The sequence below is a fragment of the Urinicoccus timonensis genome, assembly GCF_900232945.1.
Classification (GTDB): domain Bacteria; phylum Bacillota; class Clostridia; order Tissierellales; family Peptoniphilaceae; genus Urinicoccus; species Urinicoccus timonensis.
The window spans coordinates 56,848-114,518 of the sequence record NZ_OCTU01000004.1 but is presented as its reverse complement, the minus strand read 5'-3'; the positions used below and the strand labels follow the sequence as shown (position 1 = coordinate 114,518).

Below are 57,671 nucleotides of genomic sequence, written 5' to 3'. Positions count from 1 at the left end.
CGTTCTTACAAGTCATGATCTTTCTGAAATTGAAAAGGTGGCTGACAAAGTGTCTATGATAAAATCAGGAGAGCTACTTTTTACAAAGAATATAGATGAAATTCAAGGAGAAAGCTTGGAAGATTTATTTATAGAGGAAGGTTCAAAATGAAGGATAAGATGAATATTAATAGGGCTTGTCGCTACTATTTAAGTAAAGACAAGGATTTTATTTTAAATTTATTATTATTTACTTTGATTTCTCTTGGCTTTATTTTTCTACTATCTAAGGGGACCTTTGATTCTAGAGGAAATGATTATATTGTATTAATGCTATATGTACTAATGCTTGGAATTTCAATTCTTATGTCTAATTCTATGCTTGTCAATTTAACAGTCAAGGATAAAGTAAATAAACGAATAGAATTTATCCTAGCATCAGGAATAAATATAAAAGATGTGATGAAAGCCTATGCAATAGAAATGTGGCGCCTATCTTCCATTGTTCCCTTTATATTATTTTTTCTATCATATGTTTTATATGACTATAAAATCGAATTTAAGTGGATTGTGGGTATATTTGTGACAATGATAGGGATGACCTATTTTGAAATCCTATTTTTTAACCTAATAAGTCTATCCCAAAAAAACTTTAAGTTTTTCAAAAATATAGTTTTCTTTGGAACGACAATTTTAATTTACCTGGCAGGCACATTTTCAGAGAAGATTCTATCATTGATAGAAAAATATGATCTAAACATTATCTATATCATCTTAGGAATAAATATAGGCTTAGCCTTCATCTTTGCAGTTTTTTCTATAAAAGATTTGTCTAAGATGAACAATGAAGCTGTAATTAAGAAAGAAGGGTCCTGGTCATGAAGATAGTCATGAAGGATTTAAGAAAGCTTTTAGATAAAAATGCCCTATTAATGTCACTTATGGCAGTCATCTGCTCCTTTATGGCTTTGTTTTTTGGCGATAGAGGAAGTCAAGAAATAAATAAGGTCATGAATATAGTTAAAATTGATGGAATTTTAATACTTTTTGTAATGTTTGGAGTAGAACTCGCTAAAAACACCTTGGTATCAGATAAGATTAGCAAAAGGCTTGAATTTTTACTTGCAAATGGACTTTCTATGAAGAAAATCCTAGGCAAATATTTCTTTAGCATCTATTTTGCAACCTTGATAATAGTCCTTCCAAGCCTGATATTAAATCTAGTAAAACTTGATCTAAGCCTGATTCTTGCTTTAAACTTGATCTTATCAAGTTTGCTTTACACTTTAATAATCGTCTTGATCATTCTTTGCACTCGAAACATGAATAAAGTAAATTCTCTCCAAATGTCCTTAATGGGGCTATCCTTAGCCGTCATGATATTTTCCGTCCTAGTCTACAATTTTACAAATTCCTTGGTCTTCTATTTGATGACTAAGTTTTTTATCCTAGGCTCGATTAGTATATTTTTGGGTATAAATACGAAAAAAGAAAGGATTGTAGTTAGCTACTATTAGATATGTATAAGAAATTAGAAAAAATTGTAATCAGCCATTTAATGGTCATTTTATTTTGGGGTCTTCTTTTTAAAAACAAGACCTTAGTAGAGGAGGGCCCAGTTTTAAATGCGGTTTCACTTATTTTACTTTATACCTTATATGGACTGATCTATACAGAGATTTCAAATAAAAAAATACCGGGAAGAATTTCTATTTTGACTGTGTTTACATCCCTTTTGCCGCTGAGCTTGACTTTAATAAATACCTTGCCCCATAAGGTCGTATTCGCCCTTATAAGTATAGGCTCAACAAGCCTATTTATGAAAAAATATCTGGTTTTAGAGAATGTAAAATATATAAACATCTTACCAATTTCAAGAAAATCGAGCCAACTCTTTACCCTAGGTCTTATATTTTTTATTTGTGGAGTGATGTACCTATTTGATATAGACCTGCTAATGATCAATATATTTATCCAGATAGTTTTTCTTATTATAGAATTTTTCTTTATCCTATTTTTAAAGGAAAAAGAACTCGCCTTTGAGAAAACCTTCAAACTCTACTACCTATCAGACTATATGGCCAGGGAAAGAGATGAATTTGCAAGGATCATCCATGACGATATTTTGCAGGACATCTATGCAAGTAAAAATTACCTATCTTCAAAAAATCCGGATATAAATTATTCAAAAAATATCCTAAGAGAATTAGAAAGAAAAACAAGAAATCTAATGAAATTCTACCAATCTTCTTTGTTTGAAAAAGCAGACTTAGAAGGGTCCCTCTTAGCCATATTTGATAATGTAAGCTCCCTATATCCTCATAAAAATATCGAAATTACGAAAGGTATAGCGAGTGACCTAACAGAAGATAAAAGACTCATTCGATTAATTTCAATCATATCAAAGGAACTGATAAATAATGTTTACAAGCACTCCGATGCCAACTATTTATCTTATAAGCTCTATAAAAAAGGAAATTTCGTCTATATAGAGATGGAAAGCGATGGTACAGGCCCAGATGACTATAATAAAATTAAGGACTCAAAAAGAGGGGTCTTGCTCCTGAATCTTTTAATCGATTCAAATGCAGGAAATATTTCTTATGGATTAAATAAGGATATCCTTTCAACCAGAGTTTGCTTGGAGGTGGACCAGGATGAAAATTATTTTGTTGGATGACCATAAAATATTTGGGGAGTCTCTTAAGATGCTTTTAGAAGAGCAAGAAGATGAAATCTTATGTGACTATGTGTCAAACACTTGCGACTTTTTAAATAGGATACAAAAAGATGCCTATGATATTTTCTTAATGGATATAAATTTAAAAGACCAGAAGACAGGCCTTGATTTAATTAAAGACTTGATTGATGATCATCCCAAGCAAAAGATAATCGTTTTAACATCTTATGATTTAGATTATTACAAGGATATGGCTTTTAAGTTAGGAGTCAGGGATTTTATAAATAAGTCTGTAGAAATTGAGGAACTCTTAGAGAGAATAAAAAATGTATATAGGGGAAACCATAAGAAAATAGACAAGTACATTGCTGATCCCCTGACCCAACGAGAGATAGAAGTCCTAAAAGAGCTAATCAAGGGTCAAAATAAAAAGGACATTGCAAGGAAGCTTTTTATCAGTGAGAGAACCCTCTATAACCACATTGCCAATATATATGGAAAACTAAGTGTTAATAATATTGTTGAAGCCTACAATAAGGCCATGGAGCTAGGCTATATAGACCCAGTGATGTAAAATTTATAAGATGAAAATAAGATATCGGTTTATAGAAAGGAGACTTCCATGTTGCTAATATTCACTTTGGTCTTTTGCTTAATTTCATATGTCTTAAAAATAAATGCATTCTTAGTATATTTTTCCTATGTCTGTGGATTTACAATAGTAAAAAGTTTCATTTCAGAGAGTTTAAAAGACCTCTTTATCATAAGTAATCCCGCAAAAATGTATACAAACATAGGTTTTATTCATTCTTTTATTTCAGGAAGCTCACTTTTGATCATTTGCTTATATTATTCCATAATGGAATATAGCAGTTTTTCTTATAAATACATGATTCCAATGATTATAGTGAATTTTCTAATCTATAGGTTTATCTTTTGGGATATGTCCTATGAAATCGATAGAAAGATTTTGAATAGGAGGATTGGATAGAACTTATTAACAGGAAAGGGGAATAAAAATGGACAAAAAGAACCTGTGGCTAATATTAATGATTTTAGGATTTATGATACTTATAACCTCAATATATATGTCCTATAAAACGGGAAAAACGGAATATGCATGGATCATTGGTTCAATGCTTTTTGGCATAGGAAGTGGAGATAAGTATAAGAAGTTGAAAGACCAATAAAGAGCAAGAAAACCAGCCCTAGACTGATGTGTACCCATAAAACTGGACACAATATTTAATTAATTCGTTGTAGTGGATGCTAACCTATACTTTGTAGGTGGCATCCATTTTGTTTTTGATTGAATTCTTTCGTTATTGTAATAATCTATATACTCCTCNTCACTTACTGTGCTTGCTCATATACTAATAGTATAAGAACAGCTTTAAGCATAGTTCTTAAAAATGAACCTAATCATCTATGATAAAATTATAGATATTAGGGATGAAATGGGATTGTTTTATGTGCTTGCTGGGTTTCCAATTTAGGAATTACTCATTTGGTAGACTCCACCCTCATTCCATTGCCTTTCATCTTTTCGGTTGGTTAGGTTCATTTATTGATTACCTGTATAACTCGTGAGCCTGTTGTGGTTTTGGATTAACAGGGCATCCCAAATTATAGGAGGTATATTATGTCAGAAAAAATTGTTGTAGGAATTGATGTGAGTAAAGCTTTCAGTGATATCTGTATTCTATCACCTAATAATGACATCATCAAAAGACTTAAAATTTCTAATGATATTACTGGTATGAAGTCGCTCATCTATGTACTTGAAAAGGTAGAAGATGAGTACAAAGACAGAGCAGTAATTATCATGGAAGCTACTGCACACTATCATCAAATTTTAGCTAATTTTTTCCGTAAGCATAATTACGAAGTCATTGTAATTAATCCGATTCAAAGTGGAGCATTGAAAAATATCAATATCCGAAAAATTAAATCAGATAAAACAGATGCATATAATATAGCGTTGCTATATCGTATTAAGAATTACAACGAAACAATTACACACTCAGATACCGTTAACAGTATCAAAAAGCTTTGCAGACAGCATAAAGAATTGACGGATGAAATTGTGGAACACATCAACCGATTAATCGCTTTTTTAGATATTTCCTTTCCAGATTTCAAAAAAGTATTTACGGATTTACAAGGTAAAACACCTTTGTCTTTGCTTGAAAAATATCCTACTATACAAGAAGTATTATCTCCTGAAAATAAGCAAGATATTATTCAACTGATAAAAGAAAATTCACATAAAAGCAACTCCTATGCCGAAGTAAAATATGAAAAACTATTGAAAGCTGCTGAAAAATCTATTGAAGTTTGTATAGTAAGCCTTAGTTCGGCAGTACTTATTCAAACAACTGTAAGAGTTATTTTTAGTTTACAGGAAGCTTTGAAAGCAATCGATGATGAAATCAAAAGATTATCTCTTTTAGATGAAAAGTTTCATAAAGAAATAGTGCTTTTACAAAGTATTCCAGGCGTTGGAGAGTATACAGCATGTGTCGTTTTATCAGAGCTTGGAGATATATCTAATTTCTCGAAACCGAAAGAATTAGTTGCCTTCTTTGGCTTGGATCCAGGAGTAACTCAAAGTGGAACATACAATAGGAAAAACAATAAAATCTCTAAAAGAGGATCACCTCATGTTCGCTCAATTCTCCATATGCTGGCAAAATCTAATGTGTATCCAAATCGCAACCGAGAGTATTTAAATCCTGTTATGCGAGCTTATTTTGAAAAGAAAATAGCTGAAAAACCATACAAAGTTGTAATGTGTGCAATTATGCGAAAGATGGTTCAAATTATTTTTGCTGTTCTCAGAAACCAAAAATCATTTGAATTAAGAACACCCGAAGAACATCAAAAACTAATTCGAGAAAAAAGTAAGTTAGTCGCATAAATTATTAAAAGTGTTGCCTCAAAAAATGAAAGTATATGAGGTTTATTTGCTATGCACATTTTTAAGTTCTGTGACTGAAAAATATTTTAACATTTTTTTAAAATAACTATTGACTTTCTTAGTTGGTCTATTAAAGTTATAAGCGTTAAGCGTTTATTCAGTTTTATTAATTATACCGCATTTAAAGAAATTAATAAAGAAGTATAAGCGAAGCTATTGACAATGATTATCAGAGTTGATACAATATTACCGACAAGAGTGTCGGTTTGGAGGTTATTTATGAAATGAAAATGGAAGCTGATGAAAGAAAAAAGCAGATTAGACAAGCAGCTATTAAAGTCTTTTTGGATAAGGGATTTAGAAATACAGTTATGAATGACATTATGGAAGCTACTGGGCTTTCTAGAGGTGGCTTGTATCATCATTATGGTTCTACGCATGAAATCTTATACGACATTATGATGGAAGGTAATTTAAATAGAAAAGATATTATTCAAAAATCAATTTATGATGAAGGATTAATATTAAGTCCACAGTTGTTTTCAAGAATGATTATAGACAAGATACTTGCAGATAATGATTATGTAAAGCTTTATGTTATGTTTTTATGTGAGTTAAAAGAAAATGATGATCTGAAAGAATTATATGTGAAAATAAAAAAAGAGTCCATACAAGTATTTAAAGAATTGTTTTCTACTTTGTTTAACGTGTTACCTTCTGATGAAACATTTGAATTTATGATTAATATTATGAATTCTGGATTGATGGCTTGCGAAATTTTGAATGCACGTGAGAATTTTACAAAAAATAAGATATATCTAACTGAAATGATAGAGACTTATTTTATAAATGTAATGAAAAAAGATGATGAAAGGAGTTAAATTTATGGATCTATTAAAAAAATACATTAAGAGAAATAGAGCACCATATTTTATTTCTGTCTTGTTTGCAATACTTGGAGTAATTTCAAATCTTTTTGTATATATTATTCTAAGTAAGATGATTATATCATTAATTGATGGTAGCCAAGATTTTTATTACTATATAAATAAAATTTTCTTGATACTTTCATGTCTTATAATCAAAGAAGTGTTTATGTTTTTGTCAACAATGATTTCTCATAAAACAGCCTATAAAATAATACGAGATATAAGAAAAAGCCTTATGGAAAAATTATTTAATATGCCATTAGGAGATATATTGAATGAATCTACTGGTAAGTTAAAAGACATAATTGTAAATCAAGTCGATAATACTGAAACAACATTGGCTCATATGATACCTGAGATGACAGCTAATTTAATCGGACCTATAATATTATTTGTTTACATGTTAATTTTAGATTATAGACTAAGTTTAATATCTTTAATTCCATTAGTTATTGGTGGATTTTTTATGACAGGGCCGATGAAAAGAATGAAGGTAAAGTTTCCACAAGCAGTTAAAATTGGCCAAGATATGAATAATTCCGTGGTTGAATATATAAATGGAATAGAGGTTATTAAAACATTTAATCAAGGCGAAAAATCTTATAGAAAATACAGGGACAATGTGTATAAAAAGGCAAATTACTATTATGATTGGATGGGAGAAAATACAAGAGACTATGCGATAAGTATGTCTATTGCTCCAGTTGGTATTTTGACAATTATACCATTTGGTTTATATTTCTGTATGAATGGTTCACTAGATGGTGGTGTATTTTTAACATTGATAATCCTTTCTTTTGGGACTATCCAAAATATTATGAGAGTAATGACTTTTGAAGATGATATTGGAAGAATGTCAACTATTTTCGAAGAGATTAAAAATATACTTTCTGCGAGAGAATTATCTCATAAAAATGAAAATTTGGATATAAAAAATTATAATATAGAGATAAAAAACGTAGATTTTTCTTATGAAAAAGATAAGCAAGTCCTAAACAATATAAATATAAATATAGAAGAAGGAAGTGTGAATGCTTTAGTAGGCGAATCGGGTTCGGGAAAGTCGACTATTGCAAAACTAATTTCAGGATTTTGGGATGTAGATAGTGGTTCTATAAGTATAGGAAATGTAAATATTAAAGATATGTCCCTTGAAAAGTTATCTACTGTTATTTCCTATGTAGCACAAGATAATTTTCTTTTTGATATGTCAATTAAAGATAACATCAGAATAGGAAATAAAAATGCTAGTGATGAGGAAATAATTGAAGTATGTAAGAAAGCAGCCTGCCATGATTTTATAATGAAGTTGTCAGATGGATATGATACAAGAGTAGGAGAAGCTGGTAAACATTTGTCTGGAGGAGAAAGGCAAAGAATATCAATTGCAAGAGCTATGATAAAGAATGCTCCAATAGTTATTTTAGACGAGGCTACCTCTTATATCGATCCTGAAAATGAAGCCTTGATTCAAGATGCAATATCAGAGCTTGTCAAAGGGAAAACTCTAATTATAATTGCCCATCGTTTAAAGACAATAACAGATGTAGATAATATATTTGTAATTAAAAATGGAGAACTTGCATGTAAAGGAAGTCATGAAGAGCTTTTGAAGGAATCAAAAGATTATCACAATCTTTGGGAAACTGCCTTGAAAGGAGAAGAAAATGCTTAGTGTTTTTAAAAAAATATGGAATTTTTCTATTGAAGAACAAGTGTATCTAAAAAAATCAATCTTTGCTAATTTTTTCGGTTCTATTTTTAATGCTCTACAATTTGCAGCCATTTATTATGCGATTTTTGGGATAGTAAACAAGGATATAAGCTTTAAAACAATAGGAATATCAAGTTTATTTTTATTAATTAGTATAGCCGGAGTAATTATTTCAAAAAATTCCTCTATGCTCAAACAAACACATGCCGGATATTTTATGGCTGGACACAAGAGAATTGAATTAGGTGAAAAAATAAAAAAAGTTCCCATGGGATTCTTCTCAAGTTTAAGTTTAGGAAATTTAACAACTATTGCGACTACTAACTTAGATAATGTAGAGACTTGGGTTCCAACTTTGTGTATTATGGTTTTCGGTGGCATGCTTAATGCTATTGTTTTTATCTTATCCTTATTTTTGTTTTCTTATAAGGTAGGTATTGTAGCAATAGTTGGTTCTATTGTATTTTTAATGATCATTGCTCGTATGCAAAAAAGGTCAAGTAAAAATGCAGATAAGATTCATGAGATTCAGGTATCACTTACCAAAGAAGTCTTATCAACATTGCAAGGAATGCAAATTATAAAATCATATAATCTACGAGGAAGTAATAATAAAAAACTTGACAAGAGCTTTGATAGTGCTAGTGAATATTCTTTTGATTTAGAAAAAACTATAATGCCATATAGTTTATTAGCTAAAATCATAATAGCTATAACAATTTGTTTGATGTTGTTTATTTCAATAAAATTATATTTTGTTGAAAATGGTCAAATAGTTAATACTATTATGATACTTATAGCAAGTTTTGTAATATTTGATGGGCTTATAACATCTGGCTCTGCTATGGCTATGCTAAGAATGGTTGAGAATGCAATAGATTCTTATTCTTATGTAAATGATATGGAAGATATGAAAGAAGGAAGTATTACAGAGCCAATAAAAAATCATGATATTGTATTTAAAAATGTCAGCTTTTCTTATGATGATAGACAAATTTTAAAAAATGTATCAGCAGAGATAAAAGAAAATACTATGACTGCCATTGTCGGACCATCTGGATCTGGTAAAACAACATTTTGTAATCTAATAGCAAGATTTTGGGATGTAAATTCTGGAGAAATTTTAATAGGTGGAAAGAATATTAAGGACTATAAGATAGAAAACCTTATGAATTCAATTTCCATGGTATTTCAAGATGTATACCTATTTGAGGATACAATTGAAAACAATATAAAATTTGGAAAACAAAATGCGAGCCATGAAGAAGTAGTTCAAGCTGCTAAAAAAGCAAGGTGTCATGAATTTATAGAAGCTTTACCAGATGGATATAACACTATCATTGGGGAAGGTGGAGCAAGTCTATCTGGTGGAGAAAAACAAAGAATCTCCATAGCCAGAGCCATGCTAAAAGACGCGGACATCATAATCTTTGATGAAGCAACAGCAAATATAGACCCGGAAAATGAAGATAAGCTTAAAGAAGCAATAGAATCATTAACAAAAAATAAGACAGTAATAATGATTGCTCATAGACTAAAGACAATTAGAAATGCTGACCAGATTTTAGTCTTAAAAGATGGAGAAATAGTAGAACGTGGTAATCATGAAGAACTGATTAAAAATAATGGACTTTATTCTGACCTTATAAATGCAAAAACTAAGGCGGAATCATGGAAATTAAATAATTGATAGGAAGAAATATTTAAAGTCTCTGAACATGAAAAATATTTAGAGCAGGTGGACAAGAAAAACCACTTGCTCTTTTTTTCGTTCCTAAATCAATATGGGAATTTTGAAGATAATCTAGAAGATAAAAATGTTGATGTAGAAAAAGTTGTAGCTACACCAATGATGATTGAAGCATAAAAAATGTATCAACCATTACCCTTTAAACAGGATTTAGGTTGATACACAAAATTATTTACAGACCCTGTTATTGTGTAATTAAGACTATAAGCGTTAAGCGTGCTTATTTATAGTAAATAAAATTATACCATACTCAGAATATAATTTCAGGGCACTATTGACAAAAGTATAAGAAAATGATAATCTTTATTAAAGAACGAGTGTCGGTCAATAGGTGGTGAGGTTTTGGCAAAGAGAAATGTAAAAGATCCAGAAGAAAGAAAACAGGAGCTTATAAATATAGCATCCAGACTTTTTGAAAAGTATGGGTATGAAAAAGTTTCTGTGCGAGATATTCTCGCAGAAGTTAACGGTGCACCTGGAATGTTTTATTATTACTTCAAATCAAAAGAAGATATTTTTTTGGCGTGTATGGAAACATATTTTGGAGAGAAACTAAAAAATAAGTTGGATATACTTCAAAACAAGGAAATGGATTACGAAGAAAGAATAAAAATTGTAAGAGAACTTATAGTAAAAGATATCGGTCAATTTACAACAAGATATAATTTTTCGAAAGAGAATTCAATTACAGATAACTCTTACAGGCTATGGGAATTAATTCATTACATTGGAAAATTTATAGATGTCTATTCAGAGTTTATAATTGAAGGAATTGAAAATAAAAAAATAGAAAATAATATGGGAATAAACAGAGAAAATGTGAGAAGTTTTGCAGCTTTTATTTTATACGGAGCTGTTGGAACAATATATAATGACTATATTATTAAGGGAGAAAACAAAACAAATTCAAGTGAAGCCTTTGGAATAATAAGCGAACTATTTCAAAGACCTCATTAGAGAAAAATAAAATATAAGTATTTTACAAGGGAAACATCAATGGTGTTTTCCTTGTATTAGTTTTAAGGCAAATGAACGAACTCGTTCGGTAAGGAGGTATGTTTTAGATGAAAAAGAAGAAATCAATCAAAGATATTATTTCCTACAGTGAAATAAAAAAAGGACAACTTGTAGGAGGGATATTATTTGTTAGTCTTGGTATGCTATTAAGTATTTGTCCAATTTTGGTGATATACAAAGTCATAAAATCTCTATTTTTATATGGAAAATTAGAACAAAGTACAATACAGTTCTGCACCTATGGACTTGCAGCAGTGGTATTGTCATATTGCTTAACTTACATTGGCGGTATTTTATGCCATAAGTTTTCATATGTTTTAATAGCTAACTTAAAAAAGAAGATATTATTTCATATTGGGAATCTTCCTTTAGGTTTTTTTACCGGAGACAACAAGTCAAAAATAAGGCAAGTATTAGGAGCGGACATGAATCAAATTGAGGGATATTTTTCTCATCAATTACCAAATTTAATTTCAACTTTAGCACTAATTTTAGCAATGATAATTGTTATGTTGAAGATAAATTTAATATTAGGTCTTACGACTTTGTTAATTATATTTGTTGGTTTAGGAATTCAGATTGCAATCATGGCAAAGATTATAAAGTCGGGTGGACTTGAGAAGAACTTTGCGATTTTGGATCAAATTAATTCAGCAACTACTGAATACGTTAAAGGTATGCCGGAAGTGAAAATATTTGGAACAGGAGCAAAATCATTTAAAACTTTTTCAAAGTCAGTAGGAGAATATAGAGACTTTACAAGTTCGATGACATCAATGATAAGACCAGGATTTGTTTCATTTAGAATGTTTATTTTATCTGTTGCTACATTCATAGTTCCAGTAGGAATACTTTTAATGTCACGAAATAATAACTTGGATTTTGCTACAGTTTTTATTTTCTATTTGATTCTTGCACCTGCCATTAGCGTACCTGCATTAAAACTTAGAGATTTTGCAGAAGGAATGAATTTACTAAATGAAGTTGTTTTGAGAATCTACGAAATTATAGATCAAAAAGAATTGGCAATTGAAAATATCGAGGAAGAGATAAAAGGTCATGATCTTGAATTCGAGAATGTAAGCTTTTCTTATGGAGATGAAGAGATTTTAAAGAATATAAGTTTCTGTGCTAAACAAGGAGAAGTTACAGCATTAGTTGGCTATTCGGGAGCAGGCAAATCTACCATTGGAACGCTAATACCCAGATTTTACGATCCTTCAGAAGGCTCTATTAAAATTGGTGGAGTTAATATAAAAAATATTCCGATGAACGCCTTAATGGAGAGGATAGCATTCGTTTTTCAAGACAGTGATCTTATCACAGATACAGTCTTCAATAATGTTGCTATGGCAAAGACAGGTTCTACAAAAGAGGATGTCATAAAAGCATGTAAAAAAGCAAGATGTCATGATTTTATTGTAAAACTTCCTGAAGGATATGACACAGTTTTGGGTAAAGGAACTTATTTATCTGGAGGAGAGAAACAACGTATTGCCGTAGCAAGAGCGATTTTAAAGGACGCACCAATATTAGTATTAGACGAAGCAACAAGTTTTGCTGATTCTGAAAATGAATATCTTATGCAGGAAGCTTTGTCTGAATTGGTTAAAGATAAGACAGTTATCATGATTGCTCATAGGTTAAATACCATAGAGCATGCAAATCAAATTTTAGTAATATCTGATGGAAAAATTGCAGAAAGAGGTAAGCATGAAGATTTAATCGTTGCAGATGGAATATATAAGCGACTCTTTGATATTTATAAGAAGACAAATATTTGGCAAATGGATATAGAAGGGAGTGAGAATGAATGATAAGAAATATTACATTAGGAAAGATGAATAATATAAGAAAATCAATTATTTTAAATGTTTTGGCATCTATTTCCAACCTTATACCATTTATTGCTTTGGCGAAAATTGTAGAAACACTATTTTTAAATAGAGGTGCAGATAGTATAGATACGAGCCTTTTATGGAAGTATTTTGGGATAATGGCAGTATTTTTCTTAATAACATTCTTATTGGAAAATTTAGCCACAAAATATACCTATGAACTTGGATACAAGACAAGTGCAGATGGAAGAATAGAGCTTGCAGACCACATAAGAAAACTGCCGATAGGTTATATTTCAGGAAAAAGTTCAGCAGAGATCTTAGATACATTAATGAATGATTTTTTCAAAGTTGAAACGGCAGTAACGCATCAATTACCTCAATTTTTCAGTGGCATATGTGTAGCGGTTCTTTGCTCAATATTATTTTTGATAATTAATGTAAAAATGGGAATAGCAACTCTTATAGGACTACCTATCTCTGTTCTACTTCTTACACTCATGCAAAACTTTCAGAAAAAAATTTATTTGAAAACAAAGAAAATGAGGATAAAAGAGGAAGAAGATATAAACGAATATTTGGATGCTATTAAGACTCTAAAAGCTTATAACAGCTTAGATGATACATTAATAAAGCTTGAAGAAGATATAGATAACTCAAGAAATGCAAATATTAAGAGTGAGAAAGGGGTTGGTTCATTAACTACTATAGCAAGTATGATTTTAAGAATAGGACTTCCTTTGATGAGTTTAGTTGGTTCCTATTTATTTATAAATGGATCTTTGGAAATTGATACATTTTTAATGTTCTTATTTGTAGGCACAAGGATTTTTGATCCCTTGGAGCTTGCACTTGTAAATTATACAGGTCTACAAATGGCATCAGTTTCAGGAGAGAGAATCATTAACTTACTTAACGCTAAACCTATGTCAGGAAATTCCGATGTAAACGAAAGCAACAAAATTGAAATCCACGATGTTTCATTTTCTTACAAGGAATCTAAGGTTATCGATAATGTTTCATTAGACATTAATGAAAATGAATTAACTGCTTTTGTTGGTTACTCTGGCTCTGGAAAATCTACACTAATTAAATTAATTTCCAGATTTTATGATCCTAATGAAGGGACAATTAAAATTGGTGGGGTAGATTTGCGAACAGCCGACCCTGATAAATTAATGGATAAATTTTCTGTTGTTTTTCAAGATGTGTATCTTTTTAAAGACACAATTTATAACAACATAAAATTTGGTAATGAAAATGCAAGTAAAGATGAAATCATGAATGCTGCAAAAATGGCAGGAGCTTATGACTTTATAGTCAAAAAAGATGATGGATTTGACACTATGATTGGACAAGGAGGAGCGACTCTGTCTGGAGGTGAGAAACAAAGAATATCAATAGCGAGAGCAATATTAAAAAATGCCCCAATAATACTACTTGATGAAGCAACATCTTCGCTTGATCCTGAAAATGAACTTATTATACAGGAAGCAATATCAAATTTAATTAAAAATAAAACAGTTGTGGTTGTAGCTCATAAATTAAGGAGCGTAATGGGAGCTGATAAAATTGTTGTTTTAAACAAAGGAAAGGTAGAGGAAGTTGGGAAGCATGAAGAACTTATTAAAAATGAAGGGCTATATAAAGACTTATGGAATTATCAAGAAAAGTCTAAAGAATGGAAGATTGTACAGTAACAATCAATTTTAAAGGAGGAAACTTATGAAAACACAAAAGAAATCATCAAAAAACGCAGTTACAGCCGGTGTTTTAATTGCACTTTACTTTGTAACATATGCAGTTATTGGGGCAATATCTATGCCTGTCCCTGTTTTATTTTTACTAATGCCTATGCTTGTAGCACTATTTGCTGCACCAACCTATCATATGCTTCTTGCAAAGACAAAGTCAGCTACTGCTATTGTAATCGCAGCTACTTTACCAAGTATTTTATTAGTTGCAACTGGACATATTCCAATTGCACCATTAGTGGCAGTGCCTGCCGGAATAATTGCTATGTTCATAGCAAAAGGTGGAAATTATACAGACTTTAAGAAAAATACAATTAGTCATATGTTTTTTTCTCTAAACTTATTTGGAGGATTCTTACCAATTTGGGTTATGAGAGAAGCATTTTTTGAAAGTTTAATAAGAGGTAAATTAGATCAAAGCTTTTGTAACACAGTAAGAGCATGGACACCAATATGGATGTTACCAGTAATGATTATAGGAACATTTATATTCTCTTTGATTGGTTCTTATTTTACAAAGAAAATACTAAATAAAAAGTTGGAATCCGCAGGAGTTTTATAATGGAAAATTCAAAGTTTGTTCTGGGGTCAAAATATGACCTCAGAACAAAACTTATCTTGCTTATAGGTGCAAATATTTTAATTTTTTTAGGGGTTGATTGGATCTATCAAAGCCTTATTACATTATTTTTCCTTGTCATCATTATTAGCGATGGTTATAAAAAATTCGCTATAAGGTATATTTTATTTTTTGTAATAAGTGTAGTATTGGAAAAATCTTTAGCCTATTTTAATATGAATTTTCTTTTGAATTTAATTTTATTTATCTTAGCAATTGGAAGAAAATTTCTGCCATGTATTATCGTGGGTAAATGGATTTTAAATTCCACATCTGTTTCCAGTGCAGTGGCAACTTTACAAAAATTAAAACTTTCAAAAGACTCGCTCATAATGATTTCTGTAATATTTAGATGTTTGCCTACTATTAAAGACGAATGGAGTCATATAAATATGGCGATGAAAACTCGAGGAATTAATTTTAACTTAATCAATTTAACAAGAAGACCAACATTAATTATGGAATATTTTTTTGTGCCATTGTTCGTAAGTGTGATAGAAATTGGGGATGAGCTCTCTCAATCAGCCATTATAAGGGGACTCGATGCTCCTGTTAAAAAAACAAGTAGACACCTAATTAAGTTTAGAAAAAATGATATTGGTGTTCTATTTCTTATGATTTTAATTTTATCAATAGTAATATTTATGAAAGTATCAGGGTGGGACTTATGATTGAAATTAGAGAATTAAGTTTTAAGTATAAGGGAGGATCTGATTACTCATTAAAAGATATAAATTTGAAAATCAAAAAAGGGGAATGCATTCTTCTATGTGGTAGGAGCGGTTGCGGAAAGTCGACTCTATTAAAGCTTATGAACGGCATAATACCTGAGTTTTATGATGGGGACATTTCTGGCAGTGTTATGGTCAATGGTATGAATACATTTACCACACCAATTTATAAATTATCTAATAATGTAGGCTCGGTTTTTCAAAATCCTAAAACACAGTTTTATACAACCAATACAACCGATGAAATTGCTTTTGGTTTAGAAAATTACGGAATAGAAAGAGAAGTAATTAACAAAAGGATTGAAGAAGTTGAAAAAGAGCTTCATCTTGATAACTTGATGAATAAAAATATATTCAATCTTTCTGGCGGAGAAAAGCAGAAGATTGCTATAGCAAGCATTTACGCATTAAACCCTGAGATATTTATTCTTGATGAACCATCTTCAAGCTTAGACATAAAGTCAATTAAAGAATTATCGCTTACAATAAAAAAGCTTAAATCTTTAGGAAAAACTATTATTATTGCAGAACACAGGTTGTGGTATTTAAAAGACATTGTTGATAGAGCAATATACTTAGAGGATGGAAAAATCATCAGAGAATATAGTATGGACGAAATTGAAAATTTAAGTGAAGATGAACGAATGAGAACAGGACTTAGGCATTCTGATTATAAAGCTATTGAAAAATTTGATGATTTTGAAACTTCAAATAAAGGGACTTTATTAGATTTAAAAAATCTGATATTCAAAAGAAATACCAGAATAATTTTGTCCATTGAGGATCTTAAATTTTGCTATGGGAATATTATTGGGATTGTTGGAGAAAATGGAATTGGGAAGTCTACATTAGCAAAAATTATATGTGGCTTATACAAAGAAAATAAAGGTAAAATTTTAAAAGATGATGAGAATTTAAATATAAAAAGTAGGCTAAATGAGAGCCTGCTTATTATGCAGGAAGTGAACTGTCAGTTATTCACGGACACTGTCAAAGATGAAATAGTATTAACATCAAATATTAAAGATGATAATGCTTTAGATACTTGGTTAAAAGATATGGAGTTAAAAAATATCAGTGATAGGAATCCTCACACCTTGTCAGGAGGACAAAAACAGAGAGTAATTATCTTATCCGCTTTACTATCCGACAAGAAAATTCTATTTTTCGATGAACCAACCAGTGGATTGGACTATAGAAATATGAAAATAGTAGCTAAAAACATAAAGAAAGTAAAGGAAGAAGATAAGTTGATTTTAATAATATCCCATGATGTTGAGTTTTTAGAGTCAGTTTGTGATAAAGTGATTGATTTCACGTATTTGTGAAAATGCATACATTAGTAAATTGCAAGAGGGACATATGATAAAAACGCAAGAAAAACGAGAAGTTATGAATAGTATTTTTTAGAATACTTCATAATATAAACTTTATAATATTTTTTATTTTTGAGGATTTATGCCTAATAGCATAAGTCCTTTTTTTATGTTCAATTAATCATTAAAACTCAAAAATACTATAAAAAAATAAAAATTCTGGTTACCAAAGAGGGCAAATTTCACTATATAAAGTGAGGGGTATTTTGTCATCTTTCTATAAAAATCAAAATACTTTGAGTTGCGAATATTTATAAATTTCTTAGGTGAGATTAGTATATTTTAAATTTAAACAACTTATCAAGGTAAAAAATTAACTTACATAGGAGGTTAAAATGCAAGCAATAAAGGTTTATAGTATGAGAGTTGCTATGTTATGTAGACTTTATGATCTTAAATTAATTAATGATAAGGAATATACAAAAATTAAGAACAGGCTAGAAAATGATTATAAGAAGATGGATAGAAAGTAGTTAATCTTGTGATATAATAACACTGTAGAAAGATACAAAATGGGAAGGAGGTAAAATGAATACTAAAGTAAAATTAATAAAAGCTTCAAATTCAGGAGCTAGAAATAGAAATGCACTACATTTAGATTTAAAACGAGTTGGAGCATATTGTCGAGTTAGCACTGATAGTAAAGACCAACTTGAATCATATAAATCGCAAGTTGATTATTATACGAATCTAATAAAATGTAATAAGAGTTGGACTTTGGCTGGTATATATGCAGATGAAGCAACAACAGGAACAACTGCTAGTAAGAGAGCTGATTTCATGAGACTAATAAGCGATTGTCAAAATGGAGATATAGACATGATAATTACTAAATCTATATCAAGATTTGCAAGAAATACATTAGATACCTTAAAGTATGTAAGGCTTTTAAAGGAAAATAATGTTGGTGTAGTATTTGAAGAAGAAAATATAGACACTTTGACAATGGATGGAGAGTTACTATTAACAATATTAAGTTCAGTAGCTCAACAAGAAGTAGAAAATACCTCAGCCCATGTAAAAAAAGGACTGAAAATGAAGATGGAAAAGGGGGAGCTTATTGGTTTTCAAGGTTGTCTTGGATACGACTATGATCCTACAACAAAAAGTATCTCTATAAATGAAGAAGAAGCTAAAATTGTTAGATACATCTTTAAAAGATATTTAGAGGGCAATGGCGGCTCAGTCATTGGTAGGGAATTAGAAGAGCAAGGATACCTTACTCCAAGAGGTAAAACAAAATGGTCTGATACTACAGTGTTAGGAATAATTAAAAATGAAAAGTATATTGGAGATATACTAATGGGAAAAACTTTTACAGTTGATCCCATAACAAAAAGAAGACTAGCAAACTTTGGTGAATCTGATAAATACCACATTGAAAATCATCACGAGCCAATTATATCAAAAGAAGATTTTGAAAAGGCACAAGAGATTAGACTCAGAAGAGCACAAAATAGAAACACCATTGCTAACAAGGATAGAAAGAGAGAAAAACTATCAAGACAATACGCTTTTTCCAGTATGCTTGAATGTGGATTTTGTGGAGAGATACTTTCAAGAAGAACTTGGCACACAAGTTCAATATACAAAAAAATTAACTGGCAATGTGTAAAGTCAACAAAAAAAGGTAAAAAATATTGCCCTCATTCAAAAGGAATACAAGAAGCAGCAATAGAAAAAGCTTTCGTTGAAAGCTATAGGCAATTATGCCATGCAGATTCAACAATAATAGATGACTTTTTAAAAATTGTAGAAGAAGAAATAAATGATAATACTTTAGTCAAAGATTTGAAAAAGTTAGAAAACCAATTAAACAGAATCATTAGTCAAGAAAGAAAGTTAGTTGATCTTCATTTAGAAGATAGTATAGACGAAGAAGTTTATGCTAAAAAGTATAAAAAACTTACAAAACAAAAAGAAGAATTACTTGATGAAAAGAAAACGCTAGAGCTAACTATCAAAGATGAAAACTCTATTAAAGAAAGACTAAAGCAATTTAAAAAGGTCTTAGAAAACAAAGAAATTATAGAGGAATTTAACAGAACAGTATTTGAAAGCATAGTTGATAAAGTCGTGGTGGGTAGAATTGACAAAGACGGAACAGTTCATCCATATGACCTGACATTCTACTTCAAAACAGGAGTTAAAGATAGTCAAGATTCTAATAACTTTAAAGATAAAAGAAAAAATGCTAAAGACAATGACATTGATAAATTGTGCTCCTACAAGAATGACGAGGATAAAAAATTATGTTCCCAATCAAAAGACAAGACATATAGAATCAGTGGTTTTTCTTGAGAAAATAAAGTAAATTTTTAAAAGCAAGCAGATCCGTAAAGGGTCTGTTTTTTAATATAAGTGATAATGGTATAATGTATTTAAAGCTGTATATAAGGGAGAGCATTTCATTGAAAAAGATATTAATGATTGAAGATGACAGCACAATTGCTTTTGCTGTTAAAACTTACTTAAACAAACATAATATTGAAACAATTATTTATAACAATCTTTCTCAGACAGAGAATCTTAATTTTAATGATTTTGATTTAATTCTTCTTGATGCTAATCTCCCAGATGGGTCAGGCTTTAATTTTTTAAATTGGCTGAGGGGATTTTCTGACCTTCCTGTAATAATGCTTACTGTAAAAAATGAAGATGAGTATGTTATCAAAGGTCTTTCTCAAGGAGCAGATGATTATATTACAAAACCTTTTTCTCTTCCTGTCCTAAAGGCAAGAATAGACAATGTATTTAGCAGAAGAATAAAAAAGGTTGATGAACTGACTTTTGAAAATTTATCTTTAGATCTTATATCAAAACAAGCTTCGATAGATGGAAAAGATTTAGACCTTAACTTAAAAGAGTTTGCTATATTGGAAATGCTTTTAGAAAACCAAAATATAAATCTACTAAGAGAGCGAATTTTAGATTATGTTTGGGGTTATGATTTTTATGAAGTAAATGACAATACCCTAACTGTCACCATAAAAAGACTCAGATCTAAACTTGGAGATTATGGCAGTCATATAAAAACTCTTAGAGGGATAGGATATAGGTGGGACAATGAGTAAAAACAAAAATATTTTACTTGTCTTAATTTTAAATTTGATAATGTCTTTGTTTGTAGTTTATCTCAATCCAAGATTTGATATTCTAACACTTATTGGATTTCTAGTTATAAATATAATTCTGTTTCTAATTATTAGAAAATTTGAAAAGAAAAAAGAAATAGAGCTAGAAGATAAGATTAATAATATATTTAACCTTCTCCATTCATTGGATTTAAACTCTGATAATTACGAAATTATAGACGATGAATTTGGCAAACTTAGAGATGAGATTATTAAAATTATTATAGAAAACAAGAGAATAGCTGAAAATGCTGAGAAGAATAAAGAAATTCTAAGGGAATATACGGAAGATATTGCCCATCAAATAAAAACTCCATTAACCGGATCTCTATTATTACTAGACTTATTAGAAGACGAAAATGACAAGTTTTCTGAAGAATATATAGAAAGACTTAGAGATAATTTACTTAGACTCCACAACTTATCTGATATTTTATTAAAACTTGCAGCCCTTGATTCTGGAACAATAGAAATGACAAAAGATAGGATATCAGCTCGAGGATTAATTGAAGATATCATACAAAACCTAAAAGATTATTTTATTAATGATAATGTTGAAATTCCACTTTATGGAGATGATTTTAATCTTATATGCGATAAGAAATGGACCTATGAAGCAGCATTTAATGTGATGAAAAATGGTATAGAAGCTACAGAAGATAGACATATAGAAATTCATCTAAAAGACACGAACTTATATAAGAGCATATTAGTAGAAGATTTCTCAGATGGCTTAGATAGAGAAATGTTAGAAAAAGTTTTTAAACGTTTTTATAAGATAGATCCAAATTCCAAAGGCTATGGGATTGGGCTTCCTATGGCAAAATCTGTTATGGAAAGACAAAATGGAGAGCTTTTATATCACAAAGGGAAGAAATCAAATGCCTTTGAACTGAGATTTTATAATTAAATTTTAAGACTGTGTCTAAAAATAAGACACAGTTTTTTTGTAATTAGAAAACCCCCGGTTAGTAGAGTGACCCCATAAAGTTGGACCTAATCGAGTAAGCATTTCGCTTACTCGATTTTGTTTTTGTACGCTTTAGCATGAAAAAACCACCAGCTATGCTGGTGGTAGGAAAATAAGCTTTAGCTTCAAGTAAAAAAGCCTCCCATGATATACTAAATAAGTTACTGGCAGTAGCATATTTAGAAAAGNAAATTGGAGGATGTAGGATCCGGTGACCATAGCAAGAGGGTACCACCCGTAACCATACCGAACACGGAAGTTAAGCCTCTATGCGCCGATGATACTTGGTTGGCAACGACCTGGGAAAGTAGGCTATTGCCGGACAAGCCGCAAGGCATGAAACATGAAAGAAGTGGCATAAGAAGTTTGCCAAGTGCCACATAATCTTAGGTAGCTCAATGGTGGAGCAACCGGCTGTTAACCGGTAGGTTGTGGGTTCGAGTCCCACCCTGAGAGCCACAAGCCGGGGTGGCGGAACAGGCAGACGCACAGGACTTAAAATCCTGCGGTGGTTAAACACCGTACCGGTTCGATTCCGGTCCTCGGCACCAGTGTGACGCGGGATGGAGCAGTCTGGTAGCTCGTCGGGCTCATAACCCGAAGGTCGAAGGTTCAAATCCTTCTCCCGCTACCATATTTTTTTATGGCGGCGTAGCTCAGTTGGCTAGAGCATACGGTTCATACCCGTAGTGTCAGGAGTTCAAATCTCTTCGCCGCTACCATATTTTATATTTTTAAAAGTTTGTTGTAATGACAAATTTTTTATTTTACCATGTTTTTTATTTTAAAAGGCCCCATGGTCAAGCGGTTAAGACATCGCCCTTTCACGGCGGTATCTCGGGTTCGAATCCCGATGGGGTCACCATAATTATTTGGGCGCATAGCTCAGCTGGGAGAGCATCTGCCTTACAAGCAGGGGGTCATAGGTTCGAGCCCTATTGCGCCCACCAAATAATACTGATGGAAGAGGTCTATTAGATTTTGTACCATCTAACCTAGGCTTGTCTAGGACAAGCAACAATAACATAAGCTGGTGTAGCTCAATTGGTAGAGCAACTGACTTGTAATCAGTAGGTTAGGGGTTCAAGTCCTCCCACCAGCTCCAAACTTGGAGGAGTTCCCGAGTTGGCCAAAGGGGACGGACTGTAAATCCGTTAGCTCAGCTTTCAGTGGTTCGAATCCACTCTCCTCCACCATAATCCTTTAATTTATGCGGCCTGGTAGTTCTGCAGACAAATTCAGCCAATCGAAATCAAAGATTTCTCTTGGGAATTTGATTGCATCTGACCTACCAACGATTCGAGCTTTGCTCTCATCGGGTTAGGTCATAAAGTTGGTCCCAAAAAAATATAATTCTTGCGGCCTGGTAGTTCAGTTGGTTAGAATGCCAGCCTGTCACGCTGGAGGTCGTCGGTTCGAACCCGATCCAGGTCGCCACTTTTTTTATAAACGATTGATTTAAAGACAGGAAACCTGTCAGCAGACAAATTCAACCAATCGAAATCGAAGATTTCTCTTGGGAATTTGGTTGCATTTGACCTACTAAAACTCGCCTAAGCTCGTTAAGTTAGGTCAATAACGCTGGAGGTCGTCGGTTCGAACCCGATCCAGGTCGCCACATTTTACTAAACATTCAATTTTTTTAGCTTTTACTTAAAAAACTCTTTACGAAAAGCCTACAGAATGTTATAATTATATAGTATCTTATTCATGCGGAAGTGGCTCAGTGGTAGAGCATCGCCTTGCCAAGGCGAGGGTCGCGAGTTCGAATCTCGTCTTCCGCTCCATATTTTGTACCATTAGCTCAGCTGGATAGAGCGTTTGGCTACGGACCAAAAGGCCAGGGGTTCGAATCCTCTATGGTACGCCAAGGAAAACCCTACAAGATTATCTTGTGGGGCTTTTTTGTATGTTTAAAAGTATAGTGAAGAGTCTTAAGAGTACTTTCCCTAGCTAGTTAGAAGAAAAAGATATATTTAGCTACCTTGCTTCACTTAGGATCTCATATTATAATAGCTGTAAGAAAAGGAGGTTGAAGATGTCGCAAAAAGGAGACAAGGAAGTCTTAAAAACTTATTTACAATGGATGAGACCGGGAGCGGGGATTTTTTATCTCCTGGCTATTATTCTGGCTTTTTGCAATCAAAAGGGCCTTCTCTTTTTTTCTTCTTTTCTTTTTCTAGGCCTGGCAAGCTATATTCTCTACCAGGCTGAAAAGATGAGTAAGAACCAGGAGGCCTTGACCCGGTTGGCCCAGGGAATTAAGAGGGACCTATTGCTTTATAGTAGCCTTTTTGCTTTTCTTTGGCTTGGTCTTATTTTTTATTTTTATCAGGGATAGGAGAGAAGGGAGATAAGGTAGGATGACTCGTTTAAAAGAATTGAAAGAGGCAAGGCTAGCAGGGCAAGAGGCTCTTGTTTGTTTGGACCAGGCCCTGGAGGCCCTAGAGTCGGCTTCTTCCTGGGGAACCTTTGATATTTTAGCTGGAGGATTCTTTTCTAGTTATATTAAAAGAAAGCGGATTAAAAAGGCCAACTTGGCTATTCAAGACATGGTCAGGGCAGTGGATTCATTAAATAGGGAATTGCAAGATGTCCAAATGGACCTTCCCGGGCCAGTAGCTGATAGCTGGCGGGATAATTTTTGGGACCTTTGGATGGACAATATCTTTACAGATTTTAGGGTCCAAGGGCAAATTAAAGACTCTATCTGGCAAGTTAGGGACTTTCGGGCTAAACTTTTAGAGCTTATAGAGGGGCTGGACCGAGAAATCCAAGCCTTGTCAGAAGAGGGAGAAAATTAAATTTAAGACAAAAAAGGAGTATGTAGCTAGCTACATACTCCTTTTGCAAGAGGATTTCTTGCTTATTCTTCGTCTGCTTCTTCAGTTTCATCAACTGTTGGAACGTCAGCTGCATCAGCTGTTTCTTCTTCTTCGCCTTCTTCAGGAAGTTCTTCTTCACGTGGTTCTTGAAGAGTACATACAGCTTCTTCAAGGTCTGTGATAACATCGATTCCTTCTTCATTGGCAACGTCTAGGTCTTTTACGAACAGAGCGTCACCGATTTCCAAGTTTTGTACATCAACTTCTGCTGTTGATGGAAGAGATCCTGGAAGACATTCTACTTCAACTTCGTCTAAATGTTGTAATAAAACAGATGGTTGTACGTGAATTTCATCACGGTTTAATAGAACAACTGGGATAGAAAGACGTAATTTTTCTTTCATGTTTACAGCATAGGCATCAAAGTGAAGAATTTGATTTTTGAATGGATGCATTTGAACTTCTTTGAAAAGAATTTTCTTGTTTTCTCCATCCAAGTTTAGGTCTACTAAAGTAGAAGTTCCTGCTTGAGCAACAACTTTTTGTAGGTCTTTTTCAACGGCTTGAATTGTAACAGATTCTTCTCCCTTGGTATAAAGAATACCGGGGATTGTTTTTTCCAAACGCAATTTATCGACGCTGTTTTTTCCAACTTTGTCGCGTTTTGTTACATTTAATGTAATTTTTTCCATAGGTTATAACCTCCATGTAATATTTATTCTATCGATAGGAATCAATAGTATATTATACACGATTTCGAGTTAAATATCTAGTTTTTAGAGAAAAAAGCCAAGATTTCAAAGAGTCTTGGCTTTTTATTCCCTCAAATTCCCTCTTATGCTATAATGGAAAAGTATGAAAGGGAGGTAGAAATGGAATTTTTACCCATATTATTAGGAACAGATAATAACGCTTATGGTGTGGCAAGGTCCATCCATGAAGCCTATGGAATAAAGAGTTTGTGCATTGGCAAGGCCCACTTGTCTTATACGGCCAATTCAAAAATCGTTCGGCAAATTGTCCATCCTAAAATGGACAAGGATGAAATTTTTCTGGCCACCTTGCGACAACTTGCTGACAAGCACAGAAAAATTGATAAGATTTTAATTTCTTGTGGTGATGGCTATACTAAGCTATTAACCAAGCATAAGGATGTCTTGGCCAAGGACTTCCTCTTTAATATCATTGATGCCGATAAGCAAGAGGCCCTGGAAAATAAGTTGGATTTTTATAAGATGTGCGAGGCCTATGACCTGCCTTATCCCAAAACCTTGGTTATTGACCAGGCTATGGTGGAAGAGGGTTTTGAAAACCCCTTGACCTATCCCATTGCCCTGAAACCCAATGACAGTATTTCCTATCTGAATTTAAAATTTGAGGGAAAACACAAGGCCTATAAGATTGAAAAAGAAGAAGACCTGATGGAAACTTTAAAAAAGATCTACCAGGCCGGCTACCAAGGCCAGATGATTGCCCAGGATTTTATTCCTGGAGATTCCAGTCAAATGGCTGTTTTAAACGCCTATGTCAATACTAAGGGCCAGGTGACCATGATGTGCTTTGCCCAATGTCTTTTAGATGCTGTTTTACCGGCAGAAATTGGCAACTATCACGCCCTGGTTACCATGGATGGCCAAGAAGTTTACCAAGACTACAAGGACTTTTTAGAGGCCATCAATTATAGAGGCTTTGCCAATTTTGACTTAAAAAAAGACCCCAGAGATGGGATTTATAAGGTTTTTGAAATCAATATCCGTCAGGGACGGTCGTCTTATTGTATGACGGCAGGAGGCTGTAATTTTATCACTTATTTAATAGAGGACCTTTTGGGGAACAAGGAAGAGGCCTGTCACTACCACAAGGACTCCGGTCTGTGGCTCTATGTAGACCCCTATGTCTTGAAAAAATATGTGCCAGATTCCCTAAGACCTCTGGCCTTGGAGGAATTGAAAAAAGGCTATAGCTTTACGGAATGGTACAAGAAAGACCGGTCCTTGAAACGCTGGTTGTCTTGGATGCGCCACCGTCTATCGAGTATTAAGACCTACCGGATCTATAAGGAGGACTAGTATGAAAAAAATAATCCTCCTTTTTACCTGCCTGCTTTCCCTAGTGGCTTGCCAGGGAGAAAAAAGAGACATGTATACAGTTCAATTTTATGATCTCTTTGACACCGTCACCACTGTGGCTATTCCGGCCAAGAGTCAGGAAGAAGCCAAAGACCTATCAGACCAGATCCATGAAAAGTTCTTACACTACCACAAGCTCTATGATGGTTACCATACCTATCCCGGCATGGATAACTTAAAAACCATCAATGACCAGGCAGGAAAGAGCCCAGTCAAGGTAGAGGATGCCCTGTTTGATTTAATCCAAGAATCCATCCACCGTTACAAGACCCAGTCTAAGGAAGTCAATATTGCCATGGGGTCTGTCTTAAAAATTTGGAGTGACTACCGGGATGGATTTGAAGCAGGAGCGGACTTCCAAGACCAAGATCTAAACAAGGAACATAAGCAAGCCCAGCTTCCCCCTATGGACCAACTCCAAGAAGCTGCCAAGCATAGCAATGTTGACGACATCATCCTAAATCCTGAAGAAAAGACCGTATTCTTAAAAGACCCCAAAATGGCTTTAGACCTGGGAGCTGTAGCCAAGGGCTATGCAACAGAAAAAATAGGTCAATACATTGAAGAAGATTTAAAAATAGATAGTGCCCTAATTAGTGCCGGGGGAAATGTCCGCCTAGTGGGCCAACCCATTGAAAAAGATCGGAAGACCTTTGTCATTGGTATTCAAAATCCCGATGTCTTATCGGAAGACAGCCAGGGGTCCAATGTCCTGGATGCTATTAAGACCAATGATGTCTCAATCGTTACTTCCGGAGACTACCAACGCTATTATATTGTAGAGGGGAAGAAGTACCACCATTTAATTGACCCCAAGACTTTAATGCCGGGAGATTATTTTCGGGCTGTAACGGTCGTCACCAAGGATTCTGGCTATGCCGACTTTTTGTCCACAGCTGTCTTTTTGATGCCCTATGAAGAGGGACGGAAGTTTGTCGATGGCTTGGACGGAGTAGAGGCCTATTGGATTATGAAGGATGGTCAAATCCACTATACAGACGGGATGGATTCCCTCTTGACCTACCACAGGAAAAACATCAAGGAGGCAGAATGATTAAGAACAATGTCTTGAGCCTTGTCTACCAGATTCTCTTGAGTCTTTTATTTTTTCTCTTAATCTGGTTTACCAAGGACGATAAAACCCTTCTCCGCTTCTTGTTTGGAACCTTTGCCGGTAAGGCCCTGATTGGCCTTTTGGTCCTGGCCCTCTACCAGGTTTTTGGCCGCTTATTGTCTACCCGGGGGATTTGGGATCTATTTACATCGAGCCTGGCCCTTATCCTCTTGGGAGGCCTTTGCCTAGTCCTGGCTTATTCTGGCTTAGACCAGCAAATTTTTACAATGGAGCCAGCCCAAAGCCTGAGAAACCTACCCTACACCCTAATAACTATGCCCTATATAACCATCCTTAAGATGTGTCATGTCCCCCTGGACCTGGCTACTGCTATCTTGGGTGTTTTCTTTGGGCCTATTTTATTTTCCATTTCTCAGGGTCTTTACTTGATCCGGAGGAAAAAGAGAAGAGAAAACCAGCCTGGACTGGGAAAGATATAAAGCAAAGGAGCCTATAGAATGTATAATTATGATATGGAAGAACTTTACCAATTAACAGTAGACAGTCTCAAGGAAAAAGGCGTCGAATTAGAAGATATTGCAGAAATTGCCTACCTTTTACAAAAAGACTACGAAGAAAATCTAACCATGAAAAAATGCCTCAACCATTTAAGCAAGGTCATGCACAAGAGGGAGATTATCCATGCTGTTTTAACCGGCCTATCCATTGATGAAATGGCCGAAAAGAAATTATTTAAAGAACCCCTCCAAAGCATTATTGCCAATGATGAGGGGCTTTACGGGATTGATGAAATTTTGCCCCTATCCATAGTCAATGTCTACGGGTCCATAGGCCTGACCAATTTTGGCTATTTGGACAAGGAAAAAATTGGCATCATCAAAGAATTAGATGAAAGAAAGGGCAGAGAAGTCACCACCTTTACAGATGACCTAGTTGCAGCCTTGGCAGCAGCTACTGCATCGAGACTTGCCCATGAACAAGGATATATTAAAAACCAGGAGGACCAAGAAGATGAAGAATAATAATACAACAGACATCATTGTAAAAAACGCCATTATTGCAGCGGCCTACATGGCCCTAACCTATATATTTGCCAGCGTTAGTTATGGGATTATCCAGTTTCGGGTTTCGGAAGTTTTAAACCTTTTAATTTGGTACAATCCCCTCTATATGCCGGGGGTGGTCTTGGGATGTGCCATTGCCAACCTAGCCAGCCCCTTTGGAGTCATAGACATTGTAGTGGGTACCCTCCACACTTTGGTTTCCCTTTACGCCATGAGTAAGATAGACAACCGGATTTTAGCCAGCATGATGCCAGCCTTTTTCTCCTTTATTATCGGCCTAGAAGTGGCCTACTTGGAAGGCATGGCAGTCTTTATTCCAACAACTATTTCTGTATTTTTATCGGAATTAGTTATTTGTAGCCTGGTGAGTCTTCCTCTTTATCGGACCTTGGAAGAAAATTCCTATATCCGGTCTAATGTTTTTTCCTATCGTTTATCCAGTAGAAAATAAGAAAAAGCTTGTTCGCCCTAGGACGAACAAGCTTTTTTAAGCTAGAATATCTTGTCCCGTAAAGAGTTGCTCAATGACTTGGGGGGACATAATCTTAATATTTTCTTTTCTAAGGATGGTCCGGTCTTCCTTGCTGAGGTTGTTTTTATCTGTTAAGAGGACCTTGTTTGGAGCTCCTTGTAGACGGCGAATAATTCGCTTTCTGGCATTTTCTGTCAAGGTAACCCCGTCGGGAAGAGTCTTTAATTCAATAGAATAGACCCGGTGCCCCTTCTCCGCAGTAAAATCGAAGGAACTTTTATCGTGGAAGGTAACCTTGTAGCCGGCCTTTTTGAAACTTATGGCAGCTATTTGAGCGTGGGCATATTCTTTTTCCATCTGTTCCAGGGCCCTTAAAAGACCAGCAGGGCGGATTTTAATAATGGCTGTACAGGAGTTATTACTACTAGCAGCATTCATGGTGGAAAAATCAAAGCAAATCAGGACATCTTCAATGACATTAAAAATCCCATGGGCAATGGCATTGCGGATGTGCCGGAGCATGGCGGCAGTTTTAGTTTCCTTGTCCCCCTGGGTCAAGAGCATTTTTTGACAGGAGGGATTGATTTTTCCCTTGTAATAGGCCACCATTTCTTCAGGAATATGGGAGCCGATATAGACGTCTCTGGGGCTGATGTCCATGAGATTGAGCATTTGTTCAAAGACATAGTCATCAAAAACTTCCTTTTCTATGTAGGGGTTGGTTTTTGACTGGAGGCTATTAATATTTGGGACATACCAGAGAAGGTATTCAATGGCTTCGGTCATCTCAGGACTTAAGTGGAGGGGACGGTCTTGGTGAAAAAGTTTGTAGTTGAGGATGGGTCCTCCTGGACATTCGGGAATAAAATCCTTATAAGAGTAGTTCATAGTATCTCCTTTCTCCTTAATCTATATATATCCGGAGAAAAATTCTTTAATCATAAAATAAATTTTGTAAATTACAAAAATAAGATAGCTATTGAAAAGGCAGTTTATTTAGATTATAATTAAGCTAAATAAACTGCATAGAAAACTTTTTATGTTCTAACTTTCTTAAAAAGTAAGCTAAGATGGAATTTGGTGTAAATCCAAAACGGGCCCGCCGCTGTAAATGAGGAGCTTATAAGAAAATGTCACTGATGAAAATTGGGAAGACCTTATAGGCAATGATTCTAAGTCAGAAGACATGCATAAAAAGACTTTTTTTAGCGAGGAAAGAAAAAAAGATATAAAAAAGAACCATGCAAATACGGGCATTAGCGTCAGCTAATGTTCTTTTTTATTGGAGAGAAAGGAGAGGAAAAGAAAATGAGAAAGCAAATGCGAATAGGAAAAAGAGGAATCATTTTAAGCCTTTTTGTTCTTGCTCTAGTATTATTTCCAGGGACCCGACTTTTTGCCCAAGAATTCAACCAAAGTATAGCAAAAGAAGCAGGCTTGGAAGTTAAAGATACCGGGCTAGATCCCATTTATGATGAAGGAAAGTATTTAGGAGAAATTTATTTAATGGTGGATGCCATTTCTGCAGACAATGAAATTTTGTTTGGGCCCATCAAAGTTCCTATTTATAAGGGGGAAAATTTAGCAAGCGTAGTTAACTATCAATTTTATGCCCATGCCAATGCAACGGGAAAATTCCAATGGAATATGGGAACGCATTTTTTTAGAAATCGAAATCGCGAAGGATCCTACGTGGTTCCTTACTACCTGGAAAAGAATGCAGGGAAATATGAAAAGCGATATCCCAAGGACTTAACATCTTCTTTTGTAATAAGCGATATTCAATACAATGATGATAAATCGAGCTTAAATATTCCAGAGACTGTTCAAAACTATGCTAGAAATAAGAATATTCCCCTAGACTCCAATTTAAAGGAAGAAACAGATGAAAAATTTTTAGCCAAAGGCTGTGGCTCGAAGTCTGGTCGTTGGGAAGTAACCAAGAATGGGGAAAGTATAGACCAAGATTTAAGTAAGTACACAACTGGAAAAGAACTACAAGCAGGGGATTTTATCAGGATAAGCTATTCTATTCTTGGTGAAGATAAGGGTTATGACATAGGCACAGATAAAACACAACTAATGAAAAATTTAGGAGAAATTAATAGTAGTGGAGAAAAAAATAGGTATCTAAAAAATTCTAGTTATAAAACAAGCTATGATAAAGCCTTGGCCACTTTAAAAAATTTTAAGGCAACGAACCAAGAAGTAAAGGAAGCAGCGGAAAGTCTTAAATCTTGGACCCTAGATCCACATCCTCAACAAACCTTTAATTTTGCCTTTTATGAGCATCAATTAGATAAAGAAAATGACTTTTTATTATCCAATCTTGACTACACGTTAAAACTTGGGGAAGAAATGGAAGTATTTAACTTAGATGTACACCATGCCGCCTGGCAAGATGAAAACTTCCAAAGAGAAGATTTGAAACTAGACCCAGTCTTGGGAGGCGATAAAGTTGAAATACGGAGAGATTCTGGGAAGAAGATTAGTGTGCAAGGAAACCATTGGTCCAATGTGAAGGATGGGGCTTCTTATTTTATCCGGGGTCTAAAAGAAGGACTTGTAAAGATAAAGGTAACCACTCCGAATTATAGTGGGCGTCCGACTTACATGTTCATTTATGTGACCAATCGACCGACTGACTTTAAAGAACAAAGATTGCCCATGGGTTCTTCTCTAGATGAATTGACAAAATACGATGTCTTGTACTTTAGCAAAGACCATCCAGACTATCCCTTAGAAGTTAAGGCAGTTCAAGGGGCAGGGGTAACTTTTTATGCAGACGGAAAAAAGATAGATTTAAGGAAAGGACAACCACAAGAAGAAGGTGGACAAGTATATGATACCTATACTGCAAAGGTCCCCTTAAGAAACTTTTGGCTAAATGGACTGTTAACGGTGGAAAAAGATGGCAAGAAATCCACAAAAATCTATAATTTAAGGACGGCCTATTTAGAAGCCTATGTGATGAATAAAAAGGGGGAACGGACACTCAAGGCCGGAGAAGAAGGAACCCTTCATATCGATGGAATGCTAGCTCCTAAACCGAAAATTGGGAAATTTTATAATCCCTCGCAGGGGCTTCCAGAGTTTATAACAAACTTTCCCAGTATGGGCTATATTAATGCAGGTTATGAAGAAGAAGGAGGGGCTCCTGTTACCTTTACAAAGTCAGGTCAAATTGATTTAAAACATGGAGAAATCACGACCGTTGCCTATGGTTCGGCAGGATTTGAAGAAGTCCCAAAAAATCAAATGCCTGAAAACACGAATTTAAATATCCAAAAATATCTTTCTAAAATGTCTGATGGTTTAAATCGACCACAAATGAAGCAGTCCTATAAACGGTTGCCTGACTTTTCTTTTCATATTGAAGAAAACCCCGGCTATAGCTTTAATAACGAGGGCTTAATTAAGGCAAGTCCTAAGAAAAGTAGCTATCGACCAGGAGAGAGGGTAGAGGTTACAGTAGATATTCCAGATGCCTTATTGGAAGATTTAAATAATAAACACAGCAAGTATGTGGTTCCGGAGAATAAGGGACAAAGTCAAACCTTTGAGAATACGAATGCTATTAACTATGCCTATTTGTTATATAGTTCTAACATTCCTGGTTTAGAAAAAATTGAAACCTACCCTAAGGCCCACAACATGTATTTAAACAAGCAAGAAAAATTAGAAGGACTAAAAAAATTACGCACCCTCAGCTTTACACTACCGGAGACGACTTCCCCAGGAGATTACTTTATAAATGGAGCTTATCTCCAAGTTCATGCAGGACCAACCCATGGTACAGCAGCAATGAAATATTGGGTAAACAAACTAGATAGCTTCAATCTTCATGTAGAAGGGGACCCCTTGATTAATAAGAAACCAAAGTTAAAAGAAGTACAGTTAACAGAAGCAGATTTTATTATTCCTTCTACGGGGAATCTAGAGATCGATAAGGATCATATGGAAGCGACCATTCGAAGTGAAAAACAAGGCTTTTTACTGACTACAGAAAAAGAAGTAGACTCTATCAGGATGGAATGTATTAAACCTTGGAAAAATTTTGAAACGCAAGAATTAGAAACAGAGGACCATAGAACCTTTAAGAGCACAACGATAAAACTACCAGCCGATGAAACTAAGATTCGGTTTGTCCTGAAAAAAGACCAAGAAGAACAGGCCTATACCTTAGACCTTACAAATTATTTTGGTAAAGAATTTCCACAAGAAAAAATCAAGGAAATTGAGGAATTAAAGATATTGTTAGACTTGGCCAACAAGGCTTCAGAAAAAGACTATAGCAAAGAAGCTTGGGAAAATTTACAAAAAGCGAAAAAACACGGAGAAACCCTTTTAGAACTAGTAGAGTATCCCTCTCCGGACCAAGTTAATGCAGCAATAAAGGCCTTAAAAGACGCCTTAGGTAAAAAAGCTGGAAAAGAAGATCCAGTAGATCCTACCCCGAATCCGGAGATTAAAGAAGGACAAATAGAAAAGCCAAGAAGGCTCACAGTGAATCGAGGACAAACAAAAGAAGATATTATGGGGAAATTGCCAAAGACCCTGCTCTATATCTGGCCAGATGGGAAAGGACAAGATGTAGAGATTACTTGGGACTTAGCTGGAGCTCAATTAGATCGACCTGGAACCTATACCCTACTAGGTTTTTACCAAGTTCCCTCCAGTAAAGACCAAAATGTGGTGGAAGTAAGTTTAGAAGTTAGGTCGGATGCTACTTTTAAAGAAGGACAGGATGTAGAGAGACAATGGCAAGGACAAGGAGAGACCAAGCAAGCACAAGAAAATCCTACCCAAGATTCATCTGTCCTTGGCCAAGAACAAAATAAGGTAATTCTTTCCGGGGCAGGAACAAGAAGATTTGCAAGCTCCAGTAAAAATATATCATCCTTTGTGGATATCCAAGGGCACTGGGCTCAAGGAGTTATTGGAAAATGTGTTCAAGAAGGCCTTTTTGTAGGAATTGATGACCAACACTTTGCTCCCAATCGCCCCATTAGCCAGGGAGAACTTCTAACCCTTTTAGGGCGCATGGCTGGAGTGGCAGATAATCAAGGCCCTAACCAAGCCTACTATGCTCCCTTTAGGGATTGGGCTATAAACCAAGCCATTATTAATCCAAAAGACTTTAGGGCAGAAAAAATTCTAAATCGAGAAGAAATGGCTGACCTAACCTACAAGGCCCTACGGGTCATGGGGAAAGACTTGTCTCCCAAGAAAGAATTTAATTTAAAAGACAAGAAAAAGATTTCCAAGGCCTACCAAGATTCTGTCATAAGACTTGTCCGAGCAGGCTATCTTCAAGGAACAGAGAAAAATACCTTTGCTCCTAAAGCCCAGTTAACACGGGCTCAAGTGGCACAAATCTTATGGACTCTTTACGAAAAATAAAGAAAAAGATAAGAATCAAATCTATTGACAAGAGTAGGAAAAAGTTATATTATTAAGGCAGAAGGAGAAAGTCCTGAAAATTGAATAATTGGTATGTTCTTCCTAGTTTTGAAGGCTAGCTAAAAAACTAGGAAGCTAAGATGGAATTTGGTGTAAATCCAAAACGGTCCCGCCGCTGTAAATGGGGAGGGAATAAGAAAAATGCCACTGGAAAATCCGGGAAGGCTCTTATTCCTAACGATCCATAAGTCAGAAGACATGCATATCATGGTAGACATACTTGCGATGAACAAGTCAATGAAGAATGCAAATACGGGCATTGGGCTTTCCAATGCTCTTTTTTATGGGTAAAAAGAGCGCTCCTTTTGTCAGTTATTTCAGGCAAAACATGCCAAATGTAAGAAAGGAGTAGAGCATGAGCACTCTCAAGAAAGAATGTAAGAAGTTCGGTTTATTGTTGATGGCCTTGGCCATGGTAGCAAGCTTTATCTTACCAGGCGCATCTTATGCTAGAGCTGGTAAACTAGCCATGCTAACGGTGGATTCTAAGTATTTCACCTATATTGCTAAGAATAAAGAAAGTTTTCAATTTGAAGTTAAAGGGTTAACAGCAGACTACCAGCCAGCAGCAATTGATCCTAAGAAAGTAACGGTATCTAGTAATAATCCTAGTGCGGTTGAAGTCACTAAAGATGATGCTAATAAGGCGATAGTTAAAGTAAATGTAAAAAGGCCAAAAGATGTTGTAATCACAGCTTCTTATGAAGATGCTGGAGTTGCGTCTGTTCCTTGTAATATTTTTGTAGACGTTACAAAGCCAAGAGCTTCCAATATTATTCTTAAGGTAGAAGGTTATCCAGACAAAATAGTAACGGTAAATAAAGGTTTACCGATTAAATATGGTGCAGTTCTTCAAAATGCGCCTACAGCACTAGGAGCCCTTAAATCAGGTGGCTACAATATAGATGTATCCAATGGCTACCTTACTGAAATTAATGGGAAAAAAGCTACAAAGACTCCTCCTTATCATGGTTGGAAATATAAGGTAAATGGGGTAGAACCTCAAATGGGTTGTGGCGTTTATCGCTTAACATCTGGGAATACGGTGGAATTTTATTACGAATAAGGTGTATTTAATTTTAAGGGATTAGAAAGAGAGGAATTTTTATTTCTCTCTTTTTTCCTAAATGAAAGGGAAAAATATGTTAAAACACAAGTTTAAAGAAAAATTTTTGCTTCTTCTTTTAGTTTTTAGCTTGATATTGTCTCCAAACCTTGTTAATGCAGAGGAAGAGGAAGACCCCCCTATAGAAGACCCTCCTATATTTAGTGTTTATATGAACGGTAGTTATAAATATCCATATGAAGGCCTTGATGAGGAGGAGCATGAAGGCGTAGTACTTGATGGGTTCGAATATGACGTAAGTGTGGAAGAAGAAGGCCATTCAGATTTTTTTAGAAAGTATTTAAAGGACAATAATTATAACGTACAATTACCCCTAAAATGGAAAGATCGATATGATTCAGAAGCGGAACCTCAATATGTTGATGCTGTTACTTGGGGAGATTCTTTCCCAGACTATATTACAGAGGCAGATTGTATTAATGGGAACTATGTAAAACGACTTAAACTTCCTCAAGATGGTAAACTTAAATTTTTTAAATTTAGAAGCAACAGGACTTTGTTGGAAGGTGTAGACTACGCTCCCCAAGATGAAGATTTTTATTTTTGTTTGCCTCATGCACCTCAGTTAAAAGGTTATAAATTAGAGGATGCTAGTTATCCCACAAAGAAAGGGAAGAAACTAACAATAGATGTTAGTTATAATGGTTCTTGGTTAGGCAATGTTTACTTTGAAGATTTTAAGGGGCAAGATAAACTTAATTATGATATTGGTAAGTTAACCTATCGACGAATCTTAACGCCACATAATGATCCTATATTAAAGAAATTAGCACCATGGTTGAAGTACCATACCAACATGGTACGTTTAAACTTAATTTGTAAGAATAAAGAGGGAAAAGAACTTCAAAGAAAAGCTTTAGTAGGGTTAGAAAAATACGAATTAGAGGCTTTACCAAAGAACGAAGATTTTCCAGACAGAATTGTTTTAAAGTATAAAGAAACTCCAAGTCCTAATCCAAAAAATTTAGAAACGTATTTATGTTGGCAAAACTATTTTCAAGGAAAAGAGGAAGAGCTTAGAAAATGCAGCTCCAAGGCACAAGAACATATATCTAAATATCATAAAGATGTAAATGAAGGTGGTGGGCGGAACGAATTAGGAATGGTTGAAGATTGGTACCTATGCTTTAACCCAAAAAACATTACTCCATATAAAATCCCTGGAAGAGATGACAGAGTAGGACCTTATGATACTTACCTTTGTCCCAAAAACTACTTTTATCTAGATCAAAAGGAGACGGAGACAATTCAGGCACCTGAGATTCCAGGCTATAAAAGACCTGTTGCTCAAGAGGTAAGTTTTAAATATAATGACACAGATTTTAGGATGAATGAAGAGGACTTTGTCTGGGAAAAAGATGTGGTTTTCACCTATGAAAAGGAAGAAGATCCCACACCGCAACCCGGCAAGTTTGAAGTGAACTATTATGTAGATGATGAGATTTATACAACAACATCTGCGACTCCGGCCAAACCTCTTACTAAACCAACTAATCCTGTCAAAGAAGGGCATAGTTTTGTAGGGTGGTTTGAAAAAAATGGAAGGGAATGGGACTTTTCAAAGGTACCAACAGGCAACTTAAAGCTTTACGCTAAGTTTGCGCCAGTAGATAAGACAAAACTGGAAGCAAAAATAAAGGATGTTGAAGCCTTAAAGGCAGGAGACTTTACAAGTGCGACATGGGTAGATTTACAAGTATCCCTTCGTTTGGCAAAGCAAGCTTTAGAAAAAGAAAATGTGAGTCAAAAGCAAATCGATGAGAGACTTGAGGATTTACAAAAGGCTTATCTAGCTTTAGAGCGGTCTTCCTCAAATCCCGATGAACCAACGCCCCCAGTTCCTAAAAAACTATCCATTGTAGAAGTAAAAAATCCAAAAGACATTAAGGTAAACTTAGGAACAAGTGAGGATAAGGCCAAGGAAGAGCTAGACCGCTATGTTGAAATAATTGCATCAGATAAAAAGACTTATTATGCACCTTTAACCTGGTCGATTTATAATTATGATAAGGATAAATCGGCAGTGTACACTGCAAAGGGGAGTTACCGCATACCGAGCGGATTTGAAGATGCAAATACACAAAAGATTACTACTGCAAAAGTGGAAGTCTTAGGACAGTCTAGCGGAGAGTTCAAATATTTTGAAAATTTAGACAAAATTAAAATTAAAAAGGGAGAAAAGTTAACCCTACCAACCCAAGTGGTTGCCCATTATAAGGATGGGAGCAAAAAATCCCTTTCTGTTACCTGGGAAACTAAGAACTTCGATAGTAACAAAGCAGGAACAAGCTGGATCTATGGAAAGGTAGAAGGTTTAGAAGCGAAACCATCTATCTGTGTAGAGGTTATCAATGAAAGTCAAGATTTGACAAATAAAAAAGTGAGTGTTCTTCGGGATGTTCGAGGACACTGGGCTCAAGATGCTATTGTTTGGACCGTGGAAAACAACTTATTCTATGGCAATGCTCAGCAAGAATTTGAACCCAATAAAAAAATTACTCGTGGGGAATTTATTTCAGTTCTTTTCCGGTTGACAGGAGAAAGGTCAGAAAATTATTTAAATACCCATTTTGATGATGTCCACAAAGGGGAATACTTCCAAGGTGCTATTGAGTGGGGACGTCGGAACAACGTGGTGTCTGGTTATGGAGATGGTAAGTTTCATCCAGATGACACCTTGACTAGAGAACAAGAAGCGGCTATTCTTCGGCGTTTCAACAATGTGATGAACTTTAAGTTTGAAGGGGTTGGTCGAAAGACTTTTGCCGATGAAGGACGGATTAGTGATTGGGCTAAAGAAGATGTTCGGACTATTCAGGTCCAAGGTCTCATGACTGGAAATCAATACAATCAATTTATGCCAAAGAAGCAAATCACCCGGGCAGAAATTGCACAAATTCTTTATAATATGAATAACCGGGTTATTGGAACTAGATCAACTCAATTCAATACCAATGCAACTACGACTACGGGTTCCAGCCCCACAACGAGTAGTGGAACAAGGTATCAAGGGATTTTACCAACAAATAATGGGACATCTACTACAGTAAATCCAGGAACGACACCAGATAGGAATCAAAGTTCTACAACAACGCAAGGTACAGCAACGGTATCTATTGATATTTTAACTGGGCTAAGAAACCTAAATGCCTTTAGCAGTAATATGCGGGGACGAATCCCCTCTAATGGTTATTTTCTAAACCCGACAAAAATCTCCATTACTCCAGGGGAGTCTGTTTGGGACGTTACCCAAAGGGCAGCTAATCAATATGGCATATCGATTCGAAAAGAGTTTACACCAAAATATAACTCCATTTATGTTCAAGCAATTAATGGAATTGGGGAATTTGATGGAGGTCAAAGATCTGGATGGATGTATAATATCAATGGTATCTATCCCAACCGAGGAGCTTCTGCTATTAAGGTCAAGAATGGAGATACCATCCAATGGCGATACACCATGGATTATGGAAATGATATTGGCGGATATTTAGGAGATTATTAAGAAGAAAGAACACCTAAGAAACTAAACTGACCTCCTTTAGTTGGAATTAAAAGCCAACTAAAGGAGGTCAGTTTTTTAAAGGGTAGTACATCAAGAGATTAGTTGTTTTGGAAACGTTCATAGAAGGTATTTACGTAGAGGAATTTTTAGTGTAAAATTTAAAAAATAAATTTCCTCTCAAGCCTTGACATTTACAAGAATATTGTTTAGAATATCTGTTAGTGTTTTAAAGCCCCGGAAATATTTATAACACTAAAATTGAAGGAGGCCAACATGAAAAGTTATCTTGCAAAAGAAAAAGAAGTTGAACGTAAGTGGTACGTAATCGATGCTGAAGACAAAGTACTTGGCCGTCTCGCATCTGAAGTAGCAAGTATCCTAAGAGGAAAGAAAAAACCAATCTATACACCAAATGTGGACACTGGTGATTATGTGATTGTTATCAATGCCGATAAAGTTCGCTTAACTGGAAAGAAATGGGATCAAAAACAACACGTTTACCATACTGGATATCCAGGAGGACGTCGTGAAGTATCCTATAAAGAACTTTTAGAAAAACATCCTGAACGTATTGTGGAATACGCTGTAAAAGGGATGATGCCTAAAAATAGTCTTGGTCGTCGAATGCTTCGTAAGTTAAAAGTTTATGCAGGAAGTGAGCATTTACATGAAGCTCAATCACCTGAAACTTATGAATTTTAAGGGAGGAGTAGCTCATGGCAGAACAATATAGAGGAACAGGTCGTCGCAAAACTTCCATTGCTCAAGTTCGCATAACTCAAGGCTCTGGAAAGTTTACGATTAATAAAAAAGACATTGATGAATATCTAGATTTAGAAACACTAAAGATGGTTGCAAAAGCTCCATTGGAAGTAACTGATTTAGAAGGAAGTCTTGATGTAATTGTTAAAGTTGTTGGTGGTGGATTCACTGGCCAAGCTGGAGCGATTCGTCAAGGTTTATCTCGTGCTTTAGTGGAAATGGATGAAGAACTTCGTCCCGCCCTTAAAAAAGCCGGCTTCTTAACTCGTGACCCTCGTATGAAGGAACGTAAGAAATACGGTTTAAAAAAGGCGAGAAAAGCACCCCAATTTTCCAAGAGATAGGATGCAAAGCTTCGGTTTTCCGAAGCTTTTTTTATACATAAATTTCAAGGATAAAAGAAGGAGGAAGTATGAAAGCAGTCATTTCAGTCGTTGGAAAAGATCAAATTGGAATCGTTCATGCAGCAACAGGCCTATTGGTAGACTATCATTTAAATATTATTGATATCAACCAAACCCTTATGGACGATTATTTTACCATGATTATGCTAGTGGACCTAAGTCAATGTCAAGTAGATTTTGACGAGGTTTTGGCAGGTTTTGACGCTTTGGGGGAAAAGATGGGTTTAAAAATTCGCGTCCAACACGAAGACATCTTTACCGCCATGCACCAAATTTAGGAGGTAAGCATGAACCAATCCAATATACTTGAAACCATCCGGATGCTGGACCAAGAAAAGCTGGACATTCGAACAGTCACCATGGGGATTTCTCTCTTAGACTGCATTGATGGAGATGCCAAAATTAGTCAAGGAAAGATCTATGACAAGATGATGGGCTATTGTGCCAACTTGGTAGACCATGCAGAAAAGGTCAGCCGGAAGTATGGGATTTCCATTATCAACAAACGCCTTAGCGTGACGCCTATGAGTCTTGTCGTGGCCCAAAGCAACCAAGACCAGTGCGTAGATTTTGCCAAGACCCTGGACCGGGTGGCCCAAGAAAGTGGCATCGACTTTGTTGGGGGTTATTCGGTCTTGGTTCAATCCGCCATGACCCAAACAGACCGGACCTTTATCGACTCCATTCCCCAAGCCCTGGCAGAAACCAACAAGGTTTGTTCCTCGGTGAATTTAGCTTCTTCTAAAACTGGCATCAACATGGATGCAGTAAAGAAGATGGGGGAAGTGATTAAAGAGGCAGCTGAAAAGACCAAGGACCAAGACTCCATTGCCTGTGCCAAGCTGGTGGTCTTTTGCAACGGAGTAGAAGATAATCCCTTTATGGCCGGGGCCTACCATGGACCAGGCCTGGGAGATGCCTGCATCCATGTGGGAGTTAGTGGACCGGGGGTTGTAAAGTCGGCCTTGGAAAAAGTCCAAGGGGAATCCTTTGAAGAAGTCAGTGAGTGCATTAAAAAGACGGCCTTTAAGATGACCCGGATGGGCCAATTAATTGGAAAAGAAGTCGCCAAGAGCCTGGATATTGCCTTTGGAAGTTTGGACCTTTCTTTGGCTCCAACACCAGCTATTGGGGACTCAGTAGCTCGGATTTTGGAAGAAATCGGCTTGACCTCTGTGGGCTTCCATGGAACTACAGCAGCCTTGGCTATGTTAAATGATGCAGTAAAAAAAGGTGGAATCATGGCATCTTCTCATGTAGGGGGACTTTCAGGAGCCTTCATTCCTGTATCGGAAGATGAGGGAATGATTGCTGCAGCCAAGTCGGGGACTTTAACTTTTGACAAGTTGGAAGCCATGACCTCTGTCTGCTCTGTAGGGCTGGATATGATTGCCCTGCCAGGAGACACGACAGCAGCTACCCTGTCAGGAATCATTGCCGATGAAGCGGCTATTGGGATGATAAACCACAAGACCACAGCGGTTCGTTTGATTCCTGTTGTAGGAAAGGGCCTGGGAGATGTGGCAAACTTTGGTGGTCTTTTGGGCTATGCTCCAATTTTACCCGTCCACCAAGGATCTTGCGAAAAGATGATCAACCGGGGTGGTTTCATACCCTCTCCCATTACAGCCTTTAAAAATTAAGCAAGGCCAGTTTTGTGCCAAGAAGAGAAGGGAAAGGAATAAGGAATGATAAAGACAATTGTATTTGATTTTGACGGCACCCTGATGGATTCTATGGGCATGTGGCATTCCTTAATGGGAGACTATCTCAAGACCAAGGGGGTGGTCCTGACAGAGGACCTGGAACAAATGGTAGTAACGACAGGTTTTGTCAAGGGTATGGAAAAACTAAATGAAATCTACCACTTTGAAGAAACCCCCCAGGACCTTCTGGATGATATTGGCGAAATGATTATCGACAACTACCTCCACCATGTGGACAAGAAGCCTTATGTAGATGAAACCTTGGCTTTTTGCCGGGACCAGGGCTACGATTTGGCCCTGGCTTCAGCAACCTCTTCAGACTACCTGGGTCAGGTTTTGGAAAAAAGAGGCTTGGACCATTACTTTAAACTGATTCAAACCTGTGACATGGTGGACCTGGCCAAGAAAGATGAGGCCTTCTACCATGTCCTAGCAGAAAGATTGGAAAAAGAACCTGAAGAAATCCTCTTTGTGGATGATGCCCCCTATGCCTTGGAAACAGCTCAAAGGGTGGGGATTCAGGTTGTGGCCGTCTATGACCACGAATCCAAGGACCTTTGGGACAAAGGACGCTTTGACAGGTTTGAATCCATTCGAGACTTAAAAGAACTCCAGGGTTTGGTTGAAAAGTTATGACTTATTTTATTTTAACCCGGCTCCTGCCGACCTTTGTTCTGACTTTTTTTGCCTTTGCCTTGATTCGGACCCAGATCTTTGGATCTCTTAAAAAAAGGAGCTTCTTTCACAGAGAATTGCTCCTTTATCTTTTTGCTGCCTATGTCATGACCTGCCTAGTGAGCGTCTTGACTCCAGGAACCAGTCTAGAAAGCCAGGGTATCGTCGTTGGAGGAGAGCAAAGTGGCCTGGTTAACACGGCCTTGGTTCGGATTCAAACAGGCCAGGGGATTAACCTAAGGCCTTTCTATACGATTTTTAACTTCCACCGCTATGGTAGGGGGATGGCTTCCTTTTTAAATCTTTGGGGCAATATCTTCCTATTCATTCCCTATGCCTTTGGACTTTTACTTCTATTTAAACGCTTTAAGAACTTTAAGTCTTTTTTTAGACTGATCCTAGCAACCACCCTGTTCATTGAGTTTTTACAACTATTTGTCAACCGGAGCGTGGATATTGACGATGTCATCTTAAATCTTTTAGGCGCCCTGATAGGCTACTTGATCTACCGGGTCCTGGCCAAACCCCTAGCCTTGAAACGATTTGCCCGCTAGGTCAATTGCAAGTTTTCCTTGGATGGTGTATAATAAACTTTCCAAACAAGGGGATGAAATTGGCTTCGACGGGGATTTGGAATTCAGGTAAGCAAGCCGCCATTGATTCTCGGCGTAAAACGGATCACAAACAATAAACGACGAAAATAATTTCGCACTAGCTGCATAAAATAAGTCAGCTGCGGCTCTTAGGCTCCCCACAGTCTAAACAGCCGTTCATTTAGTGGGACACGAAGCTCTGTAAGGTTCCATAGCAGAGGGGGTATTTATGGGACTGGACCTGCCTGGTTTTGTTCATGAGACCAGCCAGGTGACTTAAACAACCATGGACTGAGCTTGGAGAAAGCCTTTAGGAAGACTTCTCGGACGCGAGTTCGACTCTCGCCATCTCCACCAAATAAAAGCACCTTGGGTGACCAGGGTGCTTTTTCTTATACAAAAAATAGGGTAAATTGAAAAATCTAAGCTTGGGCAAATTTTTTCCCAAGATATAAAAAGCTACCTTGCAATACACAGTAGGTTGCAGTATACTATAGCAGAGGTGAGGAGATGAATGTTCAATTTAAAAAGGGTGTCTTAGAACTTCTAGTCCTACATTTGTTGTCTTTGAAAGATTTTTATGGATATGAGTTGGTAGACCGGATCTCCCAGAAAATTTCTATTTCAGAAGGGACGATTTACCCTCTTTTAAGACGCTTTAAAAAGGAGGGTTATGTCTTAACCTACTTACAAGAATCTGAAAGTGGACCGCCGAGAAAGTACTACCAGTTAACTCCTCGTGGGAAGTTGGAATTAGAGAGCCAAAGGAAGGAATGGGAGTCTTTTGTAAGAGGCGTTGAAGAAATTTTAGGAGGACAGGAATGAGTCAAAAGGAATATTTAGATTTGCTCCGCTATTATTTAAGGAAGCTTCCGGACAATGTAGTGGAGGATATTATTGCCGATTATGAAGAGCATTTTCGTCTTGGGAAAGAGGCGGGAAAGAGTGAGGGAATGATTTCAGCAGAGCTGGGCAGCCCCATTGAAATTGCCCGGGACTTTAAGGCCTCGGAATACCAATTTGCCAGCAAGGAGCCGGAAAAAACTTCCTCTGGAAGTCCAGGAGTCAGGATTCTTTTAATTGTCTTGGGGCTTCTGGTCCTAAGTCCTGTCATTTTGACAGTTTTGTCTTTAGTCTTTGCCTTATTTGCAACGGTCTTATCCCTAATTGTTGCAGCGGTGGTTTCTTTCTTTGCCATAGGGTCCAGTCTTTTCTTAAAGGGATTGGGTTTTGCCACTCCCTGGGTCCATTTAAATGTCAGTCTCCACCCCCTGACCCAAGTTCTTACGTCCTTGGCTTGTCTTTGCTTGGGTTTGTTGGCAGTGGTCATACTTCTTTATTTTATAAAATTCATCTACTCTATTTGCAAACGGATTTTTGTTGCCATCCGCTGGGAAATTAAAAAAAGGAGGGCCCGAAGATGAAAAAATTTTTAGTCATTATTGGTATCTTGAGTTTAATCTTTACTGCAGGGGCCGTCCTTGCCTTTACCAGCCTGGACCTTCCAGACCTAAAGGACCAGGCCCAAGAAAAAAACATCTCCCTTTGGGAGGTGGTTTTTCCAAAAGAAATTGACTTTTCCAGAAGAGAAGCAGACCAGGTCTTAGAGGATAACCTATCTGGCATTGAAAGAATCCAACTGGATGGGGGCAATTTAAATATCCGTCTGGTCAAGGGGGACCGCTTCCAAGTCAAAGCTTCAGACCTCAAGGCCAGCCACTACTATAGGATAGAGGATGGTTGCTTGGCAATCCAAGGAAGAAAAGAGACCATTTCCTACGAAATCACCAGTCCAAATCCAGAAAAGCTGATCTTGTCGGGAGACTTTGACAACGGGTCTTGCCAGATTGAAGCAAGGCTTCTCCAAGGAGATATGAGTCTGGCTAATGGAGAAGTTAAGGTTAATGTGGACCAATCTTTCCCCCTGACGGTTAATGTAGACAATGGGAGTATCTACTACCATGCCCAGGAACTCAACGCAAAGTTTACCACTAGCGTGGATGTGGGATCCATCAAATTCTTTGATGACAACTATTCCGGAGTTGGGTTTGATGAAATTCATGAAAGCTTTGGTCAAGGGAGAGATGACATTCAATTGACCCTGGATGTGGGAGAAATCTCTGTGGAATAAGATTGTCAGCAGGGGAAATATTTCCTATAATAAATAGGAAAGGAAGTGCCTATGTTAAATATAATTCTATACCAACCGGAAATTCCATATAATACGGGAGCCATTGCCAGGACCTGTGCCCTGACCAAAACCAGGCTCCACCTGGTAAAGCCCCTGGGTTTTTCTGTGGACGACAGCCACTTAAAAAGAGCAGGCCTAGACTATTGGCCTTTGGTGGATATCTCCTACTATGATTCCTTTGAAGATGTAGTGGACCTGATGGAGGGAGAAATTTACTTTGCCTCCACCCATGGCCACAAGCGCTACACTGATGTGACCTACAAGGATGGGGATGCCATTGTCTTTGGCCGGGAAACCTCGGGTCTTCCCAAAGAAATTATGGACAAGTACCAAGACCAACTCATCCGGGTTCCCATGCGGACAGAGTTGAGACGGTCTTTAAACCTGGCCAATTCAGCCAATATTGTCCTTTTTGAAGCCCTGCGACAAAATGACTTTTTTGACTTGGACTAGGAGGAACCATGGATCCTGTTATTGACTATTCCAAAACCATGTTAAAAGATGGCCTGACCTTTGGTACAGGGGGAAATATTAGTCGGCGATTAAGTCCCGAGACCTATCTGATTACCCCTTCAGGTCAAGCCTATGAGAGCTTGGAGGATAAGGACCTGGTAGAGATGGAAGTCGGAGGAGAGAAAAAGCCGGGCCAAAACCCCTCTAGTGAATACCACCTCCACTCCCTGATCTATGAAAAATATAGCCAGGCCCAGGCCATAGTCCATACCCATTCCAACTACATCAATGTTTTGGCGGCCCTGGAAAGGTCCCTGCCCACCATGCACTACCTCATGGCTTCTGCCGGTCCGGACCCCATCCAAGTAGCTTCCTATGCCTCTTTTGGAACCCAGGATTTGGCCAGGGAAGCCTGTAAGGCCTTTGGGCGCAACAAGGCTGTTATCCTGTCCCACCACGGCCTGGTGGCCTATGGGGCTAATTTGAAAGAGGCCTATGACCTGGCCAAGACCTTGGAGTTTTGTGCCTTTGTCTATGTTCAAGCTTCAACCTTGGGGCCAGTGAAAAACCTCCCTAAAGAGGAAATGGAAAGAATGGTTTTGGCCTTTCAAGACTACGGAGTTCGGAAAAAACTTGATTGATGGGATTTGATAGATTTTTCGATAGAAAGTAGGCTTTATAAGCAATAAAAAAGGAAGGCGAATTGCCTTCCTTTTTTCTATACATGGTCAGTCTTAAAATTCTTCAGAATTTTCCCATAAGCCATGGATATTGCAATAGCTCAATGCGTAGATTGTTCCAGAGCAAGTTCCATTTAAGCAAGCATGAACACATGGTTTTGTGCAAATGTCATCTTCTCCATGGGCAGAGAATTGGTAAGAGCCAATTTCGATAGGGAACTTGGATCCTTCTTTTTGTAAGAAAACTTTAATCCATTGGATGTGGTGTTCTAAAGTGTTTGGATGTTCAATTTCTTCTCCAACACGAACATTAACAACTGTGTTGCCATCTTTGTTTTCAATATGGATGACAGGTACGTGTTTTTCGTTTTTCCAATCGCCAGATTGGACAGTTTCAGTTAATTTCATAATCAATAAGCCTCCTTAACATAACTTTCTTCGAACATCTTTATTTTAACAGATTTATATAAAATTTTAAAGTAAGAAAATAAAATCTTTCAAAGCAGGGGAGAATCTTTAGGGAGGGAAGAAAAGAGACCCAGGTCTTTTTTGAAAGGCCTAGAAGTCTTTATAAATATCTTGTATAATAGCTTACAGAGGTGAAGTGTGAAAAAGTATACGTGTCTGGCGACGGCGAATTTTGGGGTCGAAGCCATTGTAAAAAGAGAGCTTGAAAAAATTGTTTCTTCAGAAATCCAAATCCAGGATGGTCGGGTCTATTTTGAAGCCAACCTGGAAGAAATTTACCGGGCCAATCTTTGGCTTCGATGTGCAGAAAGGGTCCACATCCAGTTGGCCTCTTTTCCGGCCAAGACCTTTGAAGAGCTCTACCAAGGAGTTTTAGCTCTTCCTTGGGGAGAAATCCTGCCTAAGGATGCCAACTTTATGGTCCAAGGACGGTCAGCCAAGAGTAAACTCTTTAGTGTGTCGGACTGTCAAAGGATTACGGAAAGAGCCTTGATTGACAAGCTAAATCAAACTTATTCCATGGCTTGGTATCCCAAGAGTGGAGCCCGTTACAAGATTGAGGTCATCCTTTTTAAGGACCAGGCCCAAATCCTCTTGGATACCTCAGGAGATGGACTCCATAAGAGGGGCTACCGCTTGGAAACGGTGGAGGCACCCTTGACAGAAACCCTGGCAGCCTGCCTGGTGGACCTAAGCTACTACAATAAGGACCGAGTCTTATGGGACCCCTTTTGTGGGTCAGGAACCATTGCCATTGAAGCTTGTATGAAGGCGAGAAATATTGCCCCAGGCCTCAACCGGCACTTTGATTGTGAATACTTTCAAGGCATGGACCCGGAGGCAGTGAAAAAAATCCGCCGGGAGGCCTTTGGAGCCATTGACGCAGAAAGCGATCTTAAGGTCTATGCTTCAGATATCAATCCTCAAGCCATTCGAGCAGGAAAGAAGAATGCCGAAGCAGCCGGGGTGGATGCAGACATCCACTTTGTTACAGCTTCCATTGAGGACTACAAGCCCCGGGAGGCCTATGGTGTTTTAATCACCAACCCACCCTATGGTCACAGGATTGGAAGTCAGAAAGACAATGAAAAAATCTACCAGACCCTAAGAGACTATGCTCAGGCAGACCCCACTTGGAGCTACTATGTGGTAACCAGTGACGAAGACTTTCCCAAAGCCTTTGGCAAGAAACCATCAAGAAAGAGAAAACTATATAATGGGCGGATTAAGGTCGATTACTACCAATATTATGGACCGAGACCCCCAAGAAAGTAAAAAGGAGTGAGAAAATGGAAATTTATACAAAAACTGGAGATAAGGGAACCACATCCCTATTTGATTCTGTTCGTGTCAGCAAGGACGATGTTCGAGTTGAAAGCTATGGAACGGTAGATGAACTCAGTGCCGCTTTAGGAGTTTGTAATAACTATATTGAAGATGAGGACTTGAAAAAGGAATTGATGTCCATTCAAAATAAACTCTTTGTCGTTAGTGAAAACTTGGCCACCTCCAACCAAGACAAGGTCCGCCATTTTATCACAGAAGAAGACATCCACATTTTGGAAGAACTTGTAGACAAATACATGGCTAAAGCAGGCAAATTTACAGGCTTTGTCCTTCAAGGAACCAGCAAGGCTGCCGCCTTTTTACATCTGGCTCGGACAGTTTGCCGTCGGGCAGAACGCCGGATTGTTAGCCTACAAGGCCAAGCCTATGTAGACCCCAATGTGGTAAAATTTGTCAACCGTTTGGCTGACACTATTTACGCCTTTGCCCGTTATTGTGAAGATGAAACCATCATGGTTGATTTTGAAGCCGACCTAAAATAAATTCAAGACTTGGAGGGCTGGTATGGATTCAAAAAATCAGGGGAGAAGACGTTATTCCCGAGAATTCTTTTTCCAAATCATCAATAGCATTGCCGATTTTGTCCGGGTGGTGGATGTAGATAATGATGTCATCTATATGAATGGAGCCATGGAAGATAGCTTGGGAGGAGACCTATCCGCCTATGAAAAAGACAAACTAGCCAAGCAACTTTTAAATGATTTTTCTGTAACTCGGCGAACTCTTGAAACCGGCGAGGTAATCCAACAAGATCAATACTATAAAAACCAGTCCTATTCGGTAAAGACCTCTCCCCTATGGAATGGAAATGGGGAATTGGTAGGGGCGGTGGAAGTTTTTCGGAAAAACACCAGGGACCGGATCCTACATGAAGAATTGGTGGAAAGAAATAAGACCATGAATCATGAAATGGCTATGGCCACCTTAATCCAACAGGCCCTACTCCCAGAAAAAGGTTTTTTAAAAAACCTAAAGGTCAACTATCTCTATCTGCCCCAAGACATCATTAGCGGAGACTTGTTTGACCTTTTTCCCATCCAAGACCACAAGGTTGCCTTCTATATTAGCGATACAGTAGGCCATGGTTTTGCTTCAGGAATGACGACCATGTTTATCAACCAGGCCATGCGGACCATGGATAGTAAAACCCTCTTGGATCCAGTAAAAACCTTGACCCTGCTCCATAAAAAATTTATTGACCTTCACTTGGATACAAGTCTCTATTTTACGATTTTTTATGGCGTCTATGACAGCAAGGATCATAAGATTTCCTATGCCAATGCAGGCCATAATTGCCCTCCCATCCTTTATAGGCAGGGAAGGGCAGAAGATCTCGAGACACCGGGCCTACCCATTATGTCCTACTTTCAAGAGGTCAACTATAGCCAGAAGGAAATTTCCGCCTATCCCGGAGACCATCTTTTCCTCTATACAGATGGTCTTATTGAATCCACTAATAGGGACCAGGAAGAGTATGGCTTGGACCGCTTGAGAGAAGTCCTGGTCCAAGACCCCTGGGATAGCATCAAAAGGGTCCAAGAGGACCTTGGGAAATTCACAGGCAACAAATTCAAAGATGACCTATCCATTTTGGATATAAAAATATTCTAGCTCAAGCTAGAATATTTTTTTGGGAATTCTTTATCAAGCTCTTACAAACATTTTTGGAAAACAGCTTTACAATAAAATATAATGTTATATAATTAATGGTGGAATGGTTTTCAATCAAAACTTTGGCCAAAAGAGGAGTGTATTTTAGCGAATAAATGAATTCTTAAGGGCAAAGGGTTGAAAAGTTTTACCATCTATGTTATGTTATTAACAGTGCAGTTTGGTATTTTATGCGAAAGAAAATATCAGAAAAATTACGTACAAGGGGGATATCAAATGGATTTTAAAATGGATAAGGAGCATATTTTACTTCGTAAATTATATGAAGAATTTGCTCAAACTGAAGTTGAACCAATCGCTGCTGAAGTAGATGCAGACGAAAAAGTTCCATACGAAAACATCAAGAAAATGGCCAAGGCTGGATTCTTCGGAATTCCTTTCCCAAAAGAATATGGTGGACAAGGAGCAGACTACATTGCTTATGCAATGGCTGTTGAAGAACTTTCCAAGGTTTGTGCTACTACAGGTGTTATCGTTTCAGCACATACGTCTCTATGCGCAGCACCAATCTACGAAAATGGGACAGAAGAACAAAAGAAAAAATACTTACCTGACTTATTATCTGGTAAAAAAATTGGTGCCTTCGGTTTAACAGAACCAAACGCTGGTACAGATGCATCAGGACAACAAACTTATGCAGAACTTGATGGAGACGAATGGATCCTAAACGGAACAAAAATCTTTATCACAAACGCCGGATTTGCTGATACCTTTATCGTTATCGGAAAAACCGACCGTAAAGCACCAGGAAACCACGGAATCAGTGCCTTTATCGTAGAAAAAGGAACTCCAGGATTCTCTGTAAGTGAACCAGAAGACAAGATGGGGATTCGCGGATCTTCTACTTGTGAATTAATCTTTGAAAACTGCCGTATTCCAAAAGAAAATCTTCTTGGCCGCGAAGGCAAGGGCTTTGCTCTAGCAATGAAGACTCTTGACGGTGGACGTATCGGAATCGCTGCTCAAGCTTTAGGTATTGCAGAAGGCGCTATTGACCAAACTGTTCAATATACAAAAGAAAGAGTCCAATTCGGACGTCGTATTTCTCAATTCCAAAATACACAATTCCAATTAGCAGACATGAAGGCTAAAACAGAAGCTGCTCAATTGTTAGTTTACCGTGCAGCAGATACAAAGGGCCGTGGAGAAAAATATGGTCACTATGCAGCAATGGCTAAATTATTCGCTTCTGAAACATCAAGTGATGTAACAAGACGTTGTCTACAATTATTTGGTGGATACGGATACACTAGAGACTATCCAATTGAACGTATGATGCGTGATGCGAAGATCACTGAAATCTATGAAGGTACGAGTGAAGTAATGCGTATGGTCATCAGTGGTTGGATGGGCGTAAAATAAGAGATTAATTGGAGGTTAAACTATGAAAATAATTGTTTGTGTAAAACAAGTACCAGATACAACAGAAGTGCGTTTGGACCCAAAAACAAACACATTAATTCGTGAAGGGGTTCCAAGTATCATCAACCCAGATGATAAGGCAGCTATTGAAACAGCACTTAGAATTAAAGACCAAAACCCAGATACTCATGTAACAATCCTTTCAATGGGACCCCCACAAGCTGAAGATGCTCTAAGAGAATCTTTAGCTATGGGTGCTGACGAAGCAATCCTATTGACAGACCGTGCATTTGGTGGAGCTGATACATGGGCAACTTCCTGTACAATTGCAGGTGCTCTAGAAACTATTGGTGACTATGATTTAATTATCACTGGTCGTCAAGCAATTGATGGGGATACAGCACAAGTTGGTCCACAAATTGCAGAACACTTGAATATTCCTCAAGTAACTTATGCAGAAGACCTATCTGTAAATGGAGATACTGTAACTGTAAAACGTCAATTTGAAGACCGTTACCACATCATTGATGTGAAAACACCATGTCTAGTTACTGCTTTAACTGAATTAGCAGAACCAAGATACATGACTGTTGGCGGAATTTTTGATGCTTACAAACACGACCTTAAGATTTGGGGTCTCGATGATATTAAAGAACACCTTGATCTTGCAAACATTGGACTTAAAGGTTCTCCAACAAAAGTTAAGAAATCTTATCCAAAACAAGGTAAGGGCGCTGGCGTTAAGTTAGAAGACTTATCACCAGAAGAAGCAGCACATGCTATCATCGCTAAGATGAAAGAAAAATATATTATCTAAGAGTCGAACCAATAGGAGCGTGATAAAATGAGTAAAAATGTATTTGTCTTTGCAGAACAAAGAGACGGCGTATTGCAAAAAGTTGGTATCGAACTTTTAGGTAAGGCCAATGAACTTGCAAAAGATTTAGGTCAAGAAGTTGTAGCTATGTTACTTGGCGACAACATCAAAGACCAAGCAGAAGTTTTGTTCCACCATGGTGCAGATAAAGTTATCGTAGTAGATGACCCAATGCTAAAAGAATATGTAACAGAACCATATGCAAAAGCTATTTTCCAAATTACTGAAAAATATGATCCAGAAATTGTTCTTTACGGAGCAACTTCCATCGGTCGTGACCTTGCACCAAGACTAGCTGCAAGAATTCACACTGGATTAACAGCAGACTGTACAAGCCTTGAAATCGACGAAGAATCTAAAAACCTTATGATGACTCGTCCAGCTTTCGGTGGAAACTTAATGGCAACTATTCTTTGTGAAGAACACCGTCCACAAATGGCAACAGTACGTCCAGGCGTAATGACTCCCCTGGCTACAGACCATGACCGTACAGGTGAACTTATCGAAGAAAAAGTTGAATTTTCTGATGCTGACATGAACGTAACTGTTCGTGAAATTGCAAAAGAAGAAGAAAAGAAAAAAGATATTACCGAAGCAAACATCCTTGTATCCGGTGGCCGTGGAATCGGTGGACCAGAAGGATTCAAACAATTACAACAATTGGCTGAAGAACTTGGCGGGGAAGTTTCTACTTCTCGTGCAACTGTTGACGCTGGCTGGATCGAAAAAGATCGTCAAGTTGGTCAAACAGGTAAAACAGTTCGTCCAGACCTATACTTTGCCTTTGGTATTTCCGGAGCCATCCAACATTTAGCTGGTATGGAAGAATCTGATTTAATCATTGCAATTAACAAAAATGACACTGCACCAATCTTTGATGTAGCTGATCTAGGAATCGTAGGAGACTTAAACGCTATCGTTCCTAAGTTAATTGAAGAATACCAAAAAGAAAAAGCTCTTAAAGAAGAAATTGATTAATTAATTATTCTTTATAAAGACGAAAAGATACAGGGTTTCCCTGTATCTTTTTTCTTTTTAATTAAGATAAATAGAAGTAGAAAAAATTGATTTTATGGAAGAAAGCAATTGCAATTTTTCATCAAATGATGTAAGATAGTATATGTCGTTAAAAGACATGAAGTAAGAAATCTATAAAGAAAGAGTAAAAATACTTGCAAAGGCCAAGAAGTTTTGCTATAATATAGAAGATTGCTTGAAAACTTTATTTAAATTTTTGTCGGGGTGTAGCGCAGTTTGGTAGCGCACATGGTTTGGGACCATGGGGTCGAAGGTTCGAATCCTTTCACCCCGACCATTTTTTTATTACGGGGTGTAGCGCAGTTTGGTAGCGCGCATGATTCGGGATCATGAAGTCGGAGGTTCAAATCCTCTCACTCCGACCAATGTATCCACAAAAAGAACCTGCTTAGGCAGGTTCTTTTTGTATAAAATTATGAACAAAGTTTTATGGTGATTTATCAAAATAAAGAAATAAAAAATTCCAAATAGGGTATACTATGAATAAGATAGTCGGAAGATTAAAAAGAAAGAAGGGGAGACAGTAATGAGTGGAAACTATGTAGAAAAAATGTACGATGAAATTAAAATCGGCGATGAAGCAGAGATTTCAAAAGTTGTTACAGAGGAGGACATTCAGAAATTTAGTGAAGTCTCCCTAGACACCAATCCTCTTCATCTAGATGAAGAATTTGCAGGAAAAACTATCTTTAAAAAAAGAATTGCCCATGGCATCATTGGAGCATCATTAATTTCAGCAGTTCTTGGAACAAAGTTACCTGGCGTAAACACCATATATATGTCCCAAACATTAAATTTCCTAGCTCCAGTTTATATAGGTGATGAAATTACAGCCAGAGTAAAGGTTGTGAAAAAAAGAGATGACAAGCACATGATTTTCTTTGAAACTGTAGTTGTCAACCAAGATGGAAAGAAAGTAATTACTGGAGAAGCACTTGTGAAAAAAGACTAGGAGGATAGAACGTGAATTTTATGAACAATATGTTTACAGACTATTTGGACGCACAAAAGAAATTAATGGAAGAGTGGAAAGAAATGACCCAAGAAGCCACCAAGAACCAATGGGGGTCCATGGAAGAATTTAAAGATTTATGGAAGTGGTGGGACCAACCAAACTTTAAGGCCTTTGCTGACTACACAGGAAGTCCCAAAGAAGTTTGGGATAAAATGACCAAGGCTTCTGAAGTTTACTACAATATGTATGAAGCTTACAAAAACTTTATCGACCAAAGCATCCAACCTAAAGAAAAAAATATGGAAAATATCATCAAGGGATGGATGGAAAAAAGTGGAAAGTACCTAGAAGAGATCTATATTCCCTTCCTACCCAATGACTTGGCAGAAATGTGGAAGGAAACCATGAAGTTAGGGAAGAATATGGAAAAGTCCTTCTCCTACTTCTACGAACCCTGGATGGATAATTTCCGTCCCCTAATGGATGCCTTTATGAAGGGAATTTATAAGGATCCTGAAGGATTCTTAGACTTCTTTGAAGAATGGCAAAAAGACTATTCTAACACAATCAGTAGAATCCTAGACCTACCAGCTATGGGGATTTCTGGACAAAAACAAGAAGAAATCTTAAAGGCGACAGATCGCTTTATTAAAATGGTTAGTTACCAAATGGAACTTGTAGCTAGAATTTTAATCCTGGCCAATAAAAACACTCTGGATGTTTATGAAGAGGCTCTGGAAAGAGTTCAAGAAGGAGAACAACCCAAGACCATGGAAGAATTCTATGAACTTTGGCGGTCCTCTTTAGACAAGGCTTTTGATGGTCTTTTCTATTCTGATGAATTTTCTAAACTACTGAGTACCTATATGGAAGCTGCCATGGACTTTAAAATTGCCAATGATAAAATTTTAGAAATGCAATTAAGTCCCCTACCTGTAGCCTTGAAAACAGATATAAACAGTCTTTACAAGACAGTTTATGACTTGAAAAAGGAAGTACGCAGCCTTAAGAAAGAACTGGAAGAAATAAAGGGTGAAAAGCAAGAAGAAAAGCCAGCAAAACCGGCTACTCGAACTCGCAAAACCACAACCGCCAGTAAAACCACCAGTACAGATAAATAGGAGGAGAAGTTTTGGAAAACTTGAATGAAACAATGATGGATAGTATGAAAAAACTTTTTGAAAGCCAACAAAAAATCTTAGCTGGATTAACCACTATGATGGATGTAGACTATTCAGGCTCCAATGAAACTGAAAAAGAATTGGTTTTTGAAATGGATAAGATGAAGCTCTACCACTATAGTCCTCGGGTAAAAGACCCCAACAAGTATCCTATTTTGATTGTTTATGCCCTAGTGAACAAGCAATATATGATGGATATTCAAGAAGACCGGTCCTTGATCCGTAAGCTCTTAGATGGCGGTCAAGATATCTATATTATCGATTGGGGATACCCAACCCAAGAAGACCAATACCTGACTATGGGAGACTATATCAACGGCTATATTGACAGTTGTGTGGACTTTATTTTAAAAGAAAAGAAAATTGACAAGGTCAACCTCTTAGGTGTTTGCCAAGGGGGTACCTTCTCCTTGATTTATACAGCCTTGAACCAAGACAAGATTAAGAACCTAGTAACTCTAGTTACTCCTCTTGACTTCTCTACCGATGATGGCCTCCTCTTTAAGTGGGGTAAATACCTAAATATGGGTAAGGCAGCAGAAGCCTATGGAGTTGTTCCTGGAGACTTTATGAATGCAGGTTTCTTAATGTTAAAACCCTTTGACCTGGCTGTTGGCAAGTATATTAACTTGATTCCAGACCTAGACGACCCCATGAAGATGGCGAACTTTATGAGGATGGAACAATGGATTTTTGATTCTCCCGGTCAAGCAGGAGCCACTATTCGAGAATTTACAGAAGAAATGTACCACAAGAATGCCCTCTATAAGGGAGAGTATAAGCTGGAAGGTCAAGAGGTAGACTTAAAGAAAATCACCTGTCCAATCCTGGTTATTTTAGGCCAAAAGGACAACCAAGTACCACCAGCAGCTACTAGACCCATTATGGATGCAGTAGGATCCAAAGATAAGGAATTAGCAGAATTCAACACAGGCCATATTGGAATTTTTGTCAGTGGACGTAGCCAAAGAGAAGTTGCGCCTAAGATTAACGACTTCTTAAATGAACGGAAATAAAGTGCCTTAAAGGAAAAGTTTTAAAGAATACAAAAAAGAATAAATTTCCAAGATTCTTGGAAATTTATTCTTTTTTATTTGCCCCAGTCCGTTTAAATCCCAAGCTATATCCAGTATAATAGAAGGACGGAGGAAGAGATGGATCGGGAAGCAATCTTAAAAAAAGCAGGCCTAGATGTCCTGGGTTTTTGCTCTGCAAGGCCTTTAGAAAAAGAAAAAGCCTACCTACTAGACCGGCAGGCTCATTTTGGCCTGTGCAAATATGAAGGGCAGAGAATTGAAGAAAGATTGGATCCCTCTCTACACTATAGCCCGGTAAAAAGTGTCCTGGTTTTTGGCATCAACACCAAGACTAGGCCCATTCAGCTAAAAAAAGGTCAAGGGCTTTTGGCGGGAATCAGCCGGATTCCCGACTACCATACTGTTTTAAAAGAATCTGGAAATAAGCTTTGCCAGCTCTTAAAACTAGAAGACCAGGCCAAGCTTATGGTGGATTCCCACCCCTTGATGGAAAGGGCCTTTGCCCAAAGGGCCGGCCTGGGTTATATTGGGGAAAATACAGCCCTAATCCACCCAGTCTATGGGACCTACCTGGCCCTGGGCTTAATATTAACAGAAAAAACCTTCCCCTATGATGGAGAAGTGGGAGGGACCTGTAGCTCTTGTAAGCTTTGTATTAAGGCTTGTCCTGGAGGCGCCCTAAAGGGAGGGGGAGTTTTAGACCCCATGTCTTGTCTTTCCTACAAGACCCAAAGTCTGGAGGAAGGTTCTAGACAGCTAGGGCCCAGACTCTATGGCTGCGATGTCTGCCAGGAGGTTTGCCCTAAAAATAAGCATGTTCCCTTGACATCCCTAGACCAAGTCTTAAAGGAAGGTATCAGCAAGGAAGAAATCCAAGACCTGTCCAACCGAGAATTTAAGAAAAAGTATGGCCACCTAACTGGAGCCTGGCGGGGTAAAAAACAATGGATGGAAAATTTTAAGTCTATAGAGGCCTATTGGGCCCGGAAAAGTAAGGAGTAGACCATTGGCAAAAAAATTCACAAAAAAAGAAGTTAGCTGGATTTTAGACCGCTTAGAAGAGACCTTTCCAGATGCCAAACCTGAACTAGTGGCATCCAACCCCTTTGAAATGTTGGTAGCCACCATTCTTTCTGCCCAATGTACTGATGTCCGGGTCAACATGGTAACCAAGGAAGTTTATAAAAAATACAAGACCCCC

Annotated in this window: 55 protein-coding genes, 13 tRNA genes, 1 rRNA gene, 1 other RNA gene, 2 pseudogenes and 2 riboswitches (2 of these 74 only partly in view); of the genes and pseudogenes, 68 read left to right on the top strand and 4 right to left on the bottom strand. The window is 36.9% G+C overall.

Going from position 1 to position 57,671, the window contains the following annotated elements; translation table 11 throughout:
* From CS898_RS07330 to CS898_RS09915, 6 genes are all read left to right on the top strand, one after another.
* Window positions 1-151, top strand: the final stretch of a protein-coding gene (locus CS898_RS07330) for an ABC transporter ATP-binding protein (protein ID WP_099208469.1). It extends 512 nt beyond the left edge of the window; the window shows 151 of its 663 coding nt (coding positions 513-663); its start codon lies beyond the left edge, outside the window; the stop codon is at window positions 149-151.
* On the top strand, window positions 148-861 hold the full coding sequence (locus CS898_RS07325) for a beta-carotene 15,15'-monooxygenase (protein ID WP_099208468.1): 714 nt from the start codon (window positions 148-150) through the stop codon (window positions 859-861). The genes CS898_RS07330 and CS898_RS07325 overlap by 4 nt, the downstream gene beginning before the upstream one ends.
* On the top strand, window positions 858-1,496 hold the full coding sequence (locus tag CS898_RS07320; RefSeq protein ID WP_099208467.1) for a hypothetical protein: 639 nt from the start codon (window positions 858-860) through the stop codon (window positions 1,494-1,496). The genes CS898_RS07325 and CS898_RS07320 overlap by 4 nt, the downstream gene beginning before the upstream one ends.
* A gap of 413 nt (window positions 1,497-1,909) precedes the next feature.
* Window positions 1,910-2,659, top strand: a complete 750-nt coding sequence (locus CS898_RS10070) for a sensor histidine kinase (protein WP_234976036.1) — start codon at window positions 1,910-1,912, stop codon at window positions 2,657-2,659.
* Window positions 2,637-3,233 (top strand): response regulator transcription factor, encoded by a 597-nt coding sequence (locus CS898_RS07310; protein ID WP_099208465.1) that lies wholly within the window; start codon window positions 2,637-2,639, stop codon window positions 3,231-3,233. The genes CS898_RS10070 and CS898_RS07310 overlap by 23 nt, the downstream gene beginning before the upstream one ends.
* 445 nt (window positions 3,234-3,678) lie before the next feature.
* Window positions 3,679-3,849, top strand: a complete 171-nt coding sequence (locus CS898_RS09915) for a hypothetical protein (RefSeq protein WP_200807616.1) — start codon at window positions 3,679-3,681, stop codon at window positions 3,847-3,849.
* 59 nt (window positions 3,850-3,908) lie between these two features.
* Here CS898_RS09915 and CS898_RS10185 read toward each other — a convergent pair.
* Window positions 3,909-4,004: pseudogene (locus tag CS898_RS10185) on the bottom strand (IS3 family transposase); the annotation flags it as partial.
* Between the two features lie 297 nt (window positions 4,005-4,301).
* Between CS898_RS10185 and CS898_RS07295 the strand changes: the two are divergent.
* From CS898_RS07295 to CS898_RS07165, 29 genes and pseudogenes are all read left to right on the top strand, one after another.
* On the top strand, window positions 4,302-5,579 hold the full coding sequence (locus CS898_RS07295; RefSeq protein WP_099207683.1) for an IS110 family RNA-guided transposase: 1,278 nt from the start codon (window positions 4,302-4,304) through the stop codon (window positions 5,577-5,579).
* Between the two features lie 284 nt (window positions 5,580-5,863).
* Window positions 5,864-6,460, top strand: coding sequence for a TetR/AcrR family transcriptional regulator (locus tag CS898_RS07290; protein ID WP_004827281.1), 597 nt, complete (start codon window positions 5,864-5,866; stop codon window positions 6,458-6,460).
* A 4-nt stretch (window positions 6,461-6,464) separates the two neighbouring features.
* Window positions 6,465-8,183, top strand: a complete 1,719-nt coding sequence (locus CS898_RS07285; protein WP_099208685.1) for an ABC transporter ATP-binding protein — start codon at window positions 6,465-6,467, stop codon at window positions 8,181-8,183.
* Complete coding sequence (locus CS898_RS07280; protein ID WP_004827283.1) at window positions 8,176-9,912, top strand: ABC transporter ATP-binding protein; 1,737 nt, start codon at window positions 8,176-8,178, stop codon at window positions 9,910-9,912. The genes CS898_RS07285 and CS898_RS07280 overlap by 8 nt, the downstream gene beginning before the upstream one ends.
* A gap of 9 nt (window positions 9,913-9,921) precedes the next feature.
* Window positions 9,922-10,086: pseudogene (locus tag CS898_RS10065) on the top strand (sigma-70 family RNA polymerase sigma factor); the annotation flags it as partial.
* A 228-nt stretch (window positions 10,087-10,314) separates the two neighbouring features.
* Window positions 10,315-10,929: a TetR/AcrR family transcriptional regulator gene (locus tag CS898_RS07275; RefSeq protein WP_099208683.1), complete on the top strand. Its 615-nt coding sequence runs from the start codon at window positions 10,315-10,317 to the stop codon at window positions 10,927-10,929.
* Window positions 10,930-11,036: 107 nt separating this feature from the next.
* Window positions 11,037-12,806, top strand: coding sequence for an ABC transporter ATP-binding protein (locus tag CS898_RS07270; RefSeq protein ID WP_099208681.1), 1,770 nt, complete (start codon window positions 11,037-11,039; stop codon window positions 12,804-12,806).
* Window positions 12,803-14,527, top strand: coding sequence for an ABC transporter ATP-binding protein (locus tag CS898_RS07265; RefSeq protein WP_099208680.1), 1,725 nt, complete (start codon window positions 12,803-12,805; stop codon window positions 14,525-14,527). Before CS898_RS07270 ends, CS898_RS07265 begins: the two co-directional genes overlap by 4 nt.
* 25 nt (window positions 14,528-14,552) lie before the next feature.
* Window positions 14,553-15,143, top strand: a complete 591-nt coding sequence (locus CS898_RS07260; RefSeq protein WP_099208678.1) for an MptD family putative ECF transporter S component — start codon at window positions 14,553-14,555, stop codon at window positions 15,141-15,143.
* Complete coding sequence (locus tag CS898_RS07255; protein WP_099208677.1) at window positions 15,143-15,871, top strand: energy-coupling factor transporter transmembrane component T; 729 nt, start codon at window positions 15,143-15,145, stop codon at window positions 15,869-15,871. The genes CS898_RS07260 and CS898_RS07255 overlap by 1 nt, the downstream gene beginning before the upstream one ends.
* On the top strand, window positions 15,868-17,259 hold the full coding sequence (locus CS898_RS07250; protein WP_099208675.1) for an ABC transporter ATP-binding protein: 1,392 nt from the start codon (window positions 15,868-15,870) through the stop codon (window positions 17,257-17,259). Before CS898_RS07255 ends, CS898_RS07250 begins: the two co-directional genes overlap by 4 nt.
* Window positions 17,260-17,642: 383 nt before the next feature.
* The gene (locus CS898_RS09910) at window positions 17,643-17,780 is read left to right on the top strand and encodes a hypothetical protein (protein ID WP_009431586.1); all 138 of its coding nucleotides are present in this window, start codon (window positions 17,643-17,645) and stop codon (window positions 17,778-17,780) included.
* Between the two features lie 55 nt (window positions 17,781-17,835).
* Entirely contained in the window at window positions 17,836-19,608 is a 1,773-nt protein-coding gene (locus tag CS898_RS07245) for a recombinase family protein (protein WP_099208673.1), read from the top strand.
* A 125-nt stretch (window positions 19,609-19,733) separates the two neighbouring features.
* Window positions 19,734-20,381 carry a response regulator transcription factor gene (locus CS898_RS07240; RefSeq protein ID WP_099208751.1) on the top strand — a complete coding sequence of 216 codons (648 nt, stop codon included), beginning with the start codon at window positions 19,734-19,736 and terminating at the stop codon, window positions 20,379-20,381.
* Window positions 20,374-21,351, top strand: a complete 978-nt coding sequence (locus CS898_RS07235; RefSeq protein ID WP_099208672.1) for a sensor histidine kinase — start codon at window positions 20,374-20,376, stop codon at window positions 21,349-21,351. The genes CS898_RS07240 and CS898_RS07235 overlap by 8 nt, the downstream gene beginning before the upstream one ends.
* A gap of 267 nt (window positions 21,352-21,618) precedes the next feature.
* Window positions 21,619-21,735: ribosomal RNA gene (rrf, locus tag CS898_RS07230) — 5S ribosomal RNA — on the top strand.
* A 60-nt stretch (window positions 21,736-21,795) separates the two neighbouring features.
* A tRNA-Asn gene (locus CS898_RS07225) sits at window positions 21,796-21,870 on the top strand.
* 3 nt (window positions 21,871-21,873) lie between these two features.
* Window positions 21,874-21,962: transfer RNA gene (locus CS898_RS07220), tRNA-Leu, on the top strand.
* Between the two features lie 6 nt (window positions 21,963-21,968).
* A tRNA-Met gene (locus CS898_RS07215) sits at window positions 21,969-22,045 on the top strand.
* Between the two features lie 11 nt (window positions 22,046-22,056).
* Window positions 22,057-22,133 (top strand) — tRNA-Met (locus tag CS898_RS07210).
* A 68-nt stretch (window positions 22,134-22,201) separates the two neighbouring features.
* Window positions 22,202-22,276 (top strand) — tRNA-Glu (locus CS898_RS07205).
* A gap of 9 nt (window positions 22,277-22,285) precedes the next feature.
* Window positions 22,286-22,361 (top strand) — tRNA-Val (locus tag CS898_RS07200).
* 79 nt (window positions 22,362-22,440) lie between these two features.
* Window positions 22,441-22,516, top strand: a tRNA-Thr gene (locus CS898_RS07195).
* Between the two features lie 5 nt (window positions 22,517-22,521).
* A tRNA-Tyr gene (locus CS898_RS07190) sits at window positions 22,522-22,607 on the top strand.
* Between the two features lie 164 nt (window positions 22,608-22,771).
* Window positions 22,772-22,848, top strand: a tRNA-Asp gene (locus tag CS898_RS07185).
* A 275-nt stretch (window positions 22,849-23,123) separates the two neighbouring features.
* Window positions 23,124-23,198: transfer RNA gene (locus tag CS898_RS07180), tRNA-Gly, on the top strand.
* A 6-nt stretch (window positions 23,199-23,204) separates the two neighbouring features.
* A tRNA-Arg gene (locus tag CS898_RS07175) sits at window positions 23,205-23,281 on the top strand.
* A 168-nt stretch (window positions 23,282-23,449) separates the two neighbouring features.
* On the top strand, window positions 23,450-23,752 hold the full coding sequence (locus tag CS898_RS07170; protein ID WP_099208670.1) for a hypothetical protein: 303 nt from the start codon (window positions 23,450-23,452) through the stop codon (window positions 23,750-23,752).
* Window positions 23,753-23,774: 22 nt separating this feature from the next.
* Window positions 23,775-24,215 (top strand): hypothetical protein, encoded by a 441-nt coding sequence (locus CS898_RS07165; protein WP_099208669.1) that lies wholly within the window; start codon window positions 23,775-23,777, stop codon window positions 24,213-24,215.
* A gap of 62 nt (window positions 24,216-24,277) precedes the next feature.
* Here CS898_RS07165 and CS898_RS07160 read toward each other — a convergent pair whose 3' ends face one another.
* Window positions 24,278-24,928: a 50S ribosomal protein L25 gene (locus tag CS898_RS07160; protein WP_099208667.1), complete on the bottom strand. Its 651-nt coding sequence runs from the start codon at window positions 24,926-24,928 to the stop codon at window positions 24,278-24,280.
* A gap of 180 nt (window positions 24,929-25,108) precedes the next feature.
* On the opposite strand from CS898_RS07160, the gene CS898_RS07155 reads away from it, so the two are divergent.
* From CS898_RS07155 to CS898_RS07135, 5 genes are read left to right on the top strand one after another with little or no spacing between them, the layout of a single operon-like run.
* Window positions 25,109-26,305, top strand: a complete 1,197-nt coding sequence (locus tag CS898_RS07155; RefSeq protein WP_099208666.1) for a carboxylate--amine ligase — start codon at window positions 25,109-25,111, stop codon at window positions 26,303-26,305.
* A 1-nt stretch (window position 26,306) separates the two neighbouring features.
* Window positions 26,307-27,419: an FAD:protein FMN transferase gene (locus tag CS898_RS07150; protein WP_099208664.1), complete on the top strand. Its 1,113-nt coding sequence runs from the start codon at window positions 26,307-26,309 to the stop codon at window positions 27,417-27,419.
* The gene (locus tag CS898_RS07145; protein ID WP_009431026.1) at window positions 27,416-27,919 is read left to right on the top strand and encodes a hypothetical protein; all 504 of its coding nucleotides are present in this window, start codon (window positions 27,416-27,418) and stop codon (window positions 27,917-27,919) included. The genes CS898_RS07150 and CS898_RS07145 overlap by 4 nt, the downstream gene beginning before the upstream one ends.
* 18 nt (window positions 27,920-27,937) lie before the next feature.
* Complete coding sequence (locus CS898_RS07140) at window positions 27,938-28,462, top strand: phosphatidylglycerophosphatase A family protein (protein WP_099208662.1); 525 nt, start codon at window positions 27,938-27,940, stop codon at window positions 28,460-28,462.
* Window positions 28,452-28,955, top strand: a complete 504-nt coding sequence (locus CS898_RS07135) for a QueT transporter family protein (RefSeq protein WP_099208660.1) — start codon at window positions 28,452-28,454, stop codon at window positions 28,953-28,955. Before CS898_RS07140 ends, CS898_RS07135 begins: the two co-directional genes overlap by 11 nt.
* 36 nt (window positions 28,956-28,991) lie before the next feature.
* Here the strand turns inward: CS898_RS07135 and CS898_RS07130 are convergent, their stop codons facing one another.
* Entirely contained in the window at window positions 28,992-29,864 is an 873-nt protein-coding gene (locus CS898_RS07130) for a hypothetical protein (RefSeq protein WP_099208659.1), read from the bottom strand.
* A gap of 134 nt (window positions 29,865-29,998) precedes the next feature.
* A riboswitch (cobalamin riboswitch) is annotated at window positions 29,999-30,184 on the top strand.
* A gap of 100 nt (window positions 30,185-30,284) precedes the next feature.
* Between CS898_RS07130 and CS898_RS07125 the strand changes: the two genes are divergently transcribed.
* The 15 genes from CS898_RS07125 to CS898_RS07055 all read left to right on the top strand — a co-directional run bounded on the left by CS898_RS07125 (window position 30,285) and on the right by CS898_RS07055 (window position 46,495).
* A complete protein-coding gene (locus CS898_RS07125) occupies window positions 30,285-34,379 on the top strand; it encodes an S-layer homology domain-containing protein (protein ID WP_159459143.1) in 4,095 nt (1,364 codons plus the stop codon).
* Window positions 34,380-34,456: 77 nt separating this feature from the next.
* A riboswitch (cobalamin riboswitch) is annotated at window positions 34,457-34,659 on the top strand.
* 135 nt (window positions 34,660-34,794) lie between these two features.
* Window positions 34,795-35,505, top strand: coding sequence for a DUF4430 domain-containing protein (locus CS898_RS07120; protein ID WP_099208655.1), 711 nt, complete (start codon window positions 34,795-34,797; stop codon window positions 35,503-35,505).
* A gap of 211 nt (window positions 35,506-35,716) precedes the next feature.
* Window positions 35,717-39,070, top strand: coding sequence for an S-layer homology domain-containing protein (locus tag CS898_RS07115; RefSeq protein ID WP_159459142.1), 3,354 nt, complete (start codon window positions 35,717-35,719; stop codon window positions 39,068-39,070).
* 273 nt (window positions 39,071-39,343) lie between these two features.
* Entirely contained in the window at window positions 39,344-39,772 is a 429-nt protein-coding gene (gene rplM, locus CS898_RS07110; RefSeq protein ID WP_009431889.1) for a 50S ribosomal protein L13, read from the top strand.
* 14 nt (window positions 39,773-39,786) lie between these two features.
* Window positions 39,787-40,176, top strand: a complete 390-nt coding sequence (rpsI, locus tag CS898_RS07105; protein ID WP_009430174.1) for a 30S ribosomal protein S9 — start codon at window positions 39,787-39,789, stop codon at window positions 40,174-40,176.
* A gap of 68 nt (window positions 40,177-40,244) precedes the next feature.
* Window positions 40,245-40,514, top strand: coding sequence for an ACT domain-containing protein (locus CS898_RS07100; RefSeq protein ID WP_009430668.1), 270 nt, complete (start codon window positions 40,245-40,247; stop codon window positions 40,512-40,514).
* A 9-nt stretch (window positions 40,515-40,523) separates the two neighbouring features.
* The gene (locus CS898_RS07095) at window positions 40,524-41,879 is read left to right on the top strand and encodes a PFL family protein (protein ID WP_099208651.1); all 1,356 of its coding nucleotides are present in this window, start codon (window positions 40,524-40,526) and stop codon (window positions 41,877-41,879) included.
* 45 nt (window positions 41,880-41,924) lie between these two features.
* Complete coding sequence (locus tag CS898_RS07090; protein ID WP_099208650.1) at window positions 41,925-42,578, top strand: HAD family hydrolase; 654 nt, start codon at window positions 41,925-41,927, stop codon at window positions 42,576-42,578.
* Window positions 42,575-43,171, top strand: coding sequence for a VanZ family protein (locus tag CS898_RS07085; protein ID WP_099208648.1), 597 nt, complete (start codon window positions 42,575-42,577; stop codon window positions 43,169-43,171). The genes CS898_RS07090 and CS898_RS07085 overlap by 4 nt, the downstream gene beginning before the upstream one ends.
* A gap of 49 nt (window positions 43,172-43,220) precedes the next feature.
* Window positions 43,221-43,567: a transfer-messenger RNA gene (gene ssrA / locus CS898_RS07080) on the top strand.
* A 153-nt stretch (window positions 43,568-43,720) separates the two neighbouring features.
* Window positions 43,721-44,035 (top strand): PadR family transcriptional regulator, encoded by a 315-nt coding sequence (locus CS898_RS07075; RefSeq protein ID WP_009430511.1) that lies wholly within the window; start codon window positions 43,721-43,723, stop codon window positions 44,033-44,035.
* Window positions 44,032-44,634, top strand: coding sequence for a DUF1700 domain-containing protein (locus CS898_RS07070; protein WP_099208646.1), 603 nt, complete (start codon window positions 44,032-44,034; stop codon window positions 44,632-44,634). The genes CS898_RS07075 and CS898_RS07070 overlap by 4 nt, the downstream gene beginning before the upstream one ends.
* Entirely contained in the window at window positions 44,631-45,341 is a 711-nt protein-coding gene (locus CS898_RS07065) for a hypothetical protein (protein ID WP_099208645.1), read from the top strand. The genes CS898_RS07070 and CS898_RS07065 overlap by 4 nt, the downstream gene beginning before the upstream one ends.
* A 51-nt stretch (window positions 45,342-45,392) precedes the next feature.
* The gene (gene trmL / locus CS898_RS07060) at window positions 45,393-45,854 is read left to right on the top strand and encodes a tRNA (uridine(34)/cytosine(34)/5-carboxymethylaminomethyluridine(34)-2'-O)-methyltransferase TrmL (RefSeq protein ID WP_009431614.1); all 462 of its coding nucleotides are present in this window, start codon (window positions 45,393-45,395) and stop codon (window positions 45,852-45,854) included.
* Window positions 45,855-45,862: 8 nt separating this feature from the next.
* Entirely contained in the window at window positions 45,863-46,495 is a 633-nt protein-coding gene (locus CS898_RS07055; protein WP_099208643.1) for a class II aldolase/adducin family protein, read from the top strand.
* A gap of 93 nt (window positions 46,496-46,588) precedes the next feature.
* Here the strand turns inward: CS898_RS07055 and CS898_RS07050 are convergent, their stop codons facing one another.
* Complete coding sequence (locus tag CS898_RS07050; RefSeq protein ID WP_009431648.1) at window positions 46,589-46,942, bottom strand: class II SORL domain-containing protein; 354 nt, start codon at window positions 46,940-46,942, stop codon at window positions 46,589-46,591.
* Between the two features lie 198 nt (window positions 46,943-47,140).
* Here CS898_RS07050 and CS898_RS07045 point away from each other — a divergent pair, with 198 nt between their 5' ends.
* The 13 genes from CS898_RS07045 to nth form a co-directional block, all read left to right on the top strand.
* Window positions 47,141-48,277 carry a THUMP domain-containing class I SAM-dependent RNA methyltransferase gene (locus CS898_RS07045; RefSeq protein WP_009430234.1) on the top strand — a complete coding sequence of 379 codons (1,137 nt, stop codon included), beginning with the start codon at window positions 47,141-47,143 and terminating at the stop codon, window positions 48,275-48,277.
* 14 nt (window positions 48,278-48,291) lie between these two features.
* Entirely contained in the window at window positions 48,292-48,831 is a 540-nt protein-coding gene (locus CS898_RS07040; RefSeq protein ID WP_099208641.1) for a cob(I)yrinic acid a,c-diamide adenosyltransferase, read from the top strand.
* A gap of 22 nt (window positions 48,832-48,853) precedes the next feature.
* Window positions 48,854-49,960, top strand: a complete 1,107-nt coding sequence (locus CS898_RS07035; RefSeq protein ID WP_099208640.1) for a PP2C family protein-serine/threonine phosphatase — start codon at window positions 48,854-48,856, stop codon at window positions 49,958-49,960.
* Window positions 49,961-50,236: 276 nt separating this feature from the next.
* Window positions 50,237-51,382, top strand: a complete 1,146-nt coding sequence (locus CS898_RS07030; protein WP_009431106.1) for an acyl-CoA dehydrogenase — start codon at window positions 50,237-50,239, stop codon at window positions 51,380-51,382.
* A gap of 22 nt (window positions 51,383-51,404) precedes the next feature.
* A complete protein-coding gene (locus CS898_RS07025; protein ID WP_099208638.1) occupies window positions 51,405-52,199 on the top strand; it encodes an electron transfer flavoprotein subunit beta/FixA family protein in 795 nt (264 codons plus the stop codon).
* 27 nt (window positions 52,200-52,226) lie between these two features.
* Complete coding sequence (locus CS898_RS07020) at window positions 52,227-53,237, top strand: electron transfer flavoprotein subunit alpha/FixB family protein (protein ID WP_099208637.1); 1,011 nt, start codon at window positions 52,227-52,229, stop codon at window positions 53,235-53,237.
* A gap of 260 nt (window positions 53,238-53,497) precedes the next feature.
* Window positions 53,498-53,574 (top strand) — tRNA-Pro (locus CS898_RS07015).
* A gap of 11 nt (window positions 53,575-53,585) precedes the next feature.
* A tRNA-Pro gene (locus tag CS898_RS07010) sits at window positions 53,586-53,662 on the top strand.
* A gap of 161 nt (window positions 53,663-53,823) precedes the next feature.
* Window positions 53,824-54,249, top strand: coding sequence for a MaoC family dehydratase (locus CS898_RS07005; RefSeq protein ID WP_009431959.1), 426 nt, complete (start codon window positions 53,824-53,826; stop codon window positions 54,247-54,249).
* Window positions 54,250-54,269: 20 nt separating this feature from the next.
* Window positions 54,270-55,373, top strand: coding sequence for a poly(R)-hydroxyalkanoic acid synthase subunit PhaE (locus tag CS898_RS07000; protein ID WP_234976046.1), 1,104 nt, complete (start codon window positions 54,270-54,272; stop codon window positions 55,371-55,373).
* Between the two features lie 11 nt (window positions 55,374-55,384).
* Window positions 55,385-56,449 (top strand): class III poly(R)-hydroxyalkanoic acid synthase subunit PhaC, encoded by a 1,065-nt coding sequence (gene phaC, locus CS898_RS06995; protein WP_234976043.1) that lies wholly within the window; start codon window positions 55,385-55,387, stop codon window positions 56,447-56,449.
* A gap of 138 nt (window positions 56,450-56,587) precedes the next feature.
* The gene (locus CS898_RS06990; RefSeq protein ID WP_099208635.1) at window positions 56,588-57,472 is read left to right on the top strand and encodes an epoxyqueuosine reductase; all 885 of its coding nucleotides are present in this window, start codon (window positions 56,588-56,590) and stop codon (window positions 57,470-57,472) included.
* A 4-nt stretch (window positions 57,473-57,476) separates the two neighbouring features.
* A protein-coding gene (nth, locus tag CS898_RS06985) for an endonuclease III (RefSeq protein ID WP_099208634.1) crosses the window boundary here: on the top strand, window positions 57,477-57,671 show its start. Its footprint extends 462 nt past the window's final position; the window shows 195 of its 657 coding nt (coding positions 1-195); it begins with the start codon at window positions 57,477-57,479; its stop codon lies beyond the right edge, outside the window.

Excerpts from the sequence above, each read along its gene's own strand:
- CS898_RS07025 (WP_099208638.1), top strand. The coding sequence starts at position 51,405 with ATGAAAATAATTGTTTGTGTAAAACAAGTACCAGATACAACAGAAGTG.
- CS898_RS07290 (WP_004827281.1), top strand. The coding sequence starts at position 5,864 with ATGAAAATGGAAGCTGATGAAAGAAAAAAGCAGATTAGACAAGCAGCT.
- CS898_RS07235 (WP_099208672.1), top strand. The coding sequence starts at position 20,374 with ATGAGTAAAAACAAAAATATTTTACTTGTCTTAATTTTAAATTTGATA.
- CS898_RS07165 (WP_099208669.1), top strand. The coding sequence starts at position 23,775 with ATGACTCGTTTAAAAGAATTGAAAGAGGCAAGGCTAGCAGGGCAAGAG.
- CS898_RS09910 (WP_009431586.1), top strand. The coding sequence starts at position 17,643 with ATGCAAGCAATAAAGGTTTATAGTATGAGAGTTGCTATGTTATGTAGA.
- CS898_RS07325 (WP_099208468.1), top strand. The coding sequence starts at position 148 with ATGAAGGATAAGATGAATATTAATAGGGCTTGTCGCTACTATTTAAGT.
- CS898_RS07270 (WP_099208681.1), top strand. The coding sequence starts at position 11,037 with ATGAAAAAGAAGAAATCAATCAAAGATATTATTTCCTACAGTGAAATA.
- CS898_RS07055 (WP_099208643.1), top strand. The coding sequence starts at position 45,863 with ATGGATCCTGTTATTGACTATTCCAAAACCATGTTAAAAGATGGCCTG.
- CS898_RS07280 (WP_004827283.1), top strand. The coding sequence starts at position 8,176 with ATGCTTAGTGTTTTTAAAAAAATATGGAATTTTTCTATTGAAGAACAA.
- CS898_RS07145 (WP_009431026.1), top strand. The coding sequence starts at position 27,416 with ATGATTAAGAACAATGTCTTGAGCCTTGTCTACCAGATTCTCTTGAGT.
- trmL (WP_009431614.1), top strand. The coding sequence starts at position 45,393 with ATGTTAAATATAATTCTATACCAACCGGAAATTCCATATAATACGGGA.
- CS898_RS07140 (WP_099208662.1), top strand. The coding sequence starts at position 27,938 with ATGTATAATTATGATATGGAAGAACTTTACCAATTAACAGTAGACAGT.
- CS898_RS10070 (WP_234976036.1), top strand. The coding sequence starts at position 1,910 with ATGTACCTATTTGATATAGACCTGCTAATGATCAATATATTTATCCAG.
- CS898_RS07170 (WP_099208670.1), top strand. The coding sequence starts at position 23,450 with ATGTCGCAAAAAGGAGACAAGGAAGTCTTAAAAACTTATTTACAATGG.
- CS898_RS07250 (WP_099208675.1), top strand. The coding sequence starts at position 15,868 with ATGATTGAAATTAGAGAATTAAGTTTTAAGTATAAGGGAGGATCTGAT.
- rplM (WP_009431889.1), top strand. The coding sequence starts at position 39,344 with ATGAAAAGTTATCTTGCAAAAGAAAAAGAAGTTGAACGTAAGTGGTAC.
- CS898_RS06990 (WP_099208635.1), top strand. The coding sequence starts at position 56,588 with ATGGATCGGGAAGCAATCTTAAAAAAAGCAGGCCTAGATGTCCTGGGT.
- CS898_RS07130 (WP_099208659.1), bottom strand. The coding sequence starts at position 29,864 with ATGAACTACTCTTATAAGGATTTTATTCCCGAATGTCCAGGAGGACCC.
- CS898_RS07320 (WP_099208467.1), top strand. The coding sequence starts at position 858 with ATGAAGATAGTCATGAAGGATTTAAGAAAGCTTTTAGATAAAAATGCC.
- CS898_RS07125 (WP_159459143.1), top strand. The coding sequence starts at position 30,285 with ATGAGAAAGCAAATGCGAATAGGAAAAAGAGGAATCATTTTAAGCCTT.
- CS898_RS07240 (WP_099208751.1), top strand. The coding sequence starts at position 19,734 with ATGATTGAAGATGACAGCACAATTGCTTTTGCTGTTAAAACTTACTTA.
- CS898_RS07000 (WP_234976046.1), top strand. The coding sequence starts at position 54,270 with ATGAACAATATGTTTACAGACTATTTGGACGCACAAAAGAAATTAATG.
- CS898_RS07295 (WP_099207683.1), top strand. The coding sequence starts at position 4,302 with ATGTCAGAAAAAATTGTTGTAGGAATTGATGTGAGTAAAGCTTTCAGT.
- CS898_RS07075 (WP_009430511.1), top strand. The coding sequence starts at position 43,721 with ATGAATGTTCAATTTAAAAAGGGTGTCTTAGAACTTCTAGTCCTACAT.
- CS898_RS07065 (WP_099208645.1), top strand. The coding sequence starts at position 44,631 with ATGAAAAAATTTTTAGTCATTATTGGTATCTTGAGTTTAATCTTTACT.
- CS898_RS07135 (WP_099208660.1), top strand. The coding sequence starts at position 28,452 with ATGAAGAATAATAATACAACAGACATCATTGTAAAAAACGCCATTATT.
- CS898_RS07095 (WP_099208651.1), top strand. The coding sequence starts at position 40,524 with ATGAACCAATCCAATATACTTGAAACCATCCGGATGCTGGACCAAGAA.
- CS898_RS07255 (WP_099208677.1), top strand. The coding sequence starts at position 15,143 with ATGGAAAATTCAAAGTTTGTTCTGGGGTCAAAATATGACCTCAGAACA.
- rpsI (WP_009430174.1), top strand. The coding sequence starts at position 39,787 with ATGGCAGAACAATATAGAGGAACAGGTCGTCGCAAAACTTCCATTGCT.
- CS898_RS07020 (WP_099208637.1), top strand. The coding sequence starts at position 52,227 with ATGAGTAAAAATGTATTTGTCTTTGCAGAACAAAGAGACGGCGTATTG.
- CS898_RS07030 (WP_009431106.1), top strand. The coding sequence starts at position 50,237 with ATGGATTTTAAAATGGATAAGGAGCATATTTTACTTCGTAAATTATAT.
- CS898_RS07005 (WP_009431959.1), top strand. The coding sequence starts at position 53,824 with ATGAGTGGAAACTATGTAGAAAAAATGTACGATGAAATTAAAATCGGC.
- CS898_RS07120 (WP_099208655.1), top strand. The coding sequence starts at position 34,795 with ATGAGCACTCTCAAGAAAGAATGTAAGAAGTTCGGTTTATTGTTGATG.
- CS898_RS07115 (WP_159459142.1), top strand. The coding sequence starts at position 35,717 with ATGAACGGTAGTTATAAATATCCATATGAAGGCCTTGATGAGGAGGAG.
- CS898_RS07050 (WP_009431648.1), bottom strand. The coding sequence starts at position 46,942 with ATGAAATTAACTGAAACTGTCCAATCTGGCGATTGGAAAAACGAAAAA.
- CS898_RS07085 (WP_099208648.1), top strand. The coding sequence starts at position 42,575 with ATGACTTATTTTATTTTAACCCGGCTCCTGCCGACCTTTGTTCTGACT.
- CS898_RS07160 (WP_099208667.1), bottom strand. The coding sequence starts at position 24,928 with ATGGAAAAAATTACATTAAATGTAACAAAACGCGACAAAGTTGGAAAA.
- CS898_RS07260 (WP_099208678.1), top strand. The coding sequence starts at position 14,553 with ATGAAAACACAAAAGAAATCATCAAAAAACGCAGTTACAGCCGGTGTT.
- CS898_RS07070 (WP_099208646.1), top strand. The coding sequence starts at position 44,032 with ATGAGTCAAAAGGAATATTTAGATTTGCTCCGCTATTATTTAAGGAAG.
- CS898_RS09915 (WP_200807616.1), top strand. The coding sequence starts at position 3,679 with ATGGACAAAAAGAACCTGTGGCTAATATTAATGATTTTAGGATTTATG.
- CS898_RS07035 (WP_099208640.1), top strand. The coding sequence starts at position 48,854 with ATGGATTCAAAAAATCAGGGGAGAAGACGTTATTCCCGAGAATTCTTT.
- CS898_RS07285 (WP_099208685.1), top strand. The coding sequence starts at position 6,465 with ATGGATCTATTAAAAAAATACATTAAGAGAAATAGAGCACCATATTTT.
- CS898_RS07040 (WP_099208641.1), top strand. The coding sequence starts at position 48,292 with ATGGAAATTTATACAAAAACTGGAGATAAGGGAACCACATCCCTATTT.
- CS898_RS07100 (WP_009430668.1), top strand. The coding sequence starts at position 40,245 with ATGAAAGCAGTCATTTCAGTCGTTGGAAAAGATCAAATTGGAATCGTT.
- CS898_RS07310 (WP_099208465.1), top strand. The coding sequence starts at position 2,637 with ATGAAAATTATTTTGTTGGATGACCATAAAATATTTGGGGAGTCTCTT.
- CS898_RS07090 (WP_099208650.1), top strand. The coding sequence starts at position 41,925 with ATGATAAAGACAATTGTATTTGATTTTGACGGCACCCTGATGGATTCT.
- CS898_RS07265 (WP_099208680.1), top strand. The coding sequence starts at position 12,803 with ATGATAAGAAATATTACATTAGGAAAGATGAATAATATAAGAAAATCA.
- CS898_RS07155 (WP_099208666.1), top strand. The coding sequence starts at position 25,109 with ATGGAATTTTTACCCATATTATTAGGAACAGATAATAACGCTTATGGT.
- CS898_RS07150 (WP_099208664.1), top strand. The coding sequence starts at position 26,307 with ATGAAAAAAATAATCCTCCTTTTTACCTGCCTGCTTTCCCTAGTGGCT.
- CS898_RS07245 (WP_099208673.1), top strand. The coding sequence starts at position 17,836 with ATGAATACTAAAGTAAAATTAATAAAAGCTTCAAATTCAGGAGCTAGA.